This window comes from Streptomyces sp. NBC_01216 (genome assembly GCF_035994945.1).
Taxonomy (GTDB): Bacteria; Actinomycetota; Actinomycetes; order Streptomycetales; family Streptomycetaceae; genus Streptomyces.
Map to the genome: position 1 here is coordinate 283079 of NZ_CP108678.1, position 55007 is coordinate 338085.

Genomic DNA, 55007 nt, shown 5'->3' on the forward strand with positions numbered 1-55007 from the left:
CAGGACGAGGTCGGCGTCCAGGCGCTCGTACTCGGCGAAGAGCGGCGGGAAGTTCGCCTCGACGCACAGCGCGCAGCCGATCCGGATGCCGTCCACCTCGAAGACCACAGGCTCGCGCCCCGGGGTGTACAGGTAGGAGACCTCGGTGTGCGACAGGAACCGCTTGTCGTACCGCGCGACCAGCTCGCCGCGGTCGGAGACGACGAAGAGACTGTTGTGGGGCGGGGTCGGCGGTGTGAGCGGGTGGAGCGACCCGAACGCCGTCCACAGCCGCAGGTCCCCCGCCAGCGCGGCGATCGACTCGGCCTCGTCGCGCAGGACGTCCCAGGCGGCACGGCTCCAGTCGGCCGGGACCAGCTTCCCGTCCGGGCCGGCCGCCATCACGTGCTTGCTCGGATAGGTGAGTGCTCCCTCGGGGAACTGCACCAGTCGCGCCCCCGCCCCGGCGGCCTCGGCCATCAGGGCCCGGATCTCCTGCCCCGCCGCCCGCAGCGCGCCGCGGTCTGTGGGGTCCTCCGGCACGGTGCTCTGCGCGACGGCCAGCCGCAATGTCCTCGCCATGGCGCGGAAGCTACGGGATCCCCGCTGCCACGGTCCGAAGCTCCGGCCGAACCGGCCGGATCCGCGCGGGTTCTGTCCGGTTCGCCGACCGCGCGGCGCACCGGGGCGATGGCGCCAGCCGTCGCGGCAGAGCGAGGAGGCCGATCCGGCGCTGCACCTGGTCGCGGCCGGCGCGGGCCGGTGCTCAGGTCATGAGACCCGGCACTCGCACGGTCACCTGGTGCTGGACCCGGCGTCCGTGTGCTCAGCCGTGGCCGGCTGCCGCCGCGGCATCGTGGTGACGAACACAGCGAGGGCCGCGAGTGCGATCAGGACGACCAGCACGGTGGACGTGGTGCCGTGCGGGCGGATCGCCCACGCCGCGATCAAGGCGACGGCGGCGCTGGGCAGGCCGAAGACGAGCGCCCAGCGCTGCCACCTCGCAGACTGCGAACGCCCTTGTGTGGGCGAGGTGTTCTCGGACGGATCGGGCACAGCTGTCTCCTGTCGGACGGGCGACAACACCCCGAATCTGCGGCGCGGGGCGGCCGCTGCGGAATCACTCGAAAGCGTGGCATCGGCAGAGCGACAGTAGCGGCCTCGCTCACCTTCTCCGTAGGTTCCACGGACGGTGCATCGCCTACGCTGGTCGGTCGCCGAGGGGAACCGGCAGGAGCGGGAAGAGGAAGAGGGGCGCGGCCGTGGGGGAGACGGACATCGACTGGGGGCGGGCTGCCTGCCGGGGTGTGGATCCGGATGAGCTGTTCGTCGAGGGTGCCGCACAGAACAGAGCCAAGAGCGTGTGCGTCGGATGCACCATCCGCACCGAGTGCCTGGCGGACGCACTCGACCGGCGGGTCGAGTTCGGCATCTGGGGCGGGATGACCGAGAGGGAGCGGCGCGCCCTGCTCAAGCGCCGGCCGACGGTGGTGTCGTGGCGGCGGCTGCTGGAGGCAGCCCGGGCCGAACACGCGCAGCACGGCGGCGGAGAGCGGCTGGCCGGCTGAGGGCTGTCCTTGCGGCGCGCCTCCGCGCCCGGACGAGCGCTCGGTGACGGTGCGCCGGCCGGGATCGAAGGAAGACATCTTCGAGCCCGGTATGTGCGAAAACAGGCGGTTGTTGGCTCTTTCGGGGGGTGGCCTTGCGCCGCCCGATGGGGATTCGCCAGGATGGTGCCCTGGCCGCGCCCACGGTGCGCGGGCCCGCCGGTCATCCCCACCGTTGACCGTCCCGGGTGAACTGAGCAAACGCTCGAACCGGCACGATGAGCATGATCGACATGATGACGGCGTCCTGACCTGTTGGCTTGGCGTCGCACCGAGGTGGGGCGGTGCGTCACGCGAAGCCCGGTTCAAGGAGCCCCCATGTCCACCACCACGCGGCCCTCCGCCGACAAGCAGCGGCGCGTCCAGCGCACCCAGCCGACCCGGCTCGCCCGCCTCCTGGATGCCGAGACGCAGATCGGCTACCAGAAGGCACTTCAGGAAGTGGCCAGCGCCAGCGAGGCCGGCCGGCTCCCCGGCCGCCTCGACCACTACGGCCTCGACCTGGCCCTGCGGATCCTGATGCAGCAGGACTACATGATGTGGAGCCCGCTCGCCGCCGGCCACCTCTGGCCGGACGTCTATCAGCCGCTGACGCAGGCGCTGCCCGGCACCCGGGCCAAGCTGGCCCTGGCCGCCCTGGAGAGGGCACACCTCGCGGGCGCCCGCGAAGCAACCGAGGACGGCGACTTCCACCCCGGCGAAGTCCTCGACGCCTACGACGAGGACGATGAAGACGACGAGGAGGAGGACGGTCCCGAGGACGCGGAGGCGCACAGCGCCGACGACTCCGACGACGGCGAAGACCCGGCGGCGCCGGACGCCGAGGACCTCGGGATCGCCCCCGGCCCGCAGAAGGACGCCGAGATTGCCGCTCGTTGGTGGCGGGACCGGCTCGCCGAGGACGGCGTCCTGCCCCGCTACCGGATGCCGGACCCCTACCCCGGCCGCACCGAAGTGCCCCTCGACGCCGCGCTGGACACCCTGCGGGCCACCGCGGACGTGGAAGGCTACGAGGACGAACTGCACCGCATCGTGGCCGCCGAGCCCCGCGACATCGACGCCTACGCCCACCTCGGCAGCCTGGCCCTGCAACGCCACGACGGCGAGTTCGGCGACCTCATCTCCTACGTCGGCCCCACCGCCGCCGACCGCCGACGCCACCTGAAGGAAGCACTGGCCTGGTACGAGGCCGCCGTCGCCGTCGGCGAGGCGTCCCTCCCCATGATTTTCCACGGCCGGCTGCCCTGGTCCGAGATGGACAACCGGCCCTTCCTGCGCGCCGTCCACGGCCTGGCCCTGACCCTGTGGCGCCTGGGCCGCTTCAACTCCGCCGAACTCGTCCTGCTCACCCTCCTCTACCTCAACCCCACCGACAACCAGGGTGCGCGCGATCTCCTGGCCGACGTCCGCGCCCACCGCCGCTGGCACCCCGGCATCACCGAGACCGACGACCAGCGCATCCGCAACGACGTCCTGGTCGTCGCCCGCCGACCGGTCCACACCCGTCCCGGCAGCCTGCGCACCCTGCTCACCGGCGCCGAGCAGCCCACGCCCGACTCCGTCGCCCACATCGTCCGCCGCGCCGCCGCCCAGGCACTGGGCGGCACCTGGGACGGGCGGTCCTCCCACATCGTCGTCGGCCACCCGCGCGCCGGAATCAAGGTGACGATCGTGGCCCGGCACCAGCGCGGCCACAGCCTCACCCCGGACGAGTACTGGTGGGACGCGCACAACGCCGGCAGCGAGATGGACGGCCCCGTCCTGTTCACCCTGGTCGCCGACCGCGGCTACATCGCGGTCGCCCAACTCCTGCGCGCCGACCAACTGGCCCCCTACCGCGCCGCCGACCTCCCGCGGCGCGACCGCACCGCCTTCACCACCACCTTCATCCACGGCGACACCCGGTACGGCACCGACCTGGCCTCGCTGATCGACCACGCGCTCGACGTCCTCCCGGCACAGCCCGGCGCCCGCACGTGACCACCCCGTCCCGGCCCGGTGCGACACCCGGGCCGGGACGGGCGGCAGCCGCCGAACCCGGGCAGCCGCTCACCGCCGGACGAAGCAGAACGCCACGCTGCCCGACCATCCCCGCCCCGGCTCCCGCCGGTACCCCGATGTGCCGCGATCTCGTCACGCGCGACCACCCAGCGCTGCCATCCTGGACCGATGGAGTCCGTTGAATCCGCCCTCGCCCGCCTCTGGCCGGCCGTCGTTCGTGCCGACCGCGTCGTCCTGCGCCCGGTCACGGCCCAGGACGCGCCGGTCGTGCGGGCCTTGCTGACCGACGCCCGGGTCCGCGCCTTCCTGGGCGGCCCGGCCAGCGAGGAGCGGGTGGCGACCCGGCAACGCGAGTACCCGACCACACCCGGCGTCTGGGCGGTCGCTCCCGCCGCCGGGGGCGAGGCGATCGGCCTGGTCAGCATCACCGCGGACAGCCGGTGCGCGGACAGGGCCGAGATCTCCTACCAGCTGCTGCCATCGGCCTGGGGCCAGGGCCTCGGGCGCGATGTCGTGGGCGCCGCCGTCGAGTGGTGGACTGCGGCGGTGCCCGACGGAGGCCCGCTCATCGCGGTCACCCAGGAGCGCAACACCGCCTCGCGCCGCCTGCTGGAGTCGCTGGGCATGACCGTGCTCGACACGCTCCTCGAGTTCGGCGAGCCGCAGTGCCTCTACACCCCGGGCGACGAGGACACCGCGCTGCGCTGGGCGCGGGTGCTGGACGCACGCCGCGAGGACGTCGAACGCCGGCGGGGAGCCGAAGCGCGGGCGACCGCCGTCGGCCGCACGCTGCCGGACGACCTGTCCGTCCTCACCCCCGAGCAGACGGCCCGGCTCTGCCCCGCCCGGCACGGCGCCCACGGACGCATCTGCGCGCACGAGAAGGACCACACCCCCGACCTCCATCTCGGCAGAGCCGCGGACGGGGCCTGGATCGCCTGGCTGGACCGGGCCGAGCCGGCGCCCCCGGCCGGGCCCGCGGTGTCGGTCGGGCGTGGTGCCACTCGTTCATGACCGAATCCGCCGCACCGCCCGAGGACCTGGACCCGATCCTCCAGCTGGCCCGTACGGCCCTGGCCGGCGGGGACCACGACGGCGCCGCCGAACTGTTCGAGCAGGCCGCCCGCGCCGGCACCCCCGGCGTCCTGGGGAAGATCGCCGAGGCGTACGCGGAGATGTTCGACGGGCGGGCAGCGGACTGGATGAGCCGCGCCGTCGCCGCGATGAGCGTGCCAGGCAAGATCACGGTTCACCCGGGGACTCTGCGGATCATCGCGCAGCACGGTGTGCCCGAGCAGCAGGTGTGGTCGGTCACGGTCAGGTCGTCCGACGAGGACCGCCCTGCGGTGGTCACCGCGCTGGAGGCTGCGGTGCCTCGGCTGATGCGGATCACACACGACGGCCGGGAGTTGACGGACGTCGACATGGACGCGGCCCTGGCCTCCGGCGTCGACTTCTACAGCCCGAACTACGCCGCGGTGGACACCTCCGTCCCGAAGGTGTGGCTGGACTGCAAGGACGCGGTACTGCTGGCGATGACCCTCGCCGTGATCCGGGTCCTGGCGGACGAGCTCGCCACCGCCGGTGTCCGGCAGGCCGGGCTGTGCACCCCAGCGACGAAGGACCCGTAGCCCGGTCATCCCGGCCTCGGCCCCCGCGCGCCCGTTGCCGGGCCGGAGCCGGGGCAGACAGCGCCCGGCGCTACCGGGGCGGGACGTGCGCAGCGGGCCGAGGGGCCCTCGGACGGTGTCGGTGCCCAGGTGCATAGTTGGTCGCAGGCCGACCGTGGTCCGAAACAGAGAGCGAGCAGGTCCATGAGCATCCCGAGGAGTACCCGTGAGCGCGTGGCCGCGGTGGTTGACCCGGGCCTTCCCGCGTCGGTCGCTGCCACCGTTCACCGCCTCGCCCGTCAGCACCCCGAAGTGCTGCGGAACCCGGACGCCCCGCTGCCCCGGTGGGCCGCTGTGGACCTCGCCGAGTTGGCCCGTGGAGCCAGGATGCAAGCGATCGTCGTCGCAGGCGCGGCCGTCGTGGTCCCGCTCCTGGTGTGGGTGCAGCGCGAGATGCAGCGAAACCTCGGCGGCGACATCATGTCGTCCGGCACCCTTCTGACCGTCATGGTCGCGGTGGTCGGCGTGGCGCTTGTCATGAACATGATGCGAGAGTGGCGCCAGGTACACACCCCCGGAGGGCGAACGACCGTCGCTCGGGAACTCGCCGAGGCCCGGGGCCGATACCTGCTGCGCGGCACCGACCTGACCGACGACGCCTGGGCCGCCGTCGTACGGGCGCAGCGGGCGATGAACCTGGTGCTGGCCTCAACGTGGCTGGTTTCACCGGTGGGGACGGTGGACCGCGACGCCTTCGCCCAGGGGATCTGGACGATGGCCCGGACGATGGCGAAGGACGGGAGTGCGGCATCCGGGGAGAACCTCGCCGCTGCCATCGAGGTGTACAGCCAGCGGATCGACGAGGCCAACAAGATCAACATGGCCGAACTGGAGGCCCGTACCCGCCCGCCAGCCGGTACCCGTTCCCCGGCCCTGGACGAGGCCGTGAAGCGGGCCGACAGCGCAGGTGCCCACGCACTGACGCTGGCCCGGCTCTGACCTTCACCGGCTCGACCTCACCGAGTCGGACCTTTGCCCCAGCCCGTCGAGGTGGGCGACTTCTGCCGATCCGCCGGTGAGCCCTCCGCTCGTCGGCACCGACGCCGTCCTTCCGGCCCCGGTCGGTCCGGCCGTCAGCGCGATCGCGTGAGTTCCCCTGAACCTCCCCGGCGAGGAACTGCCGCAGTGCAGGATGTGGTCGTGACGAACGGTGACGTGGAAGGCCCCGGAGTGCCGCTCAGCAGAGAAGACGCGGTAGCTGCACTCGGTGAGGCCGCTCAGTGGTGGGGCTGCGATGTGCCGGACGATCCGGGGGCTGGCGAACTCGCCGAGCTCCTGGACGAGGTGGCCGTCCGGCTGCGTGACCGCCAGACGGACGAGCAGCTGCGCGGCGCCGCCAAGTACCTGGCCGAGGCCACCGAAGCGCTCGGTGCCGTGGCGCGGCTCGGCGGCCTTCTGCCCGTTGTCTCGTTGTGCCACTTGCGCACTGCCGTGGCCAAGGAGCAACAGGCGCGCCGGGGCCTCCCGCACACGGCGATTCCTCACGCGGACGCGAAGACGCTGCCCGTGGCGGCGTCCTGACCCCGGGTCGACGGACTGGCCGGTCGGTACCCCCGGGAGAGACGGCCAGCCGCACGCTGGGTGACACCGGCCGATCGCTCGGCGGTGGCTGCCTCGGATGTTCGACCTTCGCCGGCGGAAGCCGGCGCCGCCGGGCTCCTGCCGACCTGGACCGGGCCCGCTGGCCAGGGCACACGGGGTTGTAACGCCGGTGCCCTGGCCGGTCCTGGGCGCGGTCAGCGGCGGACGGGACGGCGTTTGCGGGATGGTGCCGTTGTGCCGGGGGCCGTACGGGCGGCTGCGGTCTGGGCCGTCCGGACGGCGGCCCGCTCGGTGCGGGCCTTGATGGCGCGCTTCTTCGCAGGCACCACCCTGCCCAGGGTGGCCGGCCGGGTGCCGTCGTGCTCGCCGGCGGCCCGGAGAAGGGTGCGGCTGCCGGACCGGCGGAGGGCGTAGAGGCTGCGCACGTAGGCGCGGGTCCGGGCCTCCCAGGCGCGGCCGAGGATGTGGCCGATCCAGGCGGCGGCGGCCATGGGGCTGACGGTGTCGGCGATGAGCTGGGTCTTGTTGCGGATGCCTTCACCGCGGCCGACATGGGTCCAGGGGAAGTCGGCGCGGAAGCCGACGGCGCGGCCCAGGTCGGCGTGGGTGTGGGTGAGGCCGTCGGCCTCGCGCTTCCATCCGTACGCGGTGCCGGTCACCGTCGTGCCCGGCTCGTCGGCGGTGAACGTGCCGCCGCCCTTGGGCCGGCCGGTCAGGGGGTTGATCCCGCGTACGCCGCGGGTGGTGACCTTGTGCCCCTTCTCCCAGCCCATGCAGGCGGCCCAGGTGGTGGCCGGGACCGGCTTGCTGGGCCGGTAGCTGGTGAACGGCCGGGTGTAGCGCATGCACACCATGAAGGTGCGGTTCTTCTTCGAGGCGGCCCCGTAGTCGGCGGCCTCGACCAGGCTGAACTTCGCGTACTCCCAGCCGGCTCCGTAGAACTCCGAGGCGATCGCCTCGACCACGTACTCGGCGGCCTTCGCCTTCAGGAGGTTCGAGGACTGCTCCATGGCCACCCAGCGGATGCTGTTGTGCCTGGCCTGCAGCGCCAGCGGCCAGATCACGGCTTCGGCCATGAGGCCGGTGCGCGCGTCCTTCAGCCCCGCCAGCGGGGCACGGACCTCGTCCCAAGTGGCGCCGGTGGGCGGGGCGTAGCCCTCCATGCCGTCACCGGCGTCGTCGACCATGACGAACCCTGCCGCGGCCCCGGCCTGGCTGATCACTTCCTCGACCAGCCCCATGGCCTCCTCCGCGAGCCCGGCCAGCTTCCCGCCGGGCGAAAGCGTCTGGCACGGAGGGGAGAGGATCACCGCGACCACGTAGCGCAGCGCCGGGTTCGCCGGGTCCAGGTCCGTGACCGAGGCGCAGATCCGCCGGAACCCGGCGGCCTGCGCCGTGGCGCACGCGGCCTCGGAGATGTCCACCCCGACCATGTCGACGGGCTCACCCAGCACATGGACGATGCCCTCGCACCAACCGCCCGGCCCGGCGAAGAGGTTGACGACCCGGATGGGCGCGCCCGGCTTCGGTGCGTAGAGCCACTCAACCGGCCACGGCCCGGCGAGCTCCTCACGCTCCTGGTCGCTCAGCGACGCGATGTAGGCATCGCGCTCCGCGTCGTCGAGGAGGTCGACGTCGTCCACCGGCAGGCCGAGGGCCGAGCGCACCTTCGCCACCGTCACCCGGGCTGCCTGGAGGACCCAGTACGCCATGTGCGCCCGGGCCCAGATGTCGGTGCTCTCCTCCTCCAGCCCGCCGCGGTACTCCCATCCCTCCTCCTCCACCGACTCGGGCAGCCGCCACCGCCGCGCCTGGTCGATGGCGTCGTACGCGGCGGTGATCTCGTCGGAGTGCGCGTCGGCCAGGGCCAACAGGGCGGCGCGCCTGACGGCGGCATGCTCGTGCAGCCGCTCCGCCTCCGCGAGGGGGCACGGTGGGGCCACCGCCGCGCCGCCCTCGTTGTCCATGGCCGCCGGGCCGCCGGGATCGCTGATCGTGTCGGGCGCCGGTCGGGCGCAAGGGGAGGGGACGTTCATGGTGTGCCTCTGTGCTTTCGGCCGTCCGGGGCCGGGCGGCGGGAACGGCCCCGCTTGCGGGGCGGTCGGACTGCGGCCCGACAATTCAGACAATGCGTGAAATCGTAGAGTTAGGAAACTCCATTGGGATGGGTGTGGCCAGGGGCTTCGTCCCGCAGCATCCGCTCAACTTCCTGTTGCCCGAAGGCTCCGACCAGTGCGGCGACCTGGGCTTCCAGGCCGCAGTTGTTGATCGCGCTCGCCTGCTGGTCGGCGTCGTCGTGCACGGCGTCGAAGGCGTCGAGGTCACCCAGCCGGGGATGGGCCCCGTTGTTGTAGGCGCCCGACGCGCCGCGGTGCACCATCTCGTACACGAGCTCGTCGACGTCCGTCTCCGTCAGTCTCAGCTCGCGGGCCAGGCGGACCAGCGCTGCGGCGCCCTGCACTTCCTGGTCCGGACGCGGCGGCGTGCCGGACTCGGGGCGGTCGCCGCGGTCGGCGTGCTGGTGCGAGGTGGTCATGCGGGCCTCCAGGGGGCCGAGGTGTTCCGCCGGGATCGGCGAAGCGGTGAACTGAAGCGGGATGGGGGGTGCTCGACGGCACGGCCGAGGCCGCCGCGACCGGGTCGGTCGGTCGAGCGCGGCCTCGGCCGCGGGGATGCTGCTACAGCCGGGACAGCTGGGCGTAGTTGTGCTCCCTGTCGGTCCAGGCGAGCGCCTGGACGCGGTGGGCGACTGTCCGGCCGACCCAGGAGCCGGCCGGACCGGGATGGGACCGCTCGCCGGTGAGCCAGGCGTCCAGATCCCCGGCCAGGTCCCAGAGCCCGCCGGACGAATCCCTGGCGAACCACTGAGAGTTCCCGCCGCAGCCGAAGCTGTCGCGGTACTCCCAGACGCACACCAGGCGCAGCCCGGTGGCCGCGCCCAGGACGGCGAAGGCGGTGTTCACCTCCTGCTCGGTGTACCCGTCGCGGAACCGGCCCGTCAGCCGGCCGTCGGCGATGACCGGGGCGAGTGCGGCGTCGGCGTACTGAGCCGGTGCCGGGCGGCCGTCCGATGCCGCCGGGCCGGTGGACGGCTGCGGCGACCTGGTCGGATCTGTCGTCACGTCGTCACGCCCAGATCGGCGAGCCGCTCTCGCAGCGTGGCGAACTGTTCGGTGAGCTGCTGGGTGAGCCGTTGGCCGTCGGCGGAGACCGGGAATCCGGTGGCCATGGCCTCCTCGTAGGACGAGGCGAGGGTGTTGCTCAGGTTGTCGGCAGCGCGGTGGGCCTGCCACAGGGCGGTGGGGTCGGGCATCGGTATCGCTTTCGTGGGGTGCGGGAGACGTTGGCGGTCTGCGGACCCGGCGCGGGTGCCGGCGCCGCTCCGGCGGACGGTGCGGTGGTTCAGGCGTCGTCGTCCTCGGCGATGCTGAGGTCGAAGCCGAGGGCGTGGAGGCGGTCCTTGATGGCCTCGACGATGTCGCCGCCCTCCAGGTCAGGGTCCGTCATCGCGTCCAGGACGGCGTCCATCCCGTCCTGCGGGTCGGGCTCCGAAGCGGTGACGGCGGGGCGGCCGAACTCACCGGCGAGGACGGCCATGACCGTGCCGAGCATCTGGACGCGTTCCTCGACGTGCCGGTCGGCGGCCCGGTCGTGGTCGTCGTAGTCGTTGCCCAGCAGCGCACCGTCCGGCCCGACGAAAGGGGTGATCTCGGCCCTCTGACGGGCCAGCAGCGAGGCGTGCGCCGTGATCAGGCCGTGGACCACGTCGCGGGACGACCCTCCGGCCGGGCCCGGGGCCCCGTCCAGTCCGTGGCTGTGGCACATCGCCGCGCACTGGAGCCAGCCGGTGAGCTCCTGGACGCGCTCGCTGCGCACGCGGTCCCACTGGTCGAACGGCTGCTCGCAGACGGCGGCGAGCTCGGCGAGCGCTGCGGCGACGGCGGTGGGCCCGGCATCGCCGGGGAGTGCAGTCAGGGTGGTGGCGGTCATCGGATTCCTCAGGGTGAGCGTCGCGCGGTCGGAGCGGACGGCGGTTCAGTTGGTCCTACGTTGTTCGTGGGTTGAACGGGCTGTCGTAAGGTCCTGAGGCCCAGAGACACCGGGTATGGCTCTCAGTTGGTTGCCCTGGATGGCTCCGTCCACCTGGCCGCCCGGTGTCTCACGACGACTCGGCCGCTGATTAGGAGCTGCGGGCACCTGCGGGTGTATCGCTGAGTAGGACCACGCTGGCGAGGTCGTTCGGGAGAACAGCGCACACCGACGAACCGGAGGTACCGTGCCCCAGATCTGGGCAGGCGTGGACATTGGCAAGACACACCACCACTGCGTGGTCCTGGACGCCGAGGGAAAGAAGCGGCTCTCGCGCCGGGTCCTGAACGACGAGCCGGAACTTCTGACACTCCTCGCCGACGTACTGGCCGTGGACGAGGATGTGCTCTGGGCGGTCGACGTCGCCGATGGCATGGCTGCCCTGTGGATCAACGTGCTGCTCAATCACGGCCAGCAGCTGGTCTACATACCGGGCCTGGCGGTCAACCGGGCCGCGGCCGGCTACCGGGGCATGGGCAAGACCGACGCGAAGGACGCGACCGTCATCGCCGACCAGGCCCGGATGCGCCGGGACCTGACCGTGCTGCGGCCGGACGACGAGCACGCCATCGAGCTGCGAGTCCTCACCAACCGCCGGGCCGACCTGACCGCTGACCGCACCCGCCGGATCAACCGCCTTCGCGGTCAACTCACAAGCATATTCCCTGCCTTGGAACGAGCACTGGACCTCGGCAACAACGGTCCGCTGATCCTGCTGAGCGGCTACCAGACCCCTGCCGGTCTGCGTCGCACCGGCCGTAAGCGGCTGGAAACGTGGCTGCGTAACCGCAAGGTCCGCAGCCCCGAAGCCCTCATCGAGGCCGCCATGGAAGCCGCCGAGCGCCAGCACACCGCCGTCCCCGGGGAGAAGATCACCGCGCAGGTGATCCACACCCTGGCCAAGGAGGTGATGGGCCTCAACGAGCAGATCGCCGAGATCGACAAGCTCATTGCGGCCCGGTTTCGCGAGCACGAGCTCGCCGAAGTGATCGAGAGCATGCCCGGCATCGGCCCGCTGATGGGCGCCGAGTTCCTCGCCGCCACCGCCGGCGACATGAGCCGCTACGGCACAGCCGACCGCCTGGCCAGCCTCGCCGGCGTCGCGCCGGTGCCCCGCGACTCCGGCAACGTCAGCGGCAACCTCCACCGGCCCCGGCGCTACCACCGCGGCCTGCAACGCGTCTTCTACACCTCCGCACTCATCAGCATCCGCAACTGCGACGCCTCGCGACGCTTCTACGAACGCAAGCGCGCCGAAGGCAAGCGACACACCCAGGCCGTCCTTGCCCTTGCCCGACGACGAGTCAACGTCCTGTGGGCCCTGATCCGTGACGGACGGTGCTACGAGCATGGACTCTCTGCTGCATCTGCGGCTTGACAACGTCATTAGGAGGTGGGGACGCCGGGGAAGCGGCCGTACGGGTCCAGGAGGACCTCGCCGTGCTCCAGGAAGGCGCGGAAGTCGTGGCCGTGGGTGACAAGTCCTCCGAGCCCTTGGCCGCGGACGGCGTCGGTGCCGACGGCGTAGTGGGGGCGGAGGATGATCTCGCCGACGACCAGCTGGTGGCTGCGTCGGCTGCCGTACCGCAGAGGGTGGGCGTCGCCGGTGTCGGGGATGCGGCTGGAACCGACGAAGGTGACCAGTCCGGGCCCGGAGTCCTGGATGTACATCCAGGACGGGACGTGGCGGGCGTGGGGGTCGAGCGCGAGGCCGGTCAGGGCGGCGTCGGAGGGGCGGTGCGTGGTCATCCGGGCAGTTCCTTGGGATCGGGTCCGTTCCGGCGCCGCGCGGGCGGCGCCGGAACAGGCGGGCTACTGGTCGGCGCCGGTCACGTGCAGCCCTGAGACGCTGGGCAGCTGCGAGAGGATCGTGTAGAACTCCGCCGGCTGGTATCGGGCCTTGCGCTCCCTCTTGCCGAGCCGGAGCGCCAGGTGCACCTCCACGTCGTCGATGGCGTGGTCCCGGGTGGCGATGTATCCGGTGTCCTGGCACGAGAACGTCACCGACTGGACGATCGTCATCAGTTCGCCGAGGGCGACCCGGTCGCCCTTGCGGGGCAGCGGCAGGCTGCCGGTCTCCCAGGTGAAGTCCGCCTCGTATTCGACCTCGCCGTCGTTGATGCCCAGGTCGAAGCTGATCTCTGCGCGCATGGCTGTTCTCCGTTTCCGTCGTTGTTGTGGCCGCGGCGCGCTGCGCCGCGGCCGGGTGGTCGTGCTCCTGGCGGGAGTCGAACCCGCGCCGGGTAGACGAGCTTGGAAAACGCGCTTCCCTGCCGGGGGTTCGGGGGTGTCAGCCCCTCGTTGAGGTTCCCCAACCCTGGGGCTTTTGGCTGGCCAGGGCCCGGTCCCGGTGCATCCGCAACCGTCTCGTCATGACGCCGTTCCGTTTTACGGCCGCTCTTCCGCTGAGCTACAGGAGCGGGATCGGGCGGTGCGCCCTCCCCACGGCACATACATTACACAGACTCAGAGTGTTAAGCAATGTGTGTGTTGTGTTGGTCGGCCTTCGCGGTCGTCAGCGGGGCTTGGCGGTCTCCCTGTCGGGCTCCGCCGGGCCGGCTTGCCGCCGGTCGCTCCGGGCGTCCGGTGCGCCCTCGTACGGATGCCAGGTTGCCGCCGCGCGGTGGGGGAGGCGGGTGGCGACGATGCTCGGCCAGTCCGTCTGGTCGTGTTCCCTCGGGGTGGTCGGGTGCGTGATCCAGTTGGTCGCTCCGGTCTCGTCGCTCAGCAGTGCCTCGACCAGGCACTGCCGGCACATGCCGATCTCGGGCGTCCAGTCCCGGAAGGTCGCGGGGGCCTGGGGGTGCAGCGCCGCGTGGCGCTGGGTGGCTTCCATGATCAGGCGCGGCCAGTCGACGGCGCGCGCCACTCGCTCCAGGATGGCCGCCATGGCGTCCTCGACCGCCCAGACGTCCTCGGTGGGCATGGTGGTGTAGCTGCGGGTGCGCTGGTCCCAGCGGTGGTTCCCCAGTACGTCCTGCCGGAGGGTCTTGATCACGGCGAGTCGGTTGGGCATGGCTCTCTCCTGAAGTTGGGTGCGGATCGGGCGAGGGTGCCGCCCTGCGCCCGGCCGGGCCGAGGTGCCCGTCCGGCCGGCGCGGGCTGCTGTTCTGTCGTGGGGTGCTTCACAGATGCCAGTGCGGTGGCCGGGTGCGGGTGGGGTAGAGCAGCGTTCGGTGCTTGTGCTCGGCGATCGCCCGCTCGGCGCGCCGGTGCGTGGGCTCTTCGAGGTCGCGCGGGTCGCCGAAGGCGTCGCCGCAGGACACCGTCACGTTGCTGCCCAGCCGCCACAGCCGCGAGTTGACCGCGCAGCAGGCGGAGTTGATGGTGTCGAGGTCGTTCAGCCACCAGTGGTAGTGGCCCGGGTCGAGGCCCTGGAAGCGCAGTGCCGCGGCGGCGGCCCGGACCATGGTGCCGGTGCCGGCGCACGGTTCGAGGAGGACGGCGCCGGGTGCCGGGCGGTCGGTCAGCATGATCTCGCCGGCGGGGTCGGCGGCGATCGAGGGGGTGAAGAACTCGCCGGTGGCCTGCTTCTGGCCGTGGCCGCGCATCCGCTGGACCAGGAGGCCGAGCAGGTCTTCCGACTCGCAGCGGGCGAGGTCGCTGCAGTACTCCAGCAGTCCGGCCCGCACGAGGATGCGCGCGTAGTCGGCCAGGCCGCGGATGTCGCTCTCGCTCGGATCGGCGAGCCATGCGTGCAGCGGCCCGGCGGCATCAGCGAGGACCGGGTCGGACGCCCACAGGCTGTTCCAGCTGGCCCGCAGGGCGTCGGCCAGTTCCCCGTCGTCCAGGGGGATCAGCAGCGGGCCGTAGTCCGGCCCGTCCGCTCGGCTGGGGGAGCACAGGGCCAGCCCGGCCAGCGTGCCGACAGCGATGGCCACCTCGCCCGTGCCGCCCCGGTTCTCCAGCCACCACCCATGGGCGGCGTCGACGATGGACCGGCCGTGCTCGCGGCCGTTCTCGGGGACCATGAAGCGCCGGAAGCCGGCGGGAGGGATGCCGTACAGGGTCATGTCGTACTCCAGGAAAGAGGCCGGAGGCAGGGCAGTCGGGCCGCCCCGCTGTCCGGCCATGTGCGAATTCGCAACCTTAAGAAATGTGGTGTGCGTCCGGGGCGGCCCAGGGCTGACCGGCCCAGAGCGCCTGGATCTCGGCCTGGACGGCCTTCAGGTCCGCGTCGATCTCCTCCAGCGGCCGAGGCGGCTTGTAGACGTAGAAGTGGCGGGTGAAGGGGATCTCGTAGCCGACCTTCGTCCTGGCGTGGTCGATCCAGGCGTCGGGGACGAATGGCAGCACCTCCCGCCGCAGGTACTCCTCCGGGTCCTGCCCGAGCGGGACGTTCTCGAAGTCCCTCAGCGCCGGGTCCGGCAGCGGCCCGTCCTTCGAGCCCTGCACCTCGCCCCCGGGATCGGCCACGCCCCACGCCTCACGCAGCGCCCGGACGAACGCGGCACCCGACGGACACGCCAGGCCGGCCGCGGCCACCGCGGCTGTGAGCGCGTCGAGGGCATCAGCCGCCGTCGCCCACACCGAGCCGGCCAGCGGGCGCAACGCCTCGGCGAACGCGACCGCGTCAGTCGCCCGCTGGACCGGCTTCGCCGACGCCAGCTGCGCGATCGACGCCTCGCTGGCCTCGAAGCGCAGCCGGAGGGGACGCTCGACCGTAATCCTCCGGTAGCCGAAGTCCTCGTTGCGGAAGACCTTCACCTTCCCGTCCGCCGAACCGCCGGCACCACCGGGCGCGTGAGCCGGCGGGACCGGCGGCGCCCCGGCGTACAGGCGGGTCAGCTCGGCGATGTGCTCCTCACCGAGCTCCTTGCGCTTGTCGCCCAGCGCCCTGCGCATCTTGCGCCAGTGCTCCCGGGCGTCCAGCAGGACGACACCGCCCTTCCGATTCGCGGCCTTGCGGTTGGTCAGCACCCACACGTAGGTGGAGATGCCGGTGTTGTAGAAGAGCTGGTCGGGCAGCGCGACGATGCCCTCCAGTAGGTCGCTCTCCAGAATCCACTGCCGGATGCGGGACTCCCCGGACCCGGCCTGGCCCGAGAACAGCGGGGAGCCGCTGAAGAGGATCGCGATCCGGCTGCCACCGCTCCCCGATGCGTCGACCGGCTTCATCTTCGCGATCATGTGCTGGAGGAAGAGCAGCGCGCCGTCGTTGACCCGGGGCAGGCCGGCGCCGAACCGGCCGCGCTCGCCCAGCTCCCGGTGCTCGCGCTCGACGGAGTCCTGGGCCTTGCGCCAGTCGACGCCGAACGGCGGGTTGGCCAGCAAGTAGTCGAACGTCGCGCCCGCATGGCCGTCCTGCGTCAGGGAGTTGCCCAGCACGATGGCCTCGGGGGCCTGGCCCCTGACCATCATGTCGGAGCGGCAGATCGCCCAGGACTCTGGGTTCAGTTCCTGCCCGAACACCTCCACCGGGCTGTCGGGGTCAAGACGCAGCAGCTGTTCCTGCGCGGCGCTGAGCATGCCGCCCGTGCCGCACGCCGGGTCCAGGATCGTCCGGGGCGCCCCCGGCTCGCCCGGGGCCTGCCCGTCGGCCGGGGCGAGGAGGTTCACCATCAGCCGGACGACCTCCGGCGGTGTGAAGTGCTCCCCGGCCGTCTCGTGGGACTGCTCGGCGAACCGCCGGATCAACTCCTCGAAGAGGTAACCCATCTGGTGGTTCGACACGACCCCACGTGGCCCCCCGCCCTCGCCCGCGGGCACCGCGCGCCCGGCGGACTCCTCGGCCGGCCGTAGGTCCAGCTCGGCGAAGCGCCCCACGACATGGTGCAGCAGTCCCGCCCCGGCCAGCCGTTCCACCTGCGGGCCGAACCCGTACTGCTCCAGCACCTCTCGCGCCTCGGGCGAGAACGCACCGCAGTACGCGAGCAGCTGCTCGGCGCAGTCCGAGCCTGCGCCCGCGATGGTGCGCAGCGCGAGCGGGCTGGTGTTGCAGAAGCCGGCCCGCGTGATCGCCCGCAACCCGCCGTCCGGCGTGCCCTCGGCGACCGCGGCCAGGACGGCGTCCTTGGTCGGCTCCAGGACGCATTCCAGGCGACGCAGCACCAGGAAGGGCAGGATCACCCGGCCGTACTCCGACTGCTTGAAATCTCCGCGCAGGAGCTCGCTCACCGCCCAGACCCGCGACGACAACTCGGCGTGCTTGCCGCTGTTCAACGGACACCTCTCCAACAGGAACGGCACCGCCGGGCAGTGCCCGGCGCGGCCGACAGGAACGAAGGGAACATCGGGACAGGCCCGGCGGATGCGCGGTGGGCCCCGCACTCGCCGGACGGGCGGGACCTCACGCGCACGACCGCCCGCACTTCTCGGGATCGTGGTAGCCGTCCGCGTACTCGCCAACCTTGTCGCGCACCGCCTGCGGCACCTCGGGCCCGAGCGTCGTCACCGAGTCCCACCACTCGTGGTCGGCCCCGCTGCGCCCCGGGTCGATCGTGTGCACGACAGCCTCGGCGGGGGCGCCGTCCATGTAGACGTGGACCTCGGTGCCGTCGTCGGGGGCGCGGTCGACCACCACGTCGATCCGGCGGCCGACGGGTGGCCCGGTGGTCTCCGTCCGCGTCGGCGATTCGGCCGCTGCCCTGCTCCAGGCTCCGAAGATCTCGTCGCGCCCGTGGGGACCCAGGGACGCGAGCAGCACCGCGTCGAGTGCGCCCAGGTCAACCGTCGCCCATCCCGCGGGCAGGCCCTTGTCCAGATCGTCGGCGTGGCGGTTGAGGAAGCTCAGGACGGAGGACTTGGTCACCCGCGGGTCGTCAGCGGTCAGTTCAAGGCGGCGATCCATCTCGGCGGCCGCGTCACGCAGCGCGGCGGCGCCCGTGACGCCGGGCCGGTGGAGGGGGCTTGCGGGCATGGGGTCGTGCGTCATGGGAAGTCCAATCTCGGTGCGTGCCGGGGCAGTCCGGCGTGAGGAGGGGAACCCCGGGGCGGGGCGGGCTGAGCCGTGCAGCGGTCAGGTGTCCAGCGCGGCTTCGTCCCGCCGCCAGCGGCGCGACTCGACACGGCGGGCGATCCGTCGTTCGGCCACCTTGGCCCGGCCCCGGGCGAAGGTGAAGTAGAAGCAGGTGCATCCTTGGCGGGCCCGGACGCACCCGCCCCGGTGCCCCGGCCGGGTGGCGGGGAGCAGCATGCGCATGGGGGCTCCGTGCGGGTTTGTGGCGGTGGTGGGGGACGGCGGGACGCTGGACCGGGCTTGGCCGGGCCGGGCGGGGCTGACTACCCGCGAGCGGCCTCCGCCTGGGCGTCTTCGGCGGTGTAGCCGCAGTCGCATCCCGCGCGGCAGTACGAGCCGGCCGGGGCGAGGCAGCCCTCGCAAGGCTCGTCGAAGTCCTGGGGCAGGAACGGTCGGCGCTTCGTGGCATCGAGGGCGGGCGGGGGCACGGACATGGCTGCTCCGAGGTTCGGGCTGACCCGGGTAGGCGGGTCAGCGCGGGGGCGGTGGAGGTTCCGAGGGCCGGTCACCTCTCGATCGGCCCCGAGATCGTGATGGTGGTCGAGGCGGCGGTGGCCCCGTCGAGGGTCGTGCTGGCCCAGCGCAGTGCGCTGACCTCGGTGATCGGACCGAGTTCGCCTCCGTAGGGGTCTTCCCCGGTGATCAGGAGCTTGACGTCGACGTCTCCCGTGCTCTCCTGCACCTCGGTGAGCCGGTCGATGAGGTCGCGGACCGTCAGCGGGTGCTCGGAGTGCGTCTGCGGGGCGTCCTCGTCGTCGTTGCGCCCTTCGAGCAGGACCGTGACGGGGCCGGTACCGCGGTGACCCCGATCGGCCTTCACGCCGATGACGGGCCCCTCGGCGCCTTCCCACTTACTGGAGAGGATCGAGGTGACTTCGACGTTCCCTACGCGCTGCTGCTGCTCCTCAAGCCGGTTGAGAAGTTCCGAAATTCGCATCGCTGTGCCCTTCTGACGAGGAGACCGACGTTGTGATGACCGGCTCGCCGCGCGCCGCTAGCTAAACCATACGTGAAATCACAGAGTTAAGCAATGTGCTAGAGAAGGAGCTGTGCCCCTGCCGAGAGGGTGCACGCCACATCGCCGGGGAATCGGCCCTCCCGGTCCGGCCAGACCGCCTGCCACACGGGCGGGTTGCGGCGGTAGACGGTGCGAACCAGGACGAACGGCAATGGGCTGTCCGCCTGCCTCAGTCGCAGCGAGTAGCCGCCCCCGGTGATGCCCTTGACCTCCATCGCCGGAGTCGGGGGAGTCTGCTGCTCAAGCAGCCGCACGGCCAGGGAGTTGAGTGCGGAGCAGGACATTTTATAGTCGAGCCCACTGACCGCCAGTTCGTAGCCCTGGCGGACGTGTAGTCCCACCGTGTAGGCGAGCGAGGGCTCGCCGGTCCGGGGGTCGGCCGGGATGAAGGGGATGGCGTACCCCTTCTCGTTGATGCGGGCCGCCAGCTGCTGTAGGTAGGCGGCCATCTGCTTTCGGGTGTCCGCGGGGATCGAGGGCACTGTCCATCCAATCGGGAGGGTCGGGGCGCCGGGGCCTTGTGCCGGGCCGGCAGGGTGTGTTCCGGGCCTGGGTCGGCGCGCCCCGGAGAGGGTCGGAGTCGGCGGGGATGTGCACACATTATGCTTACTCGTATCCTTAAGCAACATAGTTCGGGATGGCGCTCTTCTGTCTGGCTCCGTGGCAACGGGAGGGAGCGCGAAGATCACTCGGCAGTTCCGCCCAAGATCCACAGCAGCTACGGTCGACCTCAAGATTCCGTCAACCCGCAGGGAGCAGAACATGGGCAGCGTTTACAACAGCATTGGCGACGGCGCAGTCCTTCGTGGCCTCACCATCCAGGCGGGCAATATCGGCTTCGTCGACGGCGCGCAGTCCGGTGACGGTAAGCCGTCCTCCGCGCTCGACCTGCTGGACACCGAAGGCGCGCCGGTCGCGCTGACCCGCGGCGAGTACGAGGCGCTGAACGCCTACCTCGGCGAGCGCACCGACCCCACCGCCCGAGCGCTGCGCAACCGGCTGGCCGACCGCTGACCCAGGGGGACCACGCCCGAGCAGATTTTGCAGTGAGTGCAAACAATTGCACTCACTGCAAAATCTGGCATGATGGACGGCATGAGCGTATTCAGCGACATCGCCGCCATCTGCCATCCGATGCCCAGCCCAGGAGAAGTGCCCGACGACATCTACAGCGATGTATGCGACTCCATCCACGCCCGGCGGGAGGAGATGATCCAAAGCCTTGAGGCCGCCGCCGACGCGGACAGCGAGGAGAACGAGCCGCTGCTGTCCGCCATCGGCATCGCCCGATACCGCAAGGAGCAGGCCGAGGCCGAGATCCGCCGGCTGATCGCCTACGGACGGGAGTTCACCCGCCCCCGCCCCTACGTGCTCGCCGATCTCGCCAGCGCCGCCGGCATGTCCATCTCCGGGGCCCGTATCGCCTACGGCCGCACCGAGGTCGCGGACGTGGAGCAGGCCCTGGGGCGCCCGCCCCGCGAGCGGAGCGCGAACCGACCGGACGCCCCGGACGGCACGGGCAGCGCATCGTGACGGCGCGCCGCTCCAACACCAAGAGGGCCGGAACGCGGGCAACGGGTTCCGGCGCGGGCGCTCCCGCTCTTCGCTCGCGGCTCCACGCGCATGCTTCCCGCCCACTGACGCAGGTCGATGCGATCCGCCTCAAAGCCGGCCTGACGGGATGGTTCGGCTCGGATCAGTGGCCCCGCTACCTGGCCGCGGACGGGATCGCCTACGGGGAGGCGGCATGGCCCGAGCAGTGGCCGTCCGCCTCCCTCAAGGAACGCATGGCGCTCCTCACCGCGGACGAACCGGACCCGCTGACGGTCTGGCAGAACGCCGACACCGTCTACGCGGACGCGCCCATGTGCGACATGGTCACAGCCACCGCCCAGACCTTCCCCCGTCAGCACGTCCGGCGCGACGAGTTCCTGGCCCCCATCGGCGTCCTCCTCTTCGCCAAGCCCGTCCCGTCAGCCGCCTTCGAGTGGTCACGCCCCGACCAGCCGCCCGTCAGTGCCATCACCTGGGCCAGCTGCGACAACGGCATCAACGCCTTCACCTGGATCCGGCAGCCGCCCGGCGCCTACGAGATCAACGGCGCCACGGTGCAGCTCACCGGGCTCTACCCCCACCTCGCCTACATCGTGCCGTGGGACGCCCCCGCGGACGCGGGCACACACGGCGTCTCCATGCTGCGAGCCCTCTCCGCGCTCGCCAGACAGCCTCTGACCCGCGAGGACTCCCCGAAGATCCACCAGTCCGTACGCGCCGTCGCCCGCAGCGCCAAGATCCGCCAGGAGAGCTTCCGGCGCATCTCCCTGCGCCGCCCCGAGGCCGCCGCTCACGAACTCTCCGCCGCACGCGCCGCCGCCGAAGGCCGCACGCTGGCCGGCCACTGGGTCCGCGGACACTGGCGCAACCACTACTACGCCAGCGTCGACGAGCACCAGCCCATCTGGATCGAAGGCTTCCCCCGCGGAGACTTCACCCGCCCCGCGCCCGCCAGAGACCGTCTGCTGGTGGCCCACGGAGACCGCACGGCGTGAGCGGTGATCGGCCCCGACGGCGCGTACGGGCGACAGGCGAGGCCGAGGCCGCCCGGGGCGGTGCGCTGCCTGGGGCCGACACCCCAGGCCGGGGCCGGGCAACCGCCTGTACGGGGAGAGGAGCAGGGGCGAGACCCCGGGATGTGCCCCTGCCGGGCTCGGGGCGCCATCACGGGCGCGGCGGTCCTGGCGGTACGGAGATCCGCACCGGCAGTTCGCCGCATCGGGCCCTGTGGCGAGCGGCAAGAGCGCAAGGTGGCTGCGGGCGGCCCGGGTGGGAGATCGTTCCTCGGGCGGCCGTGCCGTATGCCGGCCCGGAGGGCCGTCAGGGCAGGCTGGCTAGGCTGTGCCGGACCCCGGCCAGGAGCTCGGCCACCGCGGCGTCATTGGAGATCGGCCGACGGCTCCGCCACTCGTCCATGATCGCTGTCACCGCGTCGCCCGCCGCCCGCACCTGCGCGGCCACGTTCGCCGGCAGTTCCGCGCCCGACGCGGGACCGGTCACGACGACAGTCCCGTACAAAAGGTAGGAAATCTCCAGGTTGCGCCAAGTCGACGCCAGCGCCCAGGCGGTCAGGTTCGGCTCCGGGCTCCCGTTGCCGCGCACGTGCAGCAGCACCTCGGGGTGATAGCGGCCCTGGTCCGCGCCGCCGCCCACCAACTCCCCGATCGCGGCACGCCACCCCTCGGCATCCGAGGGCAGGACCGTGCTGCTCACCGATCCGGCCGGCGCGATCACCAACGCGTTGTCCACCACACCCCCCCGTTGTAGCCCGTCGGTACTGCGCATTCGGCTCCCGGAGAGTCTACCGAGCCCAGGGCAGGCCACCGTCGGGGAATCAGCGTCCCCCGGGCGGGGCGGGGATCCGCCCCGCCCCACGCAGCGTGCTCCCACACAACCCACGCGGGCCGGACGGCTGTCCCGATGCGGCACCATGTGGCCGCCGTGCTCTCCCGGTCCCGGCTCGCTGCCTGCCGTCGGCTTCACCACGCCGGAGCCGGACCGGTACGGCCCGGCGGGATCACCACTGGCGCGGCGGCGTGTAGGGCTCCCGCATCGGGGCTTCGCGCCGGCCGTGCCGCTCGCGGTCTCCGGTCATGGCGACGATCCGGTGCACCGGTACCTGTATCGGCCGGTGGCCGTGCTGCGGAGTGAAGGTGAGTGTCCGTCGGCGGGCGTCCCAGCCGGTCAGCAGGCCGTACAGGCTCACCAGTGCCCTGTCGGCGCGCGGCCCGGCCTCGACGTCCAGGCGCACGACCATCCAGGAGTAGTGGTGCTCGGCCAGGTCCTGCAACTGAGCCGAGGCCGGGCCGGTCGCGGTGTCGTCCGGGACCCACGCCCACACGCCCTCGCCGAACGCGTGCCGCCACTGCCGCCGGGCATCGCGTTCGCGCTGCTGCGCCCAGTGGGTGTCGGAGATGTCGGGGCGGGCGGCGCGCTGCTCGGCGCGCGCCGCCCGGACCGGCGCCGAGGCCTGCGGCCGTTTCCCGTCTGCGGTGACGTCCTCGGGCAGGTACGGGTACACCGTTCGCAGCATCACGCGCGCGGCCGACTCCGCGGCCTGCGCGGTCTCTGGTGAGGGGGTGTCGAGGGCGTCGCCGGCGGTCAGCACCGTGGCCTGACCCCAGCGCGGCCGGTCCTCGTGCGCGACGGCGTGCTCGACCGCGTACCTCGGCACCGCCAGTACCACGGCGTGCCGCTTCCGGTTCCGCCCGTACGCCTCCTCGCGGAGCCCGGCGGGCACCGCCGGCCCTATCTGCCGGAACTGTGAGAGGTAGGCGAGGTCGCCCCGGTGGGTCAGCGGCCAGTCGGCCACCATCAGCAACTGCTCGTCCTCCCCGCCCGTGTGCTGGGAGGCGAACTCCTCCTCCAGCCGCCCGCACCACCGCTCCACGAACACGGCCCACAGGTGCCGGTACTCTTGCTGCGCCCACTCGGCCGGGCTGGAGCAGGAGCCGACCGGGGCGAGCGCGGGGGAGGGCAGCGCGGACACGTCGACCACCCGCTGTCGCCCCCACCGCTCGAACATCGCCCGCTGGGCCAACTCCTGGGCGACCACCGCGTCCGGCAGCAGTCCGGGCAGCCGCCCCGCGCAGCGGGCGCAGACCTGGCCCAGGGGCCTGATCCTCCTGTGGCGCGCCTTGGCCGCGGGCACAATGACGGCATGGACCTCATTGCCAAGGTGGCCTGCCGCCGGTGCCCCACGGCCATCGAACTCACCGTCCGCTCGGCCGATCACGCCAAGAGCAAGGTGGAGGCGGCCGGTTGGACCGAGCACCCCAGCGGCGACGGCCACCTGTTGTGCCCCGCCTGCTCCAGGCCGCCCGCCAAGCCCTCTGGTCCGTACGTGCCGGACCCCCTCGAGCCACGGGTGGAGCGCATGGAAGATCATGCCGGTGCTGCGGGCCGGCGGGTTCGCCCACGAACCCGGCGGCGACATCTGGGACTCGGGCCCCGACTTCTGCTGGGAGGAGTCGGTGCGGCGGGATGGCGAGGAGTGGGTCGACGGCGCCGAGTTGTGCGTCCGGGTCCACTACGCGGTGGGCCGGGCGAAGAGGGAAGGCAGCGTCGGCACGTACACGGCCGCGGACCGTGCGCACCACCATGCGGGCCTGGACCGTCTCACCCGCTACCTCGCCGACCAGGGGTACAGCGTCATCGAGGACGCGCGCGGCCGCGAGATGACGCACCTGATCGTCTACCGGCCGGCCGGACACGAGAGCGTCGTACCCGCAGCGACTTCGTCGGGGGCGAAGGTGGTGGCGATTTTGGTGAAGTAGGCGTCCAGCCTGGCGCGCTCGAGGATTTCCATGGCAGTTCCCTCTCCGGAAGGTGAGTCGGGCGGTGCATGGGGGCTGGGTGGTTCAGGCGGTGCGGGAGGTGCGGCAGGCGAAGCCGAACAGCAGCCGGCCGCGGGCGAGGGCGGCGTCGAGGTAGGCGTCGACGCGGGGTGCGTCGGCCCGCTGGGCGAGCGGGTCCAGGCCGAGGATCAGGGCGGCCCTGCCGCTGTCGTGGACCAGGCGGGTCCATTGCGGGTGGCCGGGCAGTTTCAGGCCCCAGCGGGCGCCGGGGAACCGCAGCAGGATGTGCGAACCGACGGTCACCAGGGTTCCGAGGGTCTCGGGGGCCGGGTCCTCGGCCCTGGCGAGACCGCCCAGGGTCTCGGCGAGGTGCCGCATGCGGGCCTCGATCGCGTCGGGGGTGTCGTGGCTGGTGCGGCCGAGCCGGTGGGCCAGCAGGAGATGAGCGACCTGCTGTCCGTCCGGGGTGGTGCCGGGCCAGGTCCAGGCGTTCAGCGAGGCCAGCAGTCCGGTGTCCGGGTCGGTGGTGGGGGCGGTTCGGGTCAGCACGCCCGGACCTCCTGACCTGCCTGGACGGGGGTGGCCGGCAAGGCGGTGGGGAAGTGGGACCAGACGATCTTCCCGCGCGGCTGGCGGGGATCGACACCCCAGAGAGTGGAGAGAGTATCGACGATCACCAGGCCCCGGCCGGTCTCGGCCGCCAGGTCCGGGTCGGCGGGTTCGGGCAGGGGCTGGCGGGGGTCGCGGCTGTCGTGGACTTCCAGGCGGATCCCGTCGGTCTGGGCCTCCAGACGGACGAGGAAGCCGTGGTCGCGGTCGCTGCCGTGGGCGAGCGCGTTGGTGGCGAGTTCCGAGACGACCAGGCGGACGTCGCCGGTGTCGTCCAGGCCCCAGTCCCTCAGCGTCCGGGTGGTGAAGTCACGTGCCGCTTTGACCGATTCGGGTCGGTGGTCGAAGAACCTCTGAGTCGCTTCAGGCATGGGGGCCTCACGTGTCGTGGTCCAGAGCGGGGGCGGGGCCGGAACTGCGGCGGCGGCCCCGTTCGGACGGGGGCCCAGCGGGGCCGGAGGCGGCCGGCCGGGGGGTGTGGGGGCCGCGGACCAGCAGTAGCCGGGCGCCGGAGGCGGTGATCCGGGCCCGCCGCGGGGCGGCTATCGCCTTCGGCCCGAGGTGCGAGAAGGCGGGCAGGACGACGCCGTAGGTGCCGTGCAGGTCCAGGACGTCCAGCAGACCGGTGAAGGCGGCCGACCGCTCGGTGCCCGCCGTTCGTTCGGTGAAGACCCCGTGCAGGTCGAGCTCGTGCCGGCGGCAGTACTCGGCCAGAGCGTCGTGCAGAGCGTCCTGGCGGGCCCGGGAGACCCGCACCAGCCTCAGGAAGCCATAGACGACCGGGCCGCTGACGCCGCGATGCTCGGTGAGGGGCTCCATCGTTCGCAACCATCCAAGAAGGTCCGGAAACTTCTGTCACCGGTCAGCCTGGCCCGGCCCGAACCACTGGGGAATGACCGTCTGTTGTACTTCCGTGGCACTTGCGTCCCCCCGCCCCGGCCCGACGTGCTTCGATGACGGCGGGAAGGGAGCGACGTGTGGCGACCGTGCACCACTGGACCGGACTGGAGGCCAAGGCACTCCGGCTCGCGCTGCGGCTGAGCGTCCGCGCGTTCGCCGAGCACCTCGGTGTCGGCGTGCGGACCGTCTCCAAGTGGGAGAAGCTCCAGGCGATGACCGAGCCCCGCCCGGACACCCAGGCGATCCTCGACACGGCCCTGGCCCGCGCGGACGCGGCCGCCCATCTGCGGTTCGAGACGTTCCTGTCCGAGACCGGACGCCCCGGGACGGAGACCGCAGGCCGTCGGGTGACACCGGCCGGGCCGCTGGCCTGGGAGTACGAGTCGTGGACCGACGACCTCGACCGGGCTGTGGTCGCCCTGTCCCGGCAGGACTTCACCTTCGCTGAGAGCCTGATCAGCCGGTGGACCACCCGCTTCACCCCACTGAGGCTCGATGACCGGGGCCTGTATCTGTTCGCCCGCTCGACCGCCCTCCTGGGCGACCTCCAGCGCGACCAGGGCAGCGTGATGGGGCCCCTGTCCGCCCAGCGTTCGTATGTCACCGCCAAGTCGCTGTTCACCCAGCTCGACATCCCCCGCCGAATCGCCCAACTCGACCTGTCCCTAGCCGTGGTCGCCGAGATGTCAGGGAAACTGGAGACCGCCGCCCGCCAGTATGAGCACCTCGCGGTCGACGACCGGCTCTCCCGGCGTGACCGGGCCCGGTCACGGCTGTGGGTGGGGACCGCGCTGAGCAAGGACGGCCAGCACGACTATGCGACCCGCGTGATGCTGGCCGCGACCCGCGACTTCGAGGACCTCGCCGAGCCGGAGGACTGGTCGGTGGCCCACCAGAAGATCGCTCTGGCCCACCGCGGCGCCGGCGACCTCTCCTCCGCCCTGCACTTCATCACCATCGCCCGCGGCACCGCCACCACCGACGCCCCCATGCAGCGGGTCCGTCTGGACACCGCCCACGGACACATCCTGCTGAGCGACCCCGCGACCCGCGATGATGGCCTTGACGTCCTCGACAAGGCCGCGACCATGGCCGCCCGCTTCGGGCTGTCCCACCAGCTGGCCAGCATCGAGGGCATCAAGGCCATGAGCACGGGGCCGTCCGGCCCCGCCAGCCGGTGACCAGGGAGAGATCAGGCGTGGGCGACAACCAGCAGACCATCACCGAAGACCAGTGGCGCCAGACCAAGCTGATCTGGGACTACCACCAGATGCAGCACCAGGTCCGGCCCGTCGACGTGGCGATTGGCCTGGGCAGTCACGACCTCGGCGTCGCCGCGGCCGCCGCCGACCTCTATCACCGCGGCCTCTTCCCGACGCTGGTGTTCACCGGCGGCAACAGCCCCACCACGAAGGCCCGCTTCCCCCGCGGCGAGGCCGTCCACTTCCGCGAGCACGCTCTCGAACTCGGCGTCCCCGACTCGGCGATCCTCGTCGAGCCGAACGCCGCGAACACCGGCCAGAACATCACCCTCACCCGCGACCTGCTGGCCGAGGCCGGCATCGTCCCGACGACGGTCCTGCTGGTCTCCAAGCCCTATATGGAGAGGCGATCGTTCGCCACCGCCCGCAAGGTGTGGCCCGACGTCGAGATCGTGTGTGCGTCGGAGCCTCTGGAGCTGGACGACTACTTCAAGTCCATCGGCGACGAGAAGCTCGTGGTGGACATGCTCGTCGGCGATCTCCAGCGGGTGATCGAGTATCCGAAGCAGGGCTTCGCCATCGCCCAGGACGTCCCGGAGGACGTGCATGCTGCCTACGAGTCCCTCATCCGTGACGGCTTCACCAGCCGCCTCATCTCCTGACCAGCCCGGCCCGCGCGGGCTGAGTGCCGTGCATCAGCCCAACGTGTTTCCGAGGCTGACCACCCTGGCCAAGCTGTTCGCGGCGGACACCTGGATCGTCCTCGACGACGTCCAGTTCACCCGCCGCGACTACCAGCACCGCACCCGCCTCGCCGCCCTGTCGGACCCGGACCGGACTCGGTGGCTGTCCATCCCCACCCACCTGCCCCAGGGCCGCCAGACCGCCATCCGGGACGCTCTGATCGCCGATCCCGCCTCGACCCGGCGGCGGACCAAGGCGATGATCCGGCAGGAATACCGGACCAGCCCCCACTGGCCCGTTCTCCAGATGGCTCTGGAACCGGTCTGGGCCGCGTTCGACACCGGCCGGACCGCCGCCGTCGCCGAGACCTCCACCTGCATCCTGTTGGACCTCCTCGGCTGGCCAGGCCGCGTCCTGACCGCATCCGGGCTGCCCACCCGGCCCGAGCGATCCGAGCGGCTCGCCGACCTCACCGCCGCAGCCGGCGCCGGCGCGTATCTGTGCGGGACCGGCGGGATGACGTATCTCGACCCGGCCCCGTTCACCGCCCGCGGCATCGCCGTCGCCCCGTTCCTGCCCCCGACCACCGGGATCTGGGCCTCCGCCCGGCGCGTCACCGCCCTGTGGGCCCTGGCCAACCTCGGCCCCGCCGGCCTCGCCGCCCGGCTCCGAGCCCTCACCCGAACCCCGGACGCGCTCGAAGCCGCGGCCTGAGCACGTATCGGAGTACTTCCCCCTTCTCGAGAGGGGGAAAGCACAGACGAACGTCTCCAGTCACGTACGACTTCTTCGTGCACCACCGCGTACGGACTTATGTGCTCAGCCGTCCGTTCGAGCAGTGCCGGGAAGGACCGGGAGATCCGCAGGGCCGGGTCGCTCAGCTGGTGGGCGGGCGGAACGGGATGACGTTGTCCGGGGTATCGGTGAGAGACGGCTCAGGTGCGAACGAGGGGACCTGGCCGTCAACAAGGACGGCGCTGGCCATAGCGAGCAGGGTCACGCCCCGTCGCTCCAGCAGGGTCTGACGTCCTGGACGGTCTACCGTGCCGACGGCGACGCCGACGCTGTGGAGGCGGAGCTGTTCCACGTGGGCGTCCAGACCGCGGAGTGGCTGCGGCCCTTGCTGAACCGGCCGCACGGTCTGCTGCGGTGCGAGAACATCGTCCTGTTGGGCGACGTGCCCGGCGCCCGGCACCGTGACCTGATGGCCTGGCCGCACTGGGTGCTGAAGAACCTCTACGGTCCGGTCGGGGTGATGTTCGGCAAGTTCTACGCGAGCGAAGAGGAAGTCTCCGCGGCCGGCCACCGGATCCCGGCCGCCCCCGTCTCGTTCCTCCCCGTGAGGGCCGCCGTCCGTCGCCGCGACCCACGCTTCCTGCGCGCGACACCCGACCTGGCCGCCGCGCTCGCCGCGGCCGACGACGACGGCCGCGACGTGTTCGAGGACATCCCCACCGAGTGGACGGAGATCCGCACATGGGCCAGGCACCTGCTCCCCCCGGCGAAGCCGTCGCCCTCCTCACCGGGCATACCGGCGAACCCGCCGCGATCCAGCTCCTGAGTGACCGGCGCGGCTCCCGGGCCTGGAAACTCCAGGGCCCCAAGGGAGCCGTCGCGCTGAAGGCCAACAGCCCCGACGGCGACGACGCCCGTGACAAGGCCGCCGAGATGGCCCAGGAGGACGACCACCTCCGTCACCTCACCGCCGCCGGCGCCCTCAGCCCCGACTACCGGGTGGGCGCCGGGGCATGGGACGGCGGCCGGTGGCTGGCCGTCAACTGGATCGACGGGGCGCCCCTGTGGCGCGCCCTCGCCCTCGCCCGCGGCCCCGAGGGAGACCGTGCCTCGGTCCGCCCCTGGCTCGCGGGCATCGCCCGCACCTGGACGGAACACCTCGCCCGCATGCACGCCGCCGGATGGGCCCACGCCGACGTCCAGCCCACCAACACCCTCGTCACGCCCGGCGGCCACGCCGCCGTCATCGACTACGCCCTCGCCTGCGGCCCCGACGACGGCCACCGCCGCGTCCCGTACCGGGGAGCCCTCACCCACACCACCGCCCCCGAGCTCGCCACGCAGATCCTCGACACCCCCGCCGACACCCACATCCCCGCCCAGCCGGCCGCCGACATCTGGAGCCTGGGCGCCTCCCTGTTCTGGTGCTGGACCGGCCAGCGCCCCGTCCCCTACGACGACGACCTCGACCGGCTGGAGAAACTGGCCGCCATCGCCAAGGGCACCACCACCGCGCTGCGCGACATCCGGCCGTGGCCCTTCCCCGAGTTCGAGAACGCCATCACCGCGTGCCTGGCACCCGACCCCGCCGACCGGCCCACCGCGAAGGAGCTGACCGCCGCATGGTGACCCTGCGCGCCCTGACCCTCGACGACGCACCAGCCCTGACCCGCGTCTACAGCGGAGCCTCCATCCGGCACACCACCGGCAAGCCCCTCACCCTCGACCAGGCCCACCACAAGATCCGCACCGCCCTCGCCCGAGCCACCGAAACCCCCCGTGCGCAGTGGAGCTGGGCCATCCTCACCGACGACGAGCTGATCGGCCTGATCTCCCTGCGCCGACGCACCCCGACCATGGGCACCATCAGCTACATCCTCCGGGACGACAGCTGGGGCCACGGCTACGCCACCCAAGCCGCCCACCAGGTCGTCACCGTCGCCTTCACCACCGCCGGCCTCAACCGGCTGGAGGCCATGCACCACCCCGACAACCCCGCCTCCGGCCGCGTCCTGACCAAGGCCGGGTTCACCCGCATCGGCACGGCCGACCGGGACACCGAGACCGGACCCGTCCCCTACGAGCTGTACGCGCTGGAGAGTGGGGCCTGACATGAAGCTCAACGACCTCAGCCCGCTGATGGCACGCCGCCGGGACGGCGGCCTCAGCTTCGACTTCGACCGCTTCCGCGCCGACCCCGCAGTGGCCGGACGACGTCCTGAGGGACTTCCTCTTCGACCACGGCGACAACGGACACTTCGTGGACGACTACGGAGACGTCGATCTGCGCGCCATCACCTGGAAGCTGGAGACGATTCCAGCCGCGGCCTTCCCCACCATGCCGACCGGCGAGAGCGACGCCGGCTGCATCGAGAGCTACGCCGCCGACCCGGTGTACTGGGTCAAGGCGCGGCCCCCGGACATCGGCCGGCATTGGGAAGACCACGGGACGTGGCTGCGCCCGGCGCTCCTCATCGACCGGCGCCTCCTGGACCCGGCGGACAGCGGACTGCAGGTCCTGGAGGGCCGCACCCGCGTCGGAGTGCTGCGCGGCCGCCTCCGCGAGCAGCTGCGCGTCGCCCCGCACCACCAGGCGTGGGTCGGGCGTCCGTGAGCCTGCCGCGTCTCGCTGCGTACGCTGCGAGCATCGAGGTGTTTTCGAGGAAGAGCTGCGGATGACTGAGAAGGCGTCTGTTCCCGGGCCGCGCCGGGACATGGCGATGCACAACGACTGGTGGGTGTCGGGCTGGGAGCACGTCCTGCACCGTCAGGGCTTCCCGCTGACCATGCTGATCGGGACGGCGTGCCAGCCCGGTTACACCGGCTCCCTGGACGACCTGGTGCACGAGATCTTCGACGGGCACTGGGACATGATCGGCGGCGACCTCGACGGTCCCCTCACCTTCTCCTGGCCGGATGAGGAATGGGACTACGAGGCCGCGCCGGAGGGCCGCGAGGCATGCGAGGCGGCCCGCTGGGAGCAGTTCAGCACCATGCTGACGACAGCCGGCTTCCCGGTGCCCACCACCGTGCGGGACCTGTCCGAGCTCTACCTGACGTGGGGCCTGGCCCGCCGCGAGGAGACGCCGGACGGCACCCGGTGGTCGATGCCCGCCGCGCTGCCGCTGCCCGGCGACGTGCTGCCCCTGGACCCCGAACTCACCGAGCGCCTCGACGGGATCCGCTGGACGATGCGCACCGGCCCGCTCCTCGACACCCTCATTGACCACCTGGTCGACGATCTGGGTGAACCGGCAGAGACCCTCACCTCCCTGGACCGGCTGGCGGCAGCCACAGGCCAGGACGTCGACGACGTTCGGCTCGCTCTCGCGGAACTCGTGAAATCCGGCGACGCCCGTGTCCAGCGCGGCGAGGAGCCGGCCGACGCGGAGCGCCTGGAGGCCCACCGCCGCTTCCGCCTGGTCATGGACTGGCAGCACTTCCACGACAACCGCATCCAGGTCAGCCGCGGTGACTGAGGCCGAGCACGGCACCGTGGGGACCAGCGACACGCGCCTGATCGTGCTCCGGGGCAACAGCGCCTCGGGCAAGTCCTCCGTCGCGGCCAGCCTGCGCGAAAAGTTCGGCCGCAACCTCGCCATCGTCGCCCAGGACAACCTCCGTCGGATCGTGCTGCGCGAACACGACCGGCCCGGCGGCGCCAACATCGGCCTGATCAACCTCACCGCCCGCTACGCCCTCGACAACGGCTTCCACGTCGTCGTCGAAGGCATCCTGTACGCCGACCGCTACGGCACGATGCTCCAGGACCTGGTGCGCGCCCACCAGGGCGTCACACGGTGCTACTACCTCCACGTGCCCTTCGAGGAGACAGTGCTCCGGCACGCGACGAAACCAGACGCCGAGTACCTCGCGCACGTCAACGAGGGCCACCTACGCGACTGGTACCGAGAGAAGGACCTGCTCCCCAACGGCCTGGATACCGTCATCGACGCGGCCAGCACCCTGGACGACACGGTCCAACAGATCCTCTCCGAGAGCAGCCTGGACGGCATTCTCCCGATCGACCGCTGAGAGGCGCCACCGCAGGTACGGTCATCATCACGGCACCGACGACGGCACACACCACCGGACCCAGGGGGCAATGGGCGTGGAGAACGGATCACAGAGCATCCCGTGGGGCGGCGAGTGGCGACGTCACCTCCGCTCCGATGCCGAGATGGATCTCGTGCGCGCGTGGAAGCGCCGTGTTGATTGCCCGACCTGCAAGGCAGCCGCAGGGCGGGCCTGCCGCACCGCGGGCGGCAGCCCGACCAACGAACACCGTGCACGCCGTGACGCCGTTGGCCCCATCCCGTACGAGGAGTGGCGGAAGGGGGGCCTCATCCCGGAGCAGCGGACGTACACGATTCCGGCCGTGCTCAAGGAGTCGGAGAAGGCCCGCGTCGACTTCAACGTGGACACTGCCCTGGCCGACGGTGTGGCGGTCGTTCGCATGTTCCTCGCCGACCGGCTCGGTTTGTTCCTCCAGGGTGAGGAGGCCATGGACCGCATCGACGGCGCCGTGCGCAAGCTGATCGAGGTCCGCGGCCCGGTGGGGGCAGCCGACGTGGTCACTGTCCTCGCCGGCCAAGTCGCTTGGGTGCAGATCCTCTGAGGGTGCCTATTCGTCCGGCTGACCTGCGTCTATACGCTTCGGCCCACACGACAGCCGCTTCGCGCTGTCGGCATCCGCGCTGGTCAGCGAGGCCCGTCGCCGCAAATCGCCTGTCCCGGCGCGGAGGTGCACGCCACGTGGACCTCAGCGATCACGCACCAATGGAAAACCTGCAGGTCACAGAGCTTTGATCAACCCTCAGAAGATCTGCACCCAAGTCGCTTCGCTGCTGGCTGCGAGCGCCGGCCCCGACGGCGATCCGGAGGCCCTGTTCGACACGGTGATCCGCGCGCAGGTCGACATGGCCCGCAAGATGCAGAAGATCCAGAGGGAGCGCGCCGAGGGTTGACCCGGCCGGCTCGCTACGCTTGGCCCTGCTCGTGGGTTTCACCGGCAGCGGCGTAGCGGGTGAGGTCGACACCGGCTGAGCGGGCTTCCTTGAGTCGGATGGACACCAGACCGGTGGAAACATTCAGCTCGCGCGCGATCTCGTAGCCCTTCAGCCCCTGCCGGTGCAGTTCGACGATCTGGTCTCGTCGTTGCCGGGAGCGGCCCTCGTACGTCGTGCGTTCCTCGGCGATCATGCGCAGTACCGTCCGCTCGGACACTCCGAATCGGTCCGCGAGCTCACGGGCGGTCGCGGTGCGACGTTCACGCCTGGGTTCCCGCGTCACGGCTTCCCCCTCATGTACTCGAGCATGGCTTCGGTGCGCTCGTCCCGGCGCGCAGCGCGCGCCTGACCGCTCTTCTTGCCGCGGGCGGACTGGATGGCGACGAAGGTGGCCTCGTAGACCGCCGCGCCGTCCTTCCACATCCTCGACCGCGTCGTGATCCACCGGTGGATGCTGTTGGCGATCGCACGCGCCTCCACGGCCGGCAGCGGCTCGGTGAATTCGGCGTTGCGGGTATGTACTTCGGCGTGGATGGCGGTGTGGAGGTGTCGGGGCTGCCGAAGTGGTGGCGTACCTCGCGGTACGCCCAGGTCCGGGCCGTCTCGAAGATTGAGCAGTTGCGCCCCAGCCCGGTGATGTTGGTGCGGAACCGCTTGGTCTCCCGCCAGCGCGCGGGCGGCATGTGGCCGCTCAGCGCCTCCTCCAGGCCGCCGAGCGTGTGGAGTCCGCCGTGGAACCACTCGGTGCTCCAGTCCGTGTGCAGCGGGTTCTTCGTCATCAGCCCCGAGTACGCCGCATCGCCGTCCAGCGCGCGGCGCAGGCCCTCAGTGACCGCGGCGGCGTAGGCCAGTGGCTTGCGCCGGGCGTACTCGGTCCGCGTCACCGCCTCCGCCAGGGCCCACACCGCATGAGCATGCCCGTTCACCGGGTTCTCCACGACCGCGTTGGGCAGCGGATGCGACCCCACCGACGACACCGCCCGCAGCACCGCATCCGAGTGGTCCACATCCACGACGAGGAGATTGCTCATCGCCGACGGGTTCGCCTCCACGTACCGACGGGTCATCGCCACCGGCCGCTGCTCACGCCGGATCCCCTCCTGTAGCCGGTTCGTCGCGTACGGCCGCAACGGTAGCCACAACTCGTTCCACTGCACTCCGGGCAACTCGACGTTCATGCGCTGATCATCCCGAGCCAGCAGACCCGGGAGAGCCGGACACGCCGTGATCTTCAAAGTCCGTCACAAACCAAGTCAGATGGTTGGGGCATCCCGGCCTGCTACAGTTAGCAACTGCCACGGGCAGACTTCACGGTGGCCGCATCTTTAAAGTCCGCCACGAGCCAAGTCAGATGGTTCAGCTCTCCCAGCCGGGAACCACGACCTACCCCCGACTCCCCGACCAGCCCCGCGCGTGGGCCTCAAAGTCCGGTGTCCGCGTCCAGCAGCACCATCCCGCTAAGGGCACCGCCCGCTGTGTTGCGCGTTCTCAGCGACCGCCGCGCTGCCGCCCGGCCGCGCCCCCGGGCCCTGCTCGGCTGGCCCGGGGGCGCTCCAGAACTGCTCAGCGCTGATGCAATCTTTGCCAGGGCTGCGCGGGGCCCTTTGTTTGGTAGAAGCCAACTTGGCTGGCACCGCGCATCTCCTCTTCAGGCTGGTTTCTCCCCGTGCCCGTGGGGTGTTCGTCGATGTGCACCGAACAACGCCGAACATTGCCGCCCCGCCTGGGCCCGCGCCGCGCCCGGCCCGCTTGCCGCGTCCGCCGGCTGCGGGCGATCCCGGTGAACGCGTGCAGGCGGCTCTTGCTCATGCCTGCACGGATGCCGCCAACGACGACATCTCGACGTGCGGGCTCCATCACGTCTGCGGTGCAGGCCTCGTGGTGGGTCATCGCCCAGGAGGTCGCGGCCAGGTCCGCCCAGTGGGTCTTCGGGTGGTGAGGTGGCACGGGGTCGGTGACGTGGCTGGGGCAGCGGCTACCCGGTCCGGCCGGCGCAGGCTCTGCGCACGCGATGTGCCCGCACAGCTCCCGGACGTACGGCGAGAGTGCGTCCCCGGCGCAGGCGATACGGCGCGCGGGCTTGGAGCGGGCGGCGCTGGTACTGAGGACGATCCCGCCGGCCGCGCCGTCGTGCCCCTCGACGATGAGCCGCCGGGTGAGGCACCCGGACCAGTGCTGTGCTACGTGGCCGGCCACCAGCCTCACGGGGCAGCCGGTGCACAGTGCTCTTGCCCGGTTCTGGTCCGCGCCCTCGACGAACAACTCGTCCGGATCGCCGGTGCGGCAGGCCGCTCGCTCGCCCCAGTCCCTATCGTTCCCGACTTCGGTGGCGCCGTCCGCTGAACCATCTGGGTCTGGTCTCGGCGGGCTTCCCCAACCTCTTCACGGTCACCGGGCCGCTGAGCCCGTCGGTGCTCACCAATATGGGTCGTCTCCATCGAGCAGCACGTGGAGTGGATCACCGACTGCATCGCCCATCTGCGGAGCAACGGCCTCACGGTCATCATGGAGCCCCACCTTCGGGTGACGTGTCCCTTGCGAGCTGGTCCAGGACGGCGTCTGGATCTCCGGCGTAGATCAGCATCGGCTCATCCGGTTCCGGGGGTTCGAACCGGTCGAAGAAGTCGTCCAAGGCACTGGGGGTGACTGTGAGCGCGTTGGCGTCGTCGCGGCGGTTGCGTCGCTCGAGCCTGGCCAGGAGCTCCGGCTTTCCCACGGGGAGGTAGACCAGGAGCAGCCGACCGGCCGCACGCTCGACAGTGCGCCTCAACTCCTCGCGTTCACGGCGCAGCCAAAGCCCGTGGTCGAGGACGACGTCGCGGCCGGCACGAAGGTGGTCGACGAGTTCGGCCAGCACCTCCTCGACGACGGGACGTTCCCGTTCGCCGTACTCGTGCTCTGGGTAGTCGATCCCGTAGCGGCCGTGCTGGCGGTGGACTTCCTCATCGACGGAGAGGCGCACCATGCCCCGTGCGGCGAGCGCCGTGGCCAGGGTTGTCTTGCCTGAGCCGGTGATGCCGATGAGCCCGACGGCGAGCGGCTTGGTCACGATGGTCGGCCTCTCCATGCATCACGGCTCACGATCAGGCCGGGAGCGGCGCCATCGCGGCCAGCGCCGGACTCGCCGCAGATCCGGCTTCAGGGCCGTCACCACACCGGACTCCGGGGGGCCGGACATGTGCAGCCCGGCCTGCGTAACGATGTCCAAGACGGTGAGCAACTGGTCGTTGGCCTTCGCGATGTCGATGGCCTCGGGGTCCGCCCAACACCACACCTCGCGCTCGGAGGGGTGCTGCTTGACCGCTCCGGACGCGAACAGAGCGAAGACCGCCCCGTCGATCATCCCGTCCGTGAGGTGGGTCCGCTCCTGCAGCCATCGACGGGACGGAGCAACGATCTCCCGTGGACCGAGGTCCTCGCGCAGCGGCATTTCCGCGGTCCACGCCCTCACGGCGTCCAGGACTGTCCGGGTGTTGGCGTAGGCCGCCATGAAGGCTTCGAACTGGCCTTCCTTCTCCGGAGGCACCCCCGCGTACATCGACATGAGGCCCAGGGTATCGAGCGGCCTTCGCGCAACCTTCGCAACCTGGGGGAACGGGCTGCGTCACTGCTTCCTCCCGGGCACCGTTGAGGAAGTGCTGTCTCGGCACACGGCCGCATCCGAACACGGAGCGAAGGAGCAAGGACGATCATGGGCAGGCACAGCCGTCCCGGGCCATCTGACCAGCCGTCGCGAGCGGTGCCGCAGATCGACCCCGCCGACCCGCTCGCCGCCTTCCTGCGGCGCAGGCGGGCACCGATGGACGTCTACCGCCGGCACCGGCCCGCCGGCGGCGGCGCCACACACGTCAGGCCCGACGAGCCCCGGGTCCTGGAGTCCTGGGACGGCTTCGCCTACGTGCCCGAAGGGACCGCCCCGAACCTCGCCGCCGCCCAGCGGTGGGCCGACGGCCAGCCGCGGCCGGACGCATGACCCCATCGCGCCACCGCCGTGGCCAAGCGCCGGTAGCGTGATCGACCAGACGACGGCCGCCGTGGCCCGCCCCGGGGAGGACACACGATGAGCCGGCACGCCACCGCGTACGTATGCGGCCTCGAGATTGCAGACGAGACCGCCCGCACGGTCTTCCTTCTCCTTGCCGAGCGCACCATCGCGCAAGGGGACCGCCACCACCCAGAAGAGATCCCCGAGACCATGGGCCTCGAACTCCAGGACCACGACATCCCCGCGCTCGCCGAGCAGACCGGACTCGTACCGGAGGACTTCCGCCAGCAGCTGCGCGAGCTGAAGAAGCACCCGTGAAGCATCATGGCTGTATGAGTGAACCGGCCCTGGCTATCGAGCAACAGATCCCGGCGCGCACGCATGCCGTCGCACCGCACCCGGCTGTCACTGGGTCGGATCATGCTCCGTGGCCGTGAGGAAGCCTTCCAGCGCCGCGACATCCAGGAGGTCGATCCACGCCATGCCGTCGGACAGGGGGCCCATGTCGGCGGCCAGCAGGTCGGCCGCTTCACCGTCGACGGCGAACACCGCGCGCATCGCTGCCTCGTGTCGCCGGCGTAGCGGGAGTTCGCCGGGCCCGACCTGGGAGAGCCCGGTCAGGTAGGCGCGGGCGGGCGGGGTGAGGATGACGGCGTGGGAGCGCAGGAAGTCCTCGAACGTGGCCTCGGCCGGGTCGGCATCGTTGGCCGGGTCGCCGAGCTCGGGGTAGGGAACGTAGCAGTTGTCGAGGAGGATCGCGACGAGGCTGCATTCCTTGTTCTCGTCCTGGTGCGGCAGGATGCGCCACCCGGTCGCGGACTCGGGGTGGTTCGTCTCGGAGCGGTACTCGGCGCATACCGCTTCCAGCAGCGACCGCAGCTCGAGCACCACGATGGCTGGGTCGCTCATCACCAGCTTGTCGGGTTGCCGTGGTACCAAGAGCCGGTAGCGCGCCCGTTGGCGCACGGTTTGTGCCCGCGCGGCGTATTCGACAAGGGTCTGCTCCGCGCCGAACTGCGCTGCGGCCTGGCTCGCCTCGGTACTTCCGGCGTCGGTGTGGAACGTGCCATCGGCGGAACGCCAGCCCACGCGCCACCGCCAGCACTCGCAGGAGACGGCCGTCCCGGTTGCCCCCCACACGGGATCGTTCCACGAGATGAGAGGGTGCCGGTCGACGGTTTCTGCCACGACCTGGGCCTCCAGGGGCTGGGGCGCGCCGGGCACGGGCAGGCGTGCGGTGAGCCGTTCGCCGTCTGCATGCCAGTCCAGAGGAGCCGGCGGGAGCGCGGAGACGCGCAGCAGGCCGTCACCGAGGCCGGCGAGGCGGATCAGCAGGGCCTTGCGGACGGCATCGGTCTGCCCAGGGTCCCAGTCGTGCGGATCCACGTGGGCGAACAGCCCGAGCAGCTCGGCCTCCCGGTCACGGCGAGCCTGAGGCAGCATCGCCGGATCAGGCAGCGGCCCGTCCTTGCGCCAGCCCCGGGCGAGGACGGGTTTGTCGGAGGCCAGAGCGACCTCGCCGCGGGTGAGGGCCATGCCTTCGGCGGCCTCCCGTAGTTCGGTCGCAGGCAGGGCCGTGACCAGCGCGGCCAGGTCGTCGACGAGGGTGGCGGCCTGCCACGGCGTCGGCGGCAGCGTGATCGGCAGCGCCGGCCACTTCTCGGCCGTGTCCTGAAGGTCATGGACGTAGAGGCGGACCTCCAGCGGCACCTGATCCAGAGCCGTGAACGCCCCGGCCACCAGCCGTGCCGCGAGGCCGTCGCCGGGCGCGGGATAGCTGCGGAACGCGCACACCGCGCTGACCAACTCCCGCCCCGTGGAGGCAACCCCGAGCGCCGTGGTGGCCAACCCGGTCCGGGACATGGATGGGTGTTGGGACATCGCCAGGAGACTCCTGTCGGTCAGAACCTGCTGAGATCCGGCGCGGCGGCCACATACCGGCCGTGCACACCCGGGCATCGAGCATAGAGCCGCGGAGAAGCAGTACCCGGCCAACTTCGCTTAACACCGCACGTACCGGGACGATGCGGGGTGGCGTCGGCTACCCCCAGCGGCCGCGGGGAGCCTCCGGCACCGGATGCTCCGTACGCCGCCGCAGCGCGTCCCGGTCCAGCCGGGCCGCCTCCTGATCGGCCTGGGCGCGAAGTTCGGCCCAGCCCGCGGGCGGCGCGGGCTCGAGCACCCGCTCGCCGTCCCAGACCGGCCCCGGCATGTACAGCGCACCGAGCCGCCCGGCCAGGTCCCGCTCCAGCTCACTGGTTGCTCGCACGAGCTCCCGGGCCTCCTCACCCCCGTCGCGGACCGCGGCGATGAGACGGTGATCGAACAGGTGGCCCAGCCGCACCTCCCACCAACGGGAATCCTGGTGGTCCTGACTGAACGGGGCCCGGCACAGGTCGACGGCCGACAACGCCCCGTGCTCGGCCACCCGGGCCAGCACGTCCCGGTGCAGCGCGGTCAGCCGTGGCACCTTGCGGGCCTTCTGGACACCGGGGACCTCCTCGACGCCGGCGCGGCGGCGCAGGAGGGTGTGCATGCCGGCCAGGCACGCGTTCTGGTGCCGGGCGCACCACCAGCCCTCACGGCCGGAGGTGTCGATCAGTTCCAGCAGCCCCGGGCACACGTCACACAACCGCAGGACGATTGGTTCGTGTCCGTCACTTCCGGAGCCGTCGCGGTCGTCGCCCGGCCACCACGGTCGCTCCACCGCATCGGTGCGCCCGCACAGCGCGCATCCGGAGGAGTGGATCGGCTCCTCGGGCAGAGTCCTGCGCAGCTCGCGGACCGCCCGCCACGGCCACACCTCAGCGGTTCCCTGATACTGGAGATCATCGGTCCAGCCCAGGGACAGGCACTGCTCGCACATCCCGATGGGGGACGAGGCCAGCGGGGCACCGCGCTGGGCGACGCGCGCCGCCTGAACCTGCCGCCCGCACCACGAGCAGCTCTTCAGCGGTACGGCCGTCGGCCGCTGATAGGGCACGGTCGCCTTCGCGGAAACGGTCAGGTCCCGCTTCTCAGTAAACAGCAGCCGGCCCTCAACTTCCCGCTCTGGGCGGAACATTCGGACGACCTTGCTGCGCCCGGCGAGCGCGAGCCGGGTACGCCAGTGGCCGTATCCGACCATGTCCCACACCCGCTCCCGCTCCCCGCGGTCGCGGGCGGCATCGCGCAGACGCTGCTCGGCCTTGCGCTGCTCGGCCGGGTCGTCCAGGCGCGGCCGCAGGTCCACGGCGAGGTCGACGTGCAGCAGCGACTCCTGGCCGAGCTCGGCGTACGGGCCCACCGCACGAATCTCCTTGACCCACCACAGCGTCGCGTCGGGGTCGGCGTTGACGGCCTTGGCGGCCTTGACCACCTTGGAGACCAGCGCGTCGGCGTTCTTGCGGGTGGACGGCTTGCGGCCGGAGGCGTGGGCCAGGGTCCGCCCGGCGGGGGTCAGCGTCCAGGTCCGGTAGTCGTGGTACTCGCAGTCGTCGGTCCTGCAGTTGTAGCAGTGCTGGACCTCGTTGAGGTCCTCGGGCGCGGTCAGGTACCCGGCGTCGACGGTCGCGGCCAACAGCGCCAGGCACCCGCCTCGGTCGAGGTGCACGGCGCGCTGGACATCGCGGATCTGCAGTCCGAAGGGATCGCCGCGCTTGAGCAGGTCGCGGATCTCGCGGGTGGCATGGCCCAGAAGCGGAGCGTCCAGGTCCACGACCCGTTCGCCCTCCTGCCGCCCGACGCCGCCGAGTGGCATCAGCGCGGGACCGCGGTCGCCGTCCTCACGGGCGTACCGGCCCGCCATCTCTGCGACGAGGCCCGCCATGTCCCGCACCAGTTCCTCCACGCTCTCCACTGCACCTCTTCTCTGCGTCCGCGCAGTTGCGCGAGGAACTCCCCGAAAGGGGCCGGCACACCGCTCGCTCCTTCCAGTACACACCCCGAGCCTATCGGCGCAGGACGATGGTCCATGCCCTCCTGGCGGAACGGAGGACGCGCCTGCAGATCCTCGGGCGCCTGCCACGGCCACCCAGCAGATCACCGAAGCCCGGAGAGGCGGCCCAGGACGGCCTCGACTGTCCCGACCGCTCCCTCGTCGGCTTGCCGGCTCGGCAACACCATCCTGCCCCAGTGCCGCGATGCCGACCCGGGAGCAGAACACCCTCACCTCCGCCGTGCGCCAGACCCCCACCCTGTGCAGCGCCGTTCGCCTGCACGCGGGATCACGAGAATGTCCGCTGGGCTGCCCGAGTCGGCCGTCACCGTCGTCTTCCGGGTGCCGCTCCCGGTTCGTCTCTCCTGCCCCAGCAGCCACAACTTCCCAATTCTGTGGACTCCTTGACCGCGTTCTGTTCCAGGCGGAGTACAGGGCGGTCGATCAGACCGACGACCGACACGAAGGAGAAGACGATGGCCGAGACAGGTGAAGCCCAAGCGGCGGGCACGCAGGCGATCACGGTGGGGATGGCGCGGCGGCCGGGCACCGAGCCCCCGTGCGGCGACGGGAACGACCTCCAGCGGCGCGGGCAGCGGGTGTGCGCCGCCGTCGTCGACGGCGCAGGCCACGACGCGGCAGTCGTCCGCTACGCCCAGGCGGTGCCGCCGGTGATCACCCACATCGGCATGACCATGGGCGGGCTTGCCGCACTGACGACCGCCGGACAGATGGCCCACGCCTACGACACCCCGCCGCACGCCTCGGCCGTCTACGCCCGCATGGAGCCGGGCCAGCCCACCACGATCCACTGGATCGGCGACTGCCGCGCCTACGCCTGGGACGGCGCCGCGCTCACCCAGTGGAGCACCGACCAGACCATGGGGCAGTACCTGCGCCGCAACGGTGTGGCCGTGGACCTCGCCGCCGCCCACGACAACTGGTCCAGGACCGGACTCGCTCAAGCCGGCGCGGCCATGTGCCGCGAGACACAGATCCCCGAACACGTCCGCCTGGTCCTGCTCGTGACCGACGGCGTCTCGGACCAGGTGGACATGGAGGCCATGGAGCGGCTGTGCCGCGCGCACGAGACGGATCCCCAGGCCCTGGCCGACGCCCTGACCGCCGCCGCACAGGCCGACGCGGACGGCTACCGCGACGACGCCACCGTCATCGCGCTGCTGCGCCCGCCCGCCTGACGGGCGGGCGTGAGGGATCAGGCGAGATCGACCGGCCAGGCCGTACGGCCTGACCGAGGGCGACGGTCCCTCGACCTGGAGCCTGCGGCACATCCCGCCACCCCTGTCCCGGAAGACGCCCGGCGTCCCACGTGGGGAACGCCTTGCCAGATGATCTTCGTCCCGAGGCCCACTCGGCGGGACGCCGTCCCCGCACGCGCTCCCCAGAACTCGTCGAGAAGCGCCAGCATCGACCAGCCTCGCCACGTCGGCCCTCCAAGACGAACTGGACTGCGGCAGCGCGCCGTTGTCGATACGCCCGCGCCCGCTACAGCGGCCACTACGCTGGGTGACGCGCCACGCACCACGCCAGGCCGACAGGAGAGACGATGACCACCCCCACGGTGACTGCCCCTACAGCACCCGACCTCACGAACCTGAGGACCGAGCTCCGTCACCACCACGGCCTGGCCGACCTCGATCGGGGCCTTCAGGAATGGCACATCCGCATCCTGGACGGCGACCGCGAGGTGGGAAGCCTGCGCGCAGCTCGCTGCCGGTACTACAACACGGACAACCTGGCCGACCGGATGACGGACCACGGCACGCTCTGCGCGATCGTCGCCAGTCGGCTCCTCACCCCGGACGGAGGCTTCTCCGCCGAACTGGAAGAGGCCGTCGAACAGCCCGGCAACTTCCTGGTCATCGACGCCCTGAACGTGCACGCCCCCTTTGACGACCAGATGGTCGTCACCACCGTCGTCGCCGATGTCATCGACCGGCTGACCGACAACTTCTATGCCGTCGTCCTGCCACGCGCGACGCCGGCCGCCGACGCGGACACGAAACTCCTCGCCCAGGCCGGCACCGACCTCGCCGCCGAAGCCGTCTGCGACGAACTGCAGCTCATCGACACCTGCCTCGCGGCACCCGAGCGCGCCGCAACCCACGCCCGCGAACGCTTTGCCACCCGCGTCCAGCACCCGCACTGGCACCTCGACGACGAGGAAGAAGGATGGCCGGAAGAGGAAGACGAAGGCGTGCTGACGGCCCGCACTGTCGCGGTGCTGGGTGTGGCGGGCGAGGAACTGTCCGCTCTGGCCTGGCAGGAAGTGACCGCGCTGGGCGACGAGCCCTTGTCCCCTGGCGCCGGAGGCGTCTTCGGCCAGCTCCCGGCCATCACCCTGCGCCGGGACGGCCAGTGGCGCAGGCAGATGGCCAGAGCCTTCGACGACCTGACTGGCGACCTGCGTGATGCGGACCGAAACGGCATCGAGCCACGATGCACGGGCGAGGAGATGGCCCTCCACCTGATGATCGACCGCGCGCGGTCGATCACGACGAATCGGCCGAACGCCGTGCGTGACCTCGTCGCCGATCTGCCACGAAGGCACGCCGACTACGACTGGGAAGGCTGCTCGGACAACCTCTTCGAGGACCACGACGTGCTGATGCTCTTCGACGCCAGGCTCGACGGGATGGAGGACAAGGACAGCGAGATTCACCAGGCCATGGGCATGGTGAACCTCGCAGCCGACGAGTGGTTCGAGCCGTTCCGGGCGGACGATGCCCGCGACCCCGACCGCGGGTTCCGTAACTGAGGCTCCGCCCGCCGGAAGCCGGAATGCCGAACAATCTCGATTCGCAGGGCACTCGCCCTGGCTGAACAGGCGAAGCCTCGTGCCAGCCCCGGGCGCCGTCGTTCAGGTCGTCCAGGGCGCTGCGCACCTTGTCGGGCGCCGCTCGGGCGGACGAGGCGCTGTGCTGCGCAGCGGCGACGTGCTCGCCGAGGTCCGACATACGGCCGCGACACCGAGAGGCCACCGCGCCGCTCACGCACGTGAGCATCTCAGCAACTCCGACGCTCGCCGTACGCCGAGCCCGTCAGCACACGTCGTCGTTGCGGAGACGACTGGCTGATGCCGCGTCAAGCAAGGGTGACCTGATCCCGCCGTCGTGATCAGAGACACCTGTACGGTCAGCGAGTGGTTTCCAAGGGACGGCACCAGAATTCGGATGTCGCGAATGCGCTCGACCGCGCCAAGCGGGCAGGCTGCACCGTCACGCCGGACAAGAATGGTCACCGATGGGGGTGGGTGGTCTGCTGCTCCTGCGGAGCGCGCCTCCCCGTCTCCGGCACGCCTAAGAACCCCGGCAACGAGGCGAAGAAGATCGACCGCTTCGTCCGCGACCACCAGCACTAGGGAGAGACGAAGTGGAGTGGAATTTCGGCCTTCTGCTCAGGCAGCCGCTCACCCGCGAGCAGGCCGACGCATTCGACCACTGCGATGCCCTCGCAGACGGGGCGATCTCGTACACGCTTGCCCCCGAAGATCCTGGCGCTCACCCTTACCCCGCAGATCCAGCCGTGCTGCGACAGCTGAGCTGCGACATCGAGGCCCCGACCCTCCTGGACGCCGTAGCCGAAGCAGTACAGCGCATCCGGCTTGTCGACGGGCTCCACGCAGTCGGTGTATCCCTGCCCGACACTGTGACGCTCGACGAAGCCGCTCAACGCAGCGGGCACAGCGCGCACGCGCTGGCTGACCTGTCCCAGGACCCCCGGTTCCCCGAGCCCGAATCCGACGAGGGAACGGTGCTCTACTCCTGGGAAGGCGTCGCAGCGTTCCTACGGGACATCGGCGCACCAGTTCCCAACGTGCCGCAGGGCCTGGTGATCGCGGAACACGCGCTCCGCTTCGTCGACGCCCTCGACGGCTCGGACATCGCTCCGGGGACACTCAGGGCATTGGGGCTGCCGATCGCCTGAGCATGCCGCTCGTAGCCCCACACGGTCCGCTGCGACGCCGGGCACGCCCGGTCACTCGTTCGCAACCCCGTAGCAGTCGTCGAGAGCGATAACGCACACATAGAGTCATAGAATTAAGCAACGTTGGTGGGGGGTGGGTTGGGTTGGTTGGGTGAACGGTCGCCAGTGTTAGAAACTTCGGCGGGTTGGTGTGCGGGGGTGATCGCGCGCCGGGGGGCGTGCGCCTGGCCGGGGGTGGTCGTCCGGACCCCCCGCCCCGGAGTTGCCTTGGGTTGCCTCCCCGGGCGGCGGACCCCCGCCCGGGGTTCCGGGTGCGCGTGAAACTAACATCTTGGGGAATGCTCCGCCCGTGCTCCGGCGTTTGTTTGACGGGGTGTGTGCGTTCTCAGTGATGTTGCGGTAGAGGGATCGCTTTGACCTGCGAGGCCGCAGATGGCTGAGAGATGTCCGTTGCGCTTTTTCCGAGTCGATCAGTGCCTTGACCTGTAGTACCGCGAGCCTGATGAGAATCCCGCAGTTGTATTGAGAATTCTGGTGACAGTCGGGCGCGTCTGAGCCGTGCGGACGGGGGCCACTGCGCCGCCGCCTCCGCCGCCGCCTCCGCCGCCGCCTCCGCCGCCGCCTCCGCCGCCTCCTCCGCCGCCGCCTCCGCCGCCTCCGCCGCCTCCTCCGCCTCCTCCGCCGTCCCGCCGCCGCCCCGCCGCCGTCCCGCCGTCCCCCTGCCGTGCGCCCCGGGTGCCCGTCCGTCCGGGCCCCGACCTCCGTCCGGGCCCCGACCTCCGTCCCGGGCCCGGCCGCCGTCTGCCCGCCCGCCGTCTGCCCGCCCGCCCGTCTGCCCTGCCGCCCGTCTGCCCTGCCGCCCGTCTGCCCTGCCGCCCGTCTGCCCTGCCGCCCGTCTGCCCTGCCGCCCGTCTGCCCTGCCGCCCCCGCCCCGGTCCCGCCCCCGCCCCCGCCCCCGCCCTCCGTCCCGCCGGGCCGCACGCCGCCCGCCCCGCCGCCGTCCCGCCGCGCCTGCCGTCCCGGGGCCGTCCGCCGGGCCTCGACCTCCGGGCCCGCCATCCCCGCCCGGCGGGCCGGCCCGCCGCCGTCCGCCCCGTCCCGCCCGGCGGGCCGGCCCGCCGCCGTCCGCCCCGTCCCGCCCGGGCCTCCGGCCCGCCGCCGGGCCCCGGGCCTGCGGGCCCCGGGTGGTGTGCCTGGGGGTGGGTGGTGGTCCCTGGCGGGTACGACGTCACTCGTTCTCGTTACAACATTCGGTGCCGGGTGTGTACCGGTGTGGCTAGACTGACGCCCAGCGTTACACCTTGTGAGTGGGTGCGGGTGGCCTGCGGTCGGGGCCGTGCTGCGCCCTGTCCGGGACCGGGGCGGCCTCCTGCCGTCCGCCGGTCTGCACCGCCACTGCCCGGTCGGCTCCGCTGCCCGTCCGCCTCGCCGCCCGGTCGGCTCCGCTGCCTGGTCGGCGGTGGCGCCCGCCCGCTCCGGGCTGGTGCCGGGCGTCCCCCGGGTTGTTGTCTTCTGTGCGTCTCTTCTGTGTCTGGAGTGCCTGGTGTCCTCTTCTCGTTCGGGTTCCTCCCGCGCCGCCGCTGCCGGTGACCGTCGTGGTGATGCCGGTGTGGCGCGCGGTGCGGACGGGGTCCCGCCGGTCGCGGGCCTGGCCGGGCCGGACACCGCGCCCGCCCCGGGCGCTGTTCCGGCCGGTCCGCCCGCGCCCGTGCCCGCTGCTGGTGCTGTTCCGGCCGTCGCGGCCCGCCCGGTGTCTGCTGTCGGGAGCGCCCCGGTCGCTTCTCCGGCCCTCGGCCCGGCCGCCTCCCCGACCACCGTGCCGGTTGCCGGCCCGGCCCCGGCCGGTGACGACGGCCCGGTCGTCCCGGCTGCAGGGGGCGCCGGGGCCCCGGGTACGACCGCCGGCGTCGCGGGCCCGGCCGCCGGCGCTGCACCCGGTCCGGCCCGCTCCGGAAACTCCCCGCGCGAGTCCGTACGCGGGACGGCTTCTTCGCGGCGGCCCGTCCGGACCACCACCACCACCGCCTCCGCCGCACCGGCCACAGTCGTCCGGGAGCCGGTGCCGGGGGCGGCCGGTCACCTCGCCCTTCCCGGCCCGGAAGACCCGCTGTGGACCTCGATCCCGCTGGGGCTGCGCCAGAACCTGGCCATGCCCGCCTACCAGCTGGTGAACCCCCCACGCGGTCACCTGGCCACCCCGGCGGGCCGCAAGCTGAAGTCCGCGCTCGGCGCCGCCGCCCGGCTCAAGCTCACCGGGACGCACTGGCTCGTGCTGCTCACCGCCCCGCGTACCGCGTTCGGCGGCCCGACCAGCCAGAGGGCCGGCCAGGTGTACAAGGCCCTGGAGCAGCTGGTCGCCGACCACCTGCGGCCCGCGCTGGGCGAGGCCGCCGCCGTGGCGGAACCGCCCGCGCCGGGCGCCCCAGCTGGACCGCAGCCCGACGACGGGGTGGAACCGGCCGCGCTCGCGCCCGTCGTCCCGGACGCCGCTGTGCCCGGCCCGGCCGCCGAGGTGGCGGCCGCCGCCGACCCGGCCGCTGCCGCGTCCGCTGCCCCCGCTGCCGTGGCGGGCCCGGACATCCCGTCCGGCACCGGCGGGACCACGCCCGCCGCCCCGCAGACCGACGCGCCCGCCGTCCCGGCGGACGCCTCCGCCGTCCCGGTCCCGCTGGGCCCCGCCCCGGTCCCGCTGGGCCCCGCCCCGGTCCCGCTGGGCCCCGCCCCGGCCGACCCGGCCGCCGCAACCCCCCTTCTCCCCAATGCCGTTGGCGCCACCTCGGCCACTTCGGCCACCTCGGCCGCCGCCGACGTGCCGACCTGCGCCGTGTCCGGCCCGTCCACGGCCGATACAACTCCCCTCGTTCCCAGTGCCGTTGATGCCACCTCGGCCACCGCCGCCGCGCCGTGCCCCGCCCCCGCCGGACCGGACCCGGAGACCACTGACCCGGCGGCCGGGACCCCGACCCCGGCCCCGGTCGGTGGCCTGCCGGAGCTCCTGCGCCACGCCACCCGCACGCCCGGGACGATCCTGGCGGTCACCAGCGCGCACACGACCACCGCCCAGACCGCTCTCACCCACGCCCTGGCGCAGGACCTCGAGCCCGTGGAGCTGCCGACCGTGCAGGTGAGCGGCCACGACCGTTCGTCCCTGATCCGCGCCCTGTACAGCCGGCTCGGCCTCGGCCGGCGCCGCCGGCTTCCCGGTCTCGACGAAGCCGAAGGCCTGATCACCGCCGAGCTGCAGCGCGCCCCCCGCCTGGTCATCGCCATCACCACCCTCGGGCTGCGCCCCTCCGCGCTCGAACTGCTGTACCGCTTGTGGGAGCCGGAGCCGTTCCCGCTGGTGCTGGTCGGCGACACCACCCTTGACGGCCTCCTGGGGCGCCACGACCTCGCGGAACTCCACCCCCACGTCACCCGCCACCGTGTCCAGGAGGCCGCCGTGCCCACGCCCACGCCCACGCCCACGCCCGCGCCCGCGCCCGGCGCGCCGCAGCCCGCGCCCGCCGCCGACCCCGACGCGCCGACCGGGGTCGGCCCGGCTGCGCCGACCCCGGCGCCCGACGGCGATCTGACCGCGGACCTGCGCGAGGCCGCCGAACACCGATCGGTGCTGGTCGTCACCAGCCCGGACCCGGTCGCCACCAGCACAGCCCTCATGCACGCCCTCGACACCGGCGAACTCCAGCCCCTCTACGTCCACGGCACCGCCCTGGACCAGGTAGTCCCCGAGCTGTTCAAGCACCTCGGCCTCGGCCAGCGCCGCCCCCGCACCCTGGAAACCGCCGTCGTCAAGATCACCGCCGAGCTGCGCCGCTCACCCCACCTGGTCATCGTGCCCGCCGCACACGAGCTGCCCGAGGACGCTCTGCGCTGGCTCGGCCTGCTGTGGGCCCACTCGGCCTTCCCCCTCGTCCTGGGCGGCGACCTCCACCTCGACGACGTCCTCGGCCAACCCGAACTCACCGGCCTCTACACCAGCGCGACCCACCGCCACCTGACCGCGCACGCCGCCGCTCCGGCCGCAACCGTCCCGGCCCCGGCTTCCGCCGCCCCGCTGCGCCCCGCCCCGGCCCCCGCCGGCCACCCCAACCCGGCGGCCGACGACACCGCCGGCCCGGAGACCGCCCCGGAGGCCGACGGCCTGCTCCACGACCTGCGCTCCACGGTCGAGCACCGGGCCCTGCTGTGCGTCACCGGCCCCGGCCCGGAGGCCGCCACGGCGGTCACCGCCGCCACCGAGCACCAGCCGCTGCCCGCCGTCTGGATCCGCCCCCACCCCAACACCGACGAACCCGCCCTCATCCGCGCCCTGTACACCGCTCTCGGCCTCGACCACCGCCAGCCGCAGCCCCGCGAGCACTCCGCCGCGCTCAAGCTCGTCGCCGCCGAACTCGACCGCTCCGCCCCCCTGGTGGTCGTGCCCGACGCCCACCAACTGGCCACCGCCGCGCTGCAGACGCTCTACGGCCTGTGGGCGCGGGGAGGCATGGAACGCTTCCCCCTGGTCCTGGTGGGCGACGACCACCTCCACACCGTCCTCGACCGCCCCAAGCTGGCGAGCCTGAAGTCCACGGCCGACCACCACCGCCTGGCCCCCGCCCCGGCCGTCACCCCCGCGCCGGAGGCGCGCGAGAACACCCCCACCACCCCGGCCTCGGTCCCGGCCGCCGACCGCACCCCTGGTGCTGCTGCCGCGCCCGGTGAACACCTCGCTGCTCCCCACCCGGCCCCGGCCGCCGGCCGGGCCACGGCAGAGCCGGCCCCCGCCGCCGACCCCTCCAAGGAGTCCACCACCACCATGCCGACCCCGACCCCGCGGGCAGCGCCCGCCGCGCCCGGTGAAGACCCCGCCGCCCCGGCCCCGGCGCCCGCAACGCCGCCACCCACCACGTCCGACGCTCCCGCCGCCGGTTCGGCTCCCGGTCCGGCGGCCGACACCGCCGCCACGCCGGGTCCCGCCCCGGCCGTCGTCCTGGCCCCGAGCCCGCAGACACTGCACCAGGCCCGCAGCACCCTCCCGCAGCTGATCAGCGCCGCCGGCCAGGGCACCTCCACCCCACTGGCCCGCGGCACCCACCACGCCCTGCTCACCGCCCCCACCACCGCCACCGCCCTGGGCTGGGACCTGACCACCGCCACCGCACACGGCACCGCCGACGCCCGCAAGAAACTCGGCGACCTCATCCAGGCCGCCGCCACCGGCCACCCCCAAGTCCTGCGCCGCCACGTCACCCCCCTCGCCGTGCTGCTCCCCGCCACCCCCGACGGCACCCCGCTCCCGCCCGCCACCCACCCCGACCGGCCCACCCCCGCTACACCCGAAGCGGCAGCAACAACCTCACATGGCACCGGAGTTGTAACGCCCACCCCTGGCGCCGCCCCAGCCACCCTCCCCGCCGCAGCCGTTCCCACCGCCCCGGCCGCCCCGAGCGCACCCACGCCCGTACCGCCGCCGACCCCGGGCAGCGGACCCGCCCCGCACCGCAGCAGCGAAGTCGAGCCGGACGACACCCTGTTCCCCACCCTGGCCGCTCCCGCCGGCCAGCCGGCCCCGGCCCCGGCGCCCGCCGTGGTCGAGCCCGTCCCGGCCGCCACCCCCGCCGCGGCTGCGCCCGGTCAGGCCGCCGACGCCGAGCCGGCCACCCCGAACGCACCCGCACCCGCGCCGGCGCCGGTGGCCGGCGAGCCCGCCCTGCAGGACCCCGCGGCCGCGGCCCCGCCGGCCGACCAGCCGACCACCACGCCCCCCGCGGCGCCCGCCCCGCGGCCCCCGCGCCGCCTCGCGCCGCTCGCCGACGCCCTCACCACCGTCCTCACCCCCCAGACCCCCGACCCGGACACCGACACCCCGGCCGGCCCGCGCGCCCTGTCCACCGGCATCCGTACCCTCGACGACGCCCTCGGCGGCCTCCAGCCCGGCCGCTTCTACCTCGCCGCCGCCGCCCCCGGCACCGGCGGCAGCCTCCTCGCCACCACCACCGCCCGCACCACCGCCCTCGACCACCACCTCCCCGTCCTCTACGCCGCCTCCGGCCTCACCCGCGCCGACGTCGCCGCCCGCATCGTCGCCGCCCACCTCCCCGTCGACTACCGCCGCCTGCGCACCGGCCACCTCACCCCCGCCGAACAGGCCGACGCCACCACCCTCCACGCCGAACTCGCCGCCGCCCGCCTCTACATCGACGACGGCACCGACCTCACCCCCGAAGCCATCGCCGAGACCGCCGCCGACCTCGTCGCCGACCTCACCCACACCACCGCCCAGCCCGGCCTGGCCCTGGTCGTCGTCGACCGCCTCCAGGCCCTCGACGACCCCCGCCTCCCGCTCTCCGGCCCCCGCCTCACCGACGCCGTCCAGGCCCTGGCCCACCTCGCCCGCACCCACCACGTCCCGGTCCTGGCCATCCTCGACACCGACCAGCCCGACCTGATCACCGCCCTCGGCCTCGACACCACCCTCACCCTCCACCCCCACCCCGACGCCCCCACCACCCAACTCCTCGTCACCATCGCCGAACGCGACCTCGGCACCCAAGCCACCCTCACCCTCACCGCCGACCGCACCCACGCCCGCCTCACCGACCCCACCCCCTTCACCCCCTACACCCACCCCCGCCCGGCGCCGGAGGCGCCCACCAGCACCAGCACCACCACCGCCCCGGCGCCGGAGGCGCCCACCAACACCCCCACCCCAGCGCCGGAGGCGCCCACACAGGCCCCCGCCTGGCCCACCGCCGCCGTCCCCGGCCACCCCGCCCAGGACACCACCGCTGCGCCCGACCTCGACCCCGACTCCGAGGTCACCCCCGCCACCGCGGCCACCCTGGCCAACCTGACGCCCGCCCACCCGCTGCGCCCGACCCGGGGCCCCGCGGCGCGTACAGCCGCCCCCAGGCCCGCCCGCGCCGCCGGCGGGGACTACGCGGGCCGGGACTACGGCCACTTCCTCGACATGATCAGCTCGGTCGTCGAGCAGACCCTCCAGGAGCACGGCGGCGACACCGAAGCCGCGATCACCGCGCTGGAGCTGAAAGCAATTCCGAACGGAATGGCCCTCTTCGAGGCAACCCGAGTCGGCGGAAATTACGAACACACCGTCTACCCGGAACGCCTTGAATTCCTCAGCAAAAAAACCCGCGACGGAGCCGACGACATCTGGGAAGGCCGCCACAAGTGGGAGAACGGCCCGCTCCTGGGCCAGGTCAAGGCTGGCACCCTCGCCAGCGTGGCCGTCGACGTCCTCGACACCAACGCCGCCTACTGCAGCGCCCTGAAGACCTGGCTGCCCATCGGCGCCCTGCAGCACGACCCCGACGGCGGCTTCCACTCCAAGCGCTCCGGCATCTACCTCCTGCCCAAGCGCCCCGCCTGGGAACACCCGCACCTGCCCGACCCGATCGGCAACCGCCGCGAGCCGGGCCCGGTCCTCCTGGACGACGCCACGATCCGCCTCCTGATCCGCTGCCACAAGCTCGGCCTCGCCGAGGCCCCCGACATCACCCAGTCCTGGACCTCCGGTGCCTCCGAAAACATCACGGAGAAGTTCCGTCGCGTCCTCACCCTCGCCCGCGAAAACGCCATCCGCGACGGCGATGACGTCACCGAAAAATACGTCAAGGCGATCTATGCCAAGTTCGTGTCCACCATCGGCGAATCATCATTCAACCGCGACCTCCGCCGACCCGACTGGATGCACATCATCCGCAGCCAGGCATTCGCCAACCTCTGGTACAAGGCCAAGCGCGCCCACGACCACGGCCTCACCATCGTGAAACTCCGTGGCACTGACGAACTCCACATCACCGGAGACGTCCCCTGGCGCTCGGTATTCGAAGAAGGCCGCCTCACTACTCAGCTGAAGCTCAAGAACCAGTACACCATCGACGCAAAGGCCGCCTAATGTCGACCGACGGCTGGAAGAACTTCGGAAAATACGGCGCCAACCTCGACCCCGAAAACCGCCACGGGAAAATCGTCCTCGGCCGCGCCCTCGAAGACGCCCTGGAACGGATGATCGTCGAAGGCGGCATCAAATCCCCCGTCACCACCCGCCGCGGCCTCACCGCCCGCATGAAGTACCTCACCACCACCCAAGGCGGCGCTCAGGCCATGGCCGACGCCGGCATCACCGCCGTCCCCAAGACCATCAGCGCCTGGACCAAGGGCAAACAACACCCCCTCCCCGCCAACCTCGACGCCATCGACACCGCCTACTGGAACCTCCGGGCGGCCAACATCCTCAACAACCCCGGCGCGTTCAAGCAGCACCTCAACAACAACGGCAAGGGCACCCGGGTCGAGATCCACCCCATCAACCAGGACGTCGTCGACGAACCGCGCCGCCGCGACAACCTGCGCATCCGCACCCAGCAGGTCCGCTACGTCTGGGACGACGCGGTCGACGCCATGGTCGCCGGCGACATCGGCAAGCTCGAGGAAATCTGGGACGACATCATCGCCGACCTCGACTCCGACTGGGGCGCCTACACCTACGTCCGCCACATCGGCCTCGGAGCCTGACCACCCCCACCAGCCGCCCGCCCGCCCCACCGGGCCGCAGCTGCGCCCCACCCCAGCTCAGACCAGCACCACCGGGCACAGCAACGCGTACATCTCACCTCGCAGCTGAGCCTCCGCGATGTCCCAGGGGCCGGTGATGCTGCCGGCCAGGGCGAAGAAGACGCCGTGACGGCGCGCGGTGCGGCGCCACGGCGCGCGAGCTGTTCAGGCCGCCCTCGTAGAGCAGACGCCGGCCCGGCCGGTCACCGTGAGGACGTCGCCGGCCACGTCCAAGACGGCCGACCAGCCGGCCGCCGGCTCCGCCCAGCCCTCGAAGTCCTCGGACCGCGCCCACCCGCCGGACGCCAGCCCGGCCAGGTGCGGATCCGGCCCGCGGCCACCGGCCGACGCGAACGCCTCGACCCGGTGCGAGGCCGCGAAGACCACCTGCGCCGCTCACACCAGGCCAACGAGCCGGCCCCCCGGAGGTAACCCAGCCAGCGGCCGCCCCCGCCCGCTGCGCACCGCCGGGTCTCCCGGCCGGAGCTCCACCACCTGGCCGAGCAGAAGCCGGCCGAGCCGCCCTCCGGCGGCACCGCGGCCCGCCTCCGAACGCCCGGTCTCCCGAGAATTCCCGGTACAATTCTCGAAGCGCCACAACATGAATCCCCGGTACAACTGGGAGGGGAGACGGGGCATCAGACGGGATTCCCTGACCATGCAATTCTGATACAGGCTCAGGCTGATAGAGTCCGGTACAACTTCCCCGTTCGCAGCGAGAAGCCCGTAGGATATGAGGGGCAATCAGCCAGATGCGATTGACCGTCAATCAGGCGCGTTACAGAAAATTCCACCGCTGCCTGTACAAGTCCCGATTCGGCCGCTAGAATTAGCTGACTGGTTCAGACCAGTTGGCGAGTACGGTAGCTGACTCAGGGTCACAGATTCTCCAGCCAGCAACTTGTAACGGGGCGGGGACCGTGACATACTGGAGCCCGGTACACAACAGGGGAGGCACCCGGAGGGTGTCCACCGAAGGAGTGGCCGAACCCGGGAGTTGAGCCCGGCCGGAGCAGGCAGAGCCCGAAGCCACAGAAGAAAAGCCCAGGTTGAGCCGTAGAGGACCGAATCCATCGGGGAAGAGGCCGCCCGGAGACTCGGATGCCGGTACAAGGGCCGGCCCCGAAGAGCAGCCCCCAACGAGCGAGAGTTGTACCAGCCCCTCCTCCTAGCCAGCCAAGAGCCACGGAGTGGCGTTACATCATTCCGTCACGGTAGTGACGGCGCGTCATGTGTCCGGGC

At 72.0% G+C, this 55007-nt stretch carries 60 protein-coding genes and 2 pseudogenes (1 of these 62 cut by a window edge); 31 read left to right on the top strand and 31 right to left on the bottom strand.

The window, feature by feature from the left end:
* A protein-coding gene (locus tag OG393_RS33865) for a carbon-nitrogen hydrolase family protein (RefSeq protein WP_327378908.1) crosses the window boundary here: on the bottom strand, positions 1 to 561 show its 5' portion. Its footprint begins 333 nt before the window's first position; the window shows 561 of its 894 coding nt (coding positions 1-561); the start codon lies at positions 559 to 561; its stop codon lies off the left edge, out of view.
* Between the two features lie 213 nt (positions 562 to 774).
* On the bottom strand, positions 775 to 1035 hold the full coding sequence (locus OG393_RS33870; RefSeq protein WP_327378909.1) for a hypothetical protein: 261 nt from the start codon (positions 1033 to 1035) through the stop codon (positions 775 to 777).
* Positions 1036 to 1241: 206 nt separating this feature from the next.
* Between OG393_RS33870 and OG393_RS33875 the strand changes: the two genes are divergently transcribed.
* The 6 genes from OG393_RS33875 to OG393_RS33900 all read left to right on the top strand — a co-directional run bounded on the left by OG393_RS33875 (position 1242) and on the right by OG393_RS33900 (position 6778).
* Entirely contained in the window at positions 1242 to 1547 is a 306-nt protein-coding gene (locus OG393_RS33875; protein ID WP_250305385.1) for a WhiB family transcriptional regulator, read from the top strand.
* 357 nt (positions 1548 to 1904) lie between these two features.
* Positions 1905 to 3566, top strand: a complete 1662-nt coding sequence (locus OG393_RS33880) for a hypothetical protein (RefSeq protein ID WP_327378910.1) — start codon at positions 1905 to 1907, stop codon at positions 3564 to 3566.
* Between the two features lie 189 nt (positions 3567 to 3755).
* A complete protein-coding gene (locus OG393_RS33885; RefSeq protein ID WP_327378911.1) occupies positions 3756 to 4601 on the top strand; it encodes a GNAT family N-acetyltransferase in 846 nt (281 codons plus the stop codon).
* A complete protein-coding gene (locus OG393_RS33890; RefSeq protein ID WP_327378912.1) occupies positions 4598 to 5218 on the top strand; it encodes a hypothetical protein in 621 nt (206 codons plus the stop codon). Before OG393_RS33885 ends, OG393_RS33890 begins: the two co-directional genes overlap by 4 nt.
* A 213-nt stretch (positions 5219 to 5431) precedes the next feature.
* Positions 5432 to 6196, top strand: a complete 765-nt coding sequence (locus OG393_RS33895; RefSeq protein WP_327378913.1) for a hypothetical protein — start codon at positions 5432 to 5434, stop codon at positions 6194 to 6196.
* A 201-nt stretch (positions 6197 to 6397) separates the two neighbouring features.
* On the top strand, positions 6398 to 6778 hold the full coding sequence (locus OG393_RS33900) for a hypothetical protein (RefSeq protein WP_327378914.1): 381 nt from the start codon (positions 6398 to 6400) through the stop codon (positions 6776 to 6778).
* 215 nt (positions 6779 to 6993) lie between these two features.
* Here OG393_RS33900 and OG393_RS33905 read toward each other — a convergent pair whose 3' ends face one another.
* The 5 genes from OG393_RS33905 to OG393_RS33925 all read right to left on the bottom strand — a co-directional run bounded on the left by OG393_RS33905 (position 6994) and on the right by OG393_RS33925 (position 10789).
* On the bottom strand, positions 6994 to 8835 hold the full coding sequence (locus OG393_RS33905; protein ID WP_250305391.1) for a hypothetical protein: 1842 nt from the start codon (positions 8833 to 8835) through the stop codon (positions 6994 to 6996).
* 110 nt (positions 8836 to 8945) lie between these two features.
* Positions 8946 to 9335 (bottom strand): hypothetical protein, encoded by a 390-nt coding sequence (locus tag OG393_RS33910; RefSeq protein ID WP_327378915.1) that lies wholly within the window; start codon positions 9333 to 9335, stop codon positions 8946 to 8948.
* Positions 9336 to 9477: 142 nt separating this feature from the next.
* On the bottom strand, positions 9478 to 9921 hold the full coding sequence (locus OG393_RS33915; protein WP_250305393.1) for a hypothetical protein: 444 nt from the start codon (positions 9919 to 9921) through the stop codon (positions 9478 to 9480).
* A complete protein-coding gene (locus OG393_RS33920) occupies positions 9918 to 10112 on the bottom strand; it encodes a hypothetical protein (RefSeq protein WP_250305394.1) in 195 nt (64 codons plus the stop codon). Before OG393_RS33920 ends, OG393_RS33915 begins: the two co-directional genes overlap by 4 nt.
* 89 nt (positions 10113 to 10201) lie before the next feature.
* Positions 10202 to 10789, bottom strand: coding sequence for a hypothetical protein (locus tag OG393_RS33925; protein ID WP_250305395.1), 588 nt, complete (start codon positions 10787 to 10789; stop codon positions 10202 to 10204).
* A 286-nt stretch (positions 10790 to 11075) separates the two neighbouring features.
* Here OG393_RS33925 and OG393_RS33930 point away from each other — a divergent pair, with 286 nt between their 5' ends.
* Complete coding sequence (locus OG393_RS33930; RefSeq protein WP_327378916.1) at positions 11076 to 12266, top strand: IS110 family transposase; 1191 nt, start codon at positions 11076 to 11078, stop codon at positions 12264 to 12266.
* Between the two features lie 8 nt (positions 12267 to 12274).
* Here OG393_RS33930 and OG393_RS33935 read toward each other — a convergent pair whose 3' ends face one another.
* From OG393_RS33935 to OG393_RS33980, 10 genes are all read right to left on the bottom strand, one after another.
* Positions 12275 to 12637, bottom strand: a complete 363-nt coding sequence (locus OG393_RS33935; protein WP_327378917.1) for a hypothetical protein — start codon at positions 12635 to 12637, stop codon at positions 12275 to 12277.
* A 63-nt stretch (positions 12638 to 12700) separates the two neighbouring features.
* On the bottom strand, positions 12701 to 13039 hold the full coding sequence (locus tag OG393_RS33940; protein ID WP_250305397.1) for a hypothetical protein: 339 nt from the start codon (positions 13037 to 13039) through the stop codon (positions 12701 to 12703).
* A 364-nt stretch (positions 13040 to 13403) separates the two neighbouring features.
* Entirely contained in the window at positions 13404 to 13904 is a 501-nt protein-coding gene (locus OG393_RS33945) for a hypothetical protein (RefSeq protein WP_327378918.1), read from the bottom strand.
* Between the two features lie 109 nt (positions 13905 to 14013).
* Positions 14014 to 14961 carry a hypothetical protein gene (locus OG393_RS33950; protein WP_327378919.1) on the bottom strand — a complete coding sequence of 316 codons (948 nt, stop codon included), beginning with the start codon at positions 14959 to 14961 and terminating at the stop codon, positions 14014 to 14016.
* A 16-nt stretch (positions 14962 to 14977) separates the two neighbouring features.
* Complete coding sequence (locus tag OG393_RS33955; protein ID WP_327378920.1) at positions 14978 to 17050, bottom strand: type I restriction-modification system subunit M; 2073 nt, start codon at positions 17048 to 17050, stop codon at positions 14978 to 14980.
* A 127-nt stretch (positions 17051 to 17177) separates the two neighbouring features.
* Complete coding sequence (locus tag OG393_RS33960; protein ID WP_327378921.1) at positions 17178 to 17747, bottom strand: hypothetical protein; 570 nt, start codon at positions 17745 to 17747, stop codon at positions 17178 to 17180.
* 99 nt (positions 17748 to 17846) lie between these two features.
* On the bottom strand, positions 17847 to 18029 hold the full coding sequence (locus OG393_RS33965) for a hypothetical protein (RefSeq protein ID WP_327378922.1): 183 nt from the start codon (positions 18027 to 18029) through the stop codon (positions 17847 to 17849).
* An 80-nt stretch (positions 18030 to 18109) separates the two neighbouring features.
* Positions 18110 to 18280 carry a hypothetical protein gene (locus OG393_RS33970; RefSeq protein ID WP_250305402.1) on the bottom strand — a complete coding sequence of 57 codons (171 nt, stop codon included), beginning with the start codon at positions 18278 to 18280 and terminating at the stop codon, positions 18110 to 18112.
* A gap of 71 nt (positions 18281 to 18351) precedes the next feature.
* Positions 18352 to 18783: a hypothetical protein gene (locus OG393_RS33975; RefSeq protein WP_327378923.1), complete on the bottom strand. Its 432-nt coding sequence runs from the start codon at positions 18781 to 18783 to the stop codon at positions 18352 to 18354.
* 98 nt (positions 18784 to 18881) lie between these two features.
* Positions 18882 to 19313 (bottom strand): DUF4262 domain-containing protein, encoded by a 432-nt coding sequence (locus OG393_RS33980; protein ID WP_327378924.1) that lies wholly within the window; start codon positions 19311 to 19313, stop codon positions 18882 to 18884.
* A gap of 313 nt (positions 19314 to 19626) precedes the next feature.
* Between OG393_RS33980 and OG393_RS33985 the strand changes: the two genes are divergently transcribed.
* The 3 genes from OG393_RS33985 (at position 19627) to OG393_RS33995 (ending at position 21413) form a co-directional block, all read left to right on the top strand.
* The gene (locus OG393_RS33985) at positions 19627 to 19878 is read left to right on the top strand and encodes a hypothetical protein (protein WP_327378925.1); all 252 of its coding nucleotides are present in this window, start codon (positions 19627 to 19629) and stop codon (positions 19876 to 19878) included.
* Between the two features lie 81 nt (positions 19879 to 19959).
* Positions 19960 to 20397: a hypothetical protein gene (locus OG393_RS33990; RefSeq protein ID WP_250305406.1), complete on the top strand. Its 438-nt coding sequence runs from the start codon at positions 19960 to 19962 to the stop codon at positions 20395 to 20397.
* Positions 20394 to 21413 (top strand): hypothetical protein, encoded by a 1020-nt coding sequence (locus OG393_RS33995; RefSeq protein WP_327378926.1) that lies wholly within the window; start codon positions 20394 to 20396, stop codon positions 21411 to 21413. Before OG393_RS33990 ends, OG393_RS33995 begins: the two co-directional genes overlap by 4 nt.
* 325 nt (positions 21414 to 21738) lie before the next feature.
* On the opposite strand, the gene OG393_RS34000 is transcribed toward OG393_RS33995, so the two are convergent.
* Entirely contained in the window at positions 21739 to 22170 is a 432-nt protein-coding gene (locus tag OG393_RS34000; RefSeq protein ID WP_327378927.1) for a hypothetical protein, read from the bottom strand.
* A 265-nt stretch (positions 22171 to 22435) separates the two neighbouring features.
* Positions 22436 to 23569: a hypothetical protein gene (locus OG393_RS34005; RefSeq protein WP_327378928.1), complete on the bottom strand. Its 1134-nt coding sequence runs from the start codon at positions 23567 to 23569 to the stop codon at positions 22436 to 22438.
* 235 nt (positions 23570 to 23804) lie between these two features.
* Here OG393_RS34005 and OG393_RS34010 point away from each other — a divergent pair, with 235 nt between their 5' ends.
* Positions 23805 to 24194, top strand: a complete 390-nt coding sequence (locus OG393_RS34010; protein ID WP_327378929.1) for a hypothetical protein — start codon at positions 23805 to 23807, stop codon at positions 24192 to 24194.
* 84 nt (positions 24195 to 24278) lie between these two features.
* Here OG393_RS34010 and OG393_RS34015 read toward each other — a convergent pair whose 3' ends face one another.
* From OG393_RS34015 to OG393_RS34025, 3 genes are read right to left on the bottom strand one after another with little or no spacing between them, the layout of a single operon-like run.
* Positions 24279 to 24764 carry a DUF5949 family protein gene (locus OG393_RS34015; protein WP_327378930.1) on the bottom strand — a complete coding sequence of 162 codons (486 nt, stop codon included), beginning with the start codon at positions 24762 to 24764 and terminating at the stop codon, positions 24279 to 24281.
* Positions 24758 to 25195, bottom strand: coding sequence for an ATP-binding protein (locus OG393_RS34020; RefSeq protein WP_327378931.1), 438 nt, complete (start codon positions 25193 to 25195; stop codon positions 24758 to 24760). The genes OG393_RS34015 and OG393_RS34020 overlap by 7 nt, the downstream gene beginning before the upstream one ends.
* 7 nt (positions 25196 to 25202) lie before the next feature.
* Positions 25203 to 25643: a hypothetical protein gene (locus OG393_RS34025; protein ID WP_327378932.1), complete on the bottom strand. Its 441-nt coding sequence runs from the start codon at positions 25641 to 25643 to the stop codon at positions 25203 to 25205.
* 158 nt (positions 25644 to 25801) lie between these two features.
* On the opposite strand from OG393_RS34025, the gene OG393_RS34030 reads away from it, so the two are divergent.
* The 3 genes from OG393_RS34030 to OG393_RS34040 are packed head-to-tail and all read left to right on the top strand — an operon-like array spanning position 25802 to position 28324.
* Positions 25802 to 26905, top strand: coding sequence for a helix-turn-helix domain-containing protein (locus OG393_RS34030; RefSeq protein WP_327378933.1), 1104 nt, complete (start codon positions 25802 to 25804; stop codon positions 26903 to 26905).
* A gap of 17 nt (positions 26906 to 26922) precedes the next feature.
* Positions 26923 to 27588: a YdcF family protein gene (locus tag OG393_RS34035; protein ID WP_327378934.1), complete on the top strand. Its 666-nt coding sequence runs from the start codon at positions 26923 to 26925 to the stop codon at positions 27586 to 27588.
* A 43-nt stretch (positions 27589 to 27631) separates the two neighbouring features.
* Entirely contained in the window at positions 27632 to 28324 is a 693-nt protein-coding gene (locus OG393_RS34040; RefSeq protein ID WP_327378935.1) for a WbqC family protein, read from the top strand.
* A 163-nt stretch (positions 28325 to 28487) separates the two neighbouring features.
* Here OG393_RS34040 and OG393_RS34045 read toward each other — a convergent pair whose 3' ends face one another.
* Complete coding sequence (locus tag OG393_RS34045) at positions 28488 to 28697, bottom strand: hypothetical protein (RefSeq protein ID WP_327378936.1); 210 nt, start codon at positions 28695 to 28697, stop codon at positions 28488 to 28490.
* On the opposite strand from OG393_RS34045, the gene OG393_RS34050 reads away from it, so the two are divergent.
* From OG393_RS34050 to OG393_RS34085, 8 genes are all read left to right on the top strand, one after another.
* A complete protein-coding gene (locus OG393_RS34050) occupies positions 28698 to 29171 on the top strand; it encodes a hypothetical protein (protein ID WP_327378937.1) in 474 nt (157 codons plus the stop codon).
* Positions 29087 to 29974 (top strand): protein kinase domain-containing protein, encoded by an 888-nt coding sequence (locus tag OG393_RS34055; protein WP_327378938.1) that lies wholly within the window; start codon positions 29087 to 29089, stop codon positions 29972 to 29974. Before OG393_RS34050 ends, OG393_RS34055 begins: the two co-directional genes overlap by 85 nt.
* Positions 29968 to 30456 carry a GNAT family N-acetyltransferase gene (locus OG393_RS34060; protein ID WP_327378939.1) on the top strand — a complete coding sequence of 163 codons (489 nt, stop codon included), beginning with the start codon at positions 29968 to 29970 and terminating at the stop codon, positions 30454 to 30456. The genes OG393_RS34055 and OG393_RS34060 overlap by 7 nt, the downstream gene beginning before the upstream one ends.
* A gap of 149 nt (positions 30457 to 30605) precedes the next feature.
* On the top strand, positions 30606 to 30959 hold the full coding sequence (locus OG393_RS34065; RefSeq protein ID WP_327378940.1) for a hypothetical protein: 354 nt from the start codon (positions 30606 to 30608) through the stop codon (positions 30957 to 30959).
* Positions 30960 to 31020: 61 nt separating this feature from the next.
* A complete protein-coding gene (locus tag OG393_RS34070) occupies positions 31021 to 31824 on the top strand; it encodes a DUF6042 family protein (RefSeq protein ID WP_327378941.1) in 804 nt (267 codons plus the stop codon).
* Positions 31817 to 32380 carry an AAA family ATPase gene (locus OG393_RS34075; RefSeq protein ID WP_327378942.1) on the top strand — a complete coding sequence of 188 codons (564 nt, stop codon included), beginning with the start codon at positions 31817 to 31819 and terminating at the stop codon, positions 32378 to 32380. The genes OG393_RS34070 and OG393_RS34075 overlap by 8 nt, the downstream gene beginning before the upstream one ends.
* Positions 32381 to 32525: 145 nt before the next feature.
* Entirely contained in the window at positions 32526 to 32963 is a 438-nt protein-coding gene (locus OG393_RS34080; protein WP_327378943.1) for a zinc finger domain-containing protein, read from the top strand.
* 187 nt (positions 32964 to 33150) lie between these two features.
* Positions 33151 to 33312: a hypothetical protein gene (locus OG393_RS34085; protein ID WP_327378944.1), complete on the top strand. Its 162-nt coding sequence runs from the start codon at positions 33151 to 33153 to the stop codon at positions 33310 to 33312.
* A 13-nt stretch (positions 33313 to 33325) separates the two neighbouring features.
* On the opposite strand, the gene OG393_RS34090 is transcribed toward OG393_RS34085, so the two are convergent.
* From OG393_RS34090 to OG393_RS34100, 3 genes and pseudogenes are all read right to left on the bottom strand, one after another.
* Positions 33326 to 33637 carry an HTH domain-containing protein gene (locus OG393_RS34090; protein ID WP_327378945.1) on the bottom strand — a complete coding sequence of 104 codons (312 nt, stop codon included), beginning with the start codon at positions 33635 to 33637 and terminating at the stop codon, positions 33326 to 33328.
* 10 nt (positions 33638 to 33647) lie between these two features.
* A complete protein-coding gene (locus OG393_RS34095) occupies positions 33648 to 34532 on the bottom strand; it encodes a replication initiation protein (protein WP_327378946.1) in 885 nt (294 codons plus the stop codon).
* 1021 nt (positions 34533 to 35553) lie between these two features.
* Positions 35554 to 35721 (bottom strand): annotated as a pseudogene (locus tag OG393_RS34100) (WhiB family transcriptional regulator); the annotation flags it as partial.
* Between OG393_RS34100 and OG393_RS34105 the strand changes: the two are divergent.
* Positions 35691 to 35859, top strand: a pseudogene (locus tag OG393_RS34105) (cyclohexanone monooxygenase); the annotation flags it as partial. The pseudogenes OG393_RS34100 and OG393_RS34105 sit on opposite strands and share 31 nt — an antisense overlap.
* On the opposite strand, the gene OG393_RS34110 reads toward OG393_RS34105, so the two are convergent.
* Complete coding sequence (locus tag OG393_RS34110) at positions 35858 to 36403, bottom strand: AAA family ATPase (RefSeq protein ID WP_327378947.1); 546 nt, start codon at positions 36401 to 36403, stop codon at positions 35858 to 35860. The pseudogene OG393_RS34105 and the gene OG393_RS34110 overlap by 2 nt on opposite strands.
* Before the next feature lie 21 nt (positions 36404 to 36424).
* Positions 36425 to 36898 carry a hypothetical protein gene (locus tag OG393_RS34115; RefSeq protein ID WP_327378948.1) on the bottom strand — a complete coding sequence of 158 codons (474 nt, stop codon included), beginning with the start codon at positions 36896 to 36898 and terminating at the stop codon, positions 36425 to 36427.
* A gap of 147 nt (positions 36899 to 37045) precedes the next feature.
* Between OG393_RS34115 and OG393_RS34120 the strand changes: the two genes are divergently transcribed.
* Entirely contained in the window at positions 37046 to 37327 is a 282-nt protein-coding gene (locus OG393_RS34120; protein ID WP_327378949.1) for a DUF6087 family protein, read from the top strand.
* An 87-nt stretch (positions 37328 to 37414) separates the two neighbouring features.
* Positions 37415 to 37657, top strand: coding sequence for a hypothetical protein (locus tag OG393_RS34125; protein WP_327378950.1), 243 nt, complete (start codon positions 37415 to 37417; stop codon positions 37655 to 37657).
* A gap of 87 nt (positions 37658 to 37744) precedes the next feature.
* Here the strand turns inward: OG393_RS34125 and OG393_RS34130 are convergent, their stop codons facing one another.
* Both OG393_RS34130 and OG393_RS34135 read right to left on the bottom strand, forming a co-directional pair.
* Complete coding sequence (locus tag OG393_RS34130; RefSeq protein WP_327378951.1) at positions 37745 to 39220, bottom strand: hypothetical protein; 1476 nt, start codon at positions 39218 to 39220, stop codon at positions 37745 to 37747.
* A 160-nt stretch (positions 39221 to 39380) separates the two neighbouring features.
* Complete coding sequence (locus tag OG393_RS34135; RefSeq protein WP_327378952.1) at positions 39381 to 41177, bottom strand: hypothetical protein; 1797 nt, start codon at positions 41175 to 41177, stop codon at positions 39381 to 39383.
* Between the two features lie 554 nt (positions 41178 to 41731).
* Here OG393_RS34135 and OG393_RS34140 point away from each other — a divergent pair.
* The 6 genes from OG393_RS34140 to OG393_RS34165 all read left to right on the top strand — a co-directional run bounded on the left by OG393_RS34140 (position 41732) and on the right by OG393_RS34165 (position 53726).
* Positions 41732 to 42454 carry a hypothetical protein gene (locus OG393_RS34140; protein WP_327378953.1) on the top strand — a complete coding sequence of 241 codons (723 nt, stop codon included), beginning with the start codon at positions 41732 to 41734 and terminating at the stop codon, positions 42452 to 42454.
* Between the two features lie 368 nt (positions 42455 to 42822).
* Complete coding sequence (locus tag OG393_RS34145) at positions 42823 to 44034, top strand: hypothetical protein (protein ID WP_327378954.1); 1212 nt, start codon at positions 42823 to 42825, stop codon at positions 44032 to 44034.
* A 384-nt stretch (positions 44035 to 44418) separates the two neighbouring features.
* On the top strand, positions 44419 to 44637 hold the full coding sequence (locus OG393_RS34150) for a hypothetical protein (protein ID WP_327378955.1): 219 nt from the start codon (positions 44419 to 44421) through the stop codon (positions 44635 to 44637).
* A gap of 11 nt (positions 44638 to 44648) precedes the next feature.
* Positions 44649 to 45203: a hypothetical protein gene (locus OG393_RS34155; RefSeq protein WP_327378956.1), complete on the top strand. Its 555-nt coding sequence runs from the start codon at positions 44649 to 44651 to the stop codon at positions 45201 to 45203.
* Between the two features lie 2059 nt (positions 45204 to 47262).
* Positions 47263 to 53106, top strand: coding sequence for a DnaB-like helicase C-terminal domain-containing protein (locus tag OG393_RS34160; protein WP_327378957.1), 5844 nt, complete (start codon positions 47263 to 47265; stop codon positions 53104 to 53106).
* Positions 53106 to 53726 carry a hypothetical protein gene (locus OG393_RS34165; RefSeq protein WP_327378633.1) on the top strand — a complete coding sequence of 207 codons (621 nt, stop codon included), beginning with the start codon at positions 53106 to 53108 and terminating at the stop codon, positions 53724 to 53726. Before OG393_RS34160 ends, OG393_RS34165 begins: the two co-directional genes overlap by 1 nt.
* Before the next feature lie 204 nt (positions 53727 to 53930).
* On the opposite strand, the gene OG393_RS34170 is transcribed toward OG393_RS34165, so the two are convergent.
* A complete protein-coding gene (locus tag OG393_RS34170; protein ID WP_327378632.1) occupies positions 53931 to 54152 on the bottom strand; it encodes a hypothetical protein in 222 nt (73 codons plus the stop codon).
* Positions 54153 to 55007 lie beyond the last annotated feature (855 nt).

Excerpts from the sequence above, each read along its gene's own strand:
- OG393_RS33880 (WP_327378910.1), top strand. The coding sequence starts at position 1,905 with ATGTCCACCACCACGCGGCCCTCCGCCGACAAGCAGCGGCGCGTCCAG.
- OG393_RS33885 (WP_327378911.1), top strand. The coding sequence starts at position 3,756 with ATGGAGTCCGTTGAATCCGCCCTCGCCCGCCTCTGGCCGGCCGTCGTT.
- OG393_RS33890 (WP_327378912.1), top strand. The coding sequence starts at position 4,598 with ATGACCGAATCCGCCGCACCGCCCGAGGACCTGGACCCGATCCTCCAG.
- OG393_RS33905 (WP_250305391.1), bottom strand. The coding sequence starts at position 8,835 with ATGAACGTCCCCTCCCCTTGCGCCCGACCGGCGCCCGACACGATCAGC.
- OG393_RS33910 (WP_327378915.1), bottom strand. The coding sequence starts at position 9,335 with ATGACCACCTCGCACCAGCACGCCGACCGCGGCGACCGCCCCGAGTCC.
- OG393_RS33920 (WP_250305394.1), bottom strand. The coding sequence starts at position 10,112 with ATGCCCGACCCCACCGCCCTGTGGCAGGCCCACCGCGCTGCCGACAAC.
- OG393_RS33925 (WP_250305395.1), bottom strand. The coding sequence starts at position 10,789 with ATGACCGCCACCACCCTGACTGCACTCCCCGGCGATGCCGGGCCCACC.
- OG393_RS33935 (WP_327378917.1), bottom strand. The coding sequence starts at position 12,637 with ATGACCACGCACCGCCCCTCCGACGCCGCCCTGACCGGCCTCGCGCTC.
- OG393_RS33940 (WP_250305397.1), bottom strand. The coding sequence starts at position 13,039 with ATGCGCGCAGAGATCAGCTTCGACCTGGGCATCAACGACGGCGAGGTC.
- OG393_RS33945 (WP_327378918.1), bottom strand. The coding sequence starts at position 13,904 with ATGCCCAACCGACTCGCCGTGATCAAGACCCTCCGGCAGGACGTACTG.
- OG393_RS33950 (WP_327378919.1), bottom strand. The coding sequence starts at position 14,961 with ATGGCCGGACAGCGGGGCGGCCCGACTGCCCTGCCTCCGGCCTCTTTC.
- OG393_RS33960 (WP_327378921.1), bottom strand. The coding sequence starts at position 17,747 with ATGCCCGCAAGCCCCCTCCACCGGCCCGGCGTCACGGGCGCCGCCGCG.
- OG393_RS33965 (WP_327378922.1), bottom strand. The coding sequence starts at position 18,029 with ATGCGCATGCTGCTCCCCGCCACCCGGCCGGGGCACCGGGGCGGGTGC.
- OG393_RS33970 (WP_250305402.1), bottom strand. The coding sequence starts at position 18,280 with ATGTCCGTGCCCCCGCCCGCCCTCGATGCCACGAAGCGCCGACCGTTC.
- OG393_RS33975 (WP_327378923.1), bottom strand. The coding sequence starts at position 18,783 with ATGCGAATTTCGGAACTTCTCAACCGGCTTGAGGAGCAGCAGCAGCGC.
- OG393_RS33980 (WP_327378924.1), bottom strand. The coding sequence starts at position 19,313 with ATGGCCGCCTACCTACAGCAGCTGGCGGCCCGCATCAACGAGAAGGGG.
- OG393_RS33985 (WP_327378925.1), top strand. The coding sequence starts at position 19,627 with ATGGGCAGCGTTTACAACAGCATTGGCGACGGCGCAGTCCTTCGTGGC.
- OG393_RS33990 (WP_250305406.1), top strand. The coding sequence starts at position 19,960 with ATGAGCGTATTCAGCGACATCGCCGCCATCTGCCATCCGATGCCCAGC.
- OG393_RS34010 (WP_327378929.1), top strand. The coding sequence starts at position 23,805 with ATGCCGGTGCTGCGGGCCGGCGGGTTCGCCCACGAACCCGGCGGCGAC.
- OG393_RS34020 (WP_327378931.1), bottom strand. The coding sequence starts at position 25,195 with ATGCCTGAAGCGACTCAGAGGTTCTTCGACCACCGACCCGAATCGGTC.
- OG393_RS34025 (WP_327378932.1), bottom strand. The coding sequence starts at position 25,643 with ATGGAGCCCCTCACCGAGCATCGCGGCGTCAGCGGCCCGGTCGTCTAT.
- OG393_RS34055 (WP_327378938.1), top strand. The coding sequence starts at position 29,087 with ATGGGCCAGGCACCTGCTCCCCCCGGCGAAGCCGTCGCCCTCCTCACC.
- OG393_RS34060 (WP_327378939.1), top strand. The coding sequence starts at position 29,968 with ATGGTGACCCTGCGCGCCCTGACCCTCGACGACGCACCAGCCCTGACC.
- OG393_RS34070 (WP_327378941.1), top strand. The coding sequence starts at position 31,021 with ATGACTGAGAAGGCGTCTGTTCCCGGGCCGCGCCGGGACATGGCGATG.
- OG393_RS34080 (WP_327378943.1), top strand. The coding sequence starts at position 32,526 with ATGGATCTCGTGCGCGCGTGGAAGCGCCGTGTTGATTGCCCGACCTGC.
- OG393_RS34095 (WP_327378946.1), bottom strand. The coding sequence starts at position 34,532 with ATGAACGTCGAGTTGCCCGGAGTGCAGTGGAACGAGTTGTGGCTACCG.
- OG393_RS34115 (WP_327378948.1), bottom strand. The coding sequence starts at position 36,898 with ATGTCGATGTACGCGGGGGTGCCTCCGGAGAAGGAAGGCCAGTTCGAA.
- OG393_RS34120 (WP_327378949.1), top strand. The coding sequence starts at position 37,046 with ATGGGCAGGCACAGCCGTCCCGGGCCATCTGACCAGCCGTCGCGAGCG.
- OG393_RS34125 (WP_327378950.1), top strand. The coding sequence starts at position 37,415 with ATGAGCCGGCACGCCACCGCGTACGTATGCGGCCTCGAGATTGCAGAC.
- OG393_RS34130 (WP_327378951.1), bottom strand. The coding sequence starts at position 39,220 with ATGTCCCAACACCCATCCATGTCCCGGACCGGGTTGGCCACCACGGCG.
- OG393_RS34140 (WP_327378953.1), top strand. The coding sequence starts at position 41,732 with ATGGCCGAGACAGGTGAAGCCCAAGCGGCGGGCACGCAGGCGATCACG.
- OG393_RS34145 (WP_327378954.1), top strand. The coding sequence starts at position 42,823 with ATGACCACCCCCACGGTGACTGCCCCTACAGCACCCGACCTCACGAAC.
- OG393_RS34165 (WP_327378633.1), top strand. The coding sequence starts at position 53,106 with ATGTCGACCGACGGCTGGAAGAACTTCGGAAAATACGGCGCCAACCTC.